We start from the raw sequence: 55,706 nt of genomic DNA on the forward strand, positions 1-55,706 counted from the left end.
CGGCGCTGGCCGGCGGGGCGATGCTGGCGGTGGCCGGGGGCGTGCTGCAACGCATGACCGGCAATGCGATGGCGAGCCCGGAAGTGCTGGGGGTGAGCGCTGGCGCCGCCTGCGGGCTGACCGTCGCGCTGTTCCTGCTCGACGATTTCGGCCGGATCGAGCAGACCGCCGCCGCCGGGCTCGGAGCCCTGCTGGCGCTGCTTATCCTGCTCGCGCTCGGCCGGTCGTCGCGGGGGGCGCCCGAGCGCGTCATCCTGGTCGGCATCGCTGTCGGCGCATTGCTCGACGCGCTGGTCAGCGTGCTGATGGCGAGCGGAGATCCGCGCGCCGTGCTGCTGTTCAACTGGATGACCGGCTCGACCTATGGCATCGGTGCCGCGGCGGCCGCCGGCAGCCTGTTCGCCGCCGCGCTGATGCTGGCGCTGCTGCCCCTCCTGGCCCGCTGGCTCGACATATTGCCGCTCGGGTATGCGCCCACACGCGCCCTCGGCGTGCCGCCGGCACTGAGCCGCACGCTGCTGCTCGTCTTCGCCGCCGCGGCCACCGCGATGGCGACGCTGCTCGTCGGCCCGCTCTCCTTCGTCGGGTTGATGGCTCCGCACCTGGCGCGCCTGGTCGGGCTGCGCCGACCGCTGCCCGAACTCGCCGGTGCGGCCTTGCTTGGCGCCCTCATCATGGTCGCGGCGGATTTCGTCGGCCGCACCATTGCCTTCCCATGGCAGATGCCTGCCGGCCTCGTCGCCTCGATGATCGGCGCCCCGGCCTTCCTCTGGCTGCTCTCGCGAAGACGGAACCCATCATGATTCCGGCGACCATTGCCGACACGGTGACCTTCGATATCGCCTCGAAATCCGGTGGCGCCCCGTGGCGCATCTTCCTCTACCGTCCACCGGGCGAGCCGCCGGAGGGCGGTTGGCCGGTGCTCTATTATCTCGATGCCAACGCGGTCGCCGGCACCGCGGCGGACATCATGCGGGTGCAGGCGGCCTATCCGCTCGGCACCGGCATCGACTGGGGGGTGATGGTCGGCATCGGCTATCCCACGGACGGCGCCTATGACAGCGTGCGCCGCTCCTGGGACATGGGTCCGCCGCCCGGCCAGGCCTATCCGCCGCATGCGCCCGACGGGCCGGAGGTGCGCACCGGCGGTGCCGACGATTTCCTCGCCTTCATCGAGCAGGAACTGAAGCCGGAGATCGCCCGCCGTGTCGCGGTCGACAGCGCCCGGCAGGCGATCCTCGGCCATTCCTTCGGCGGGCTGTTCGTGCTGCATACGCTGTTCCGTCGCCCGTCGGCTTTCTCCCGCTGGATTGCGGCCAGTCCGGCGATCTGGTGGGAGGGCGCGGGCATCGTCGATGCCGCTGAAGCCTTCATTGCCGAAGGGCGGCAGCGGTCCGGCCGGGTTCTCGTGCTGGCGGGCGAATATGAGCAGAAGCTGGCTCCGTTCCAGCTTGGCGCGCCGGATGAGGAGAAGCGGCTCGCGGGCTTCGCGGAAAGCCGCATCGTCGACAATTCCCGGCTCATGGCCGAGCGCCTCGCCGCCGCGCCGGGGCTCATGTCGCACTTCGTCCTCATTCCGGGGGAGACGCATATGTCGGTCCTGCCGGCCTGCCTCAACCTCGCGATCCGCTTCGCCTTCGGCAAGGAGGGGTGATGTCGGCCGGGCAGACACCGATCTTCGAACTCGACGGCGTCCACTTCGCTGTCGACGGCCGCACCCTGCTGCACCCGGTCAGCCTTGCGGTGCCGGCCGGGCGTCTCGTCGGCCTGATCGGCCATAACGGCTCGGGCAAGACGACGCTGCTCAAGCTTCTCGCCCGACAGCAGAAGGCAAGCGGCGGCGAGATCCGCTTCGAGGGACACCCGCTCCCGGCATGGGGCCATCGCGCCTTTGCCCGCCGCGTCGCCTATCTGCCGCAGACGCCGCCGGCCACCGGCGGCCTGACGGTGCGGGAGCTCGTCGCGCTGGGCCGGTATCCATGGCACGGCGCGCTGGGGCGGTTCTCGGCGCTCGACCGGGAGAAGGTGCAAGAGGCCATCGAGCTCACGGACGTGGCCGCGCTGGTCGATCGCCATGTCGACACCTTGTCGGGCGGCGAGCGTCAGCGCGTCTGGCTGGCCATGCTGGTGGCGCAGGACGCGGCGTGCCTGCTGCTCGACGAGCCGATCTCGGCGCTCGATATCGCACATCAGCTGGAGATGCTCACGCTCATCGGTTCGCTCGGCCGTGCCAAGGGCCTTGGGGCGGTCATCGTTCTGCACGACGTGAACATGGCTGCCCGCTTCTGCGACGACCTGCTGGCACTGCGCGGCGGCCGCCTGATCGCCCGCGGCGCGCCCTCCGCGATCATGACCCAGGACCAGCTTCAGGCGATCTACGGGGTGCGGATGGAAGTCATCCGGCGCGCCAGCGGCGATCCGGTCGCCCTGCCGATGTAGGGAACGGCCGTGCCGTCAACCATAGGCTCTCGACAGCCGGGGCGCGGGCGCCCTCGGTTCGCCGCTCATTGACGGCCTGTCCGGCGAGCGCGCCGCTTTTGTCGTTCAGGGTAGGGTGCCGGTGGCGTCGTCCGCCAAAACCGCCGATATGATGTTCGCCGGATGGAGCACCGCCTGCCGAACCGCTGGCGGCATGCCTTCCGACAAGACCGCGGCGTCCGGAAGATCACAATGGCGCCGCCCGGACGTCGCATCGCCATCCTGCACGCGTCCGGGGCGCCGCAACGCCCCGGCACCTCTGCCGGCGCCATGAGAGCACCCGCCATGAGTCTTCTCGACGAACGCAGGCACCAGATGTTTCCCGTGCTCAACAGCGCGCAGATGGAGACGATGAAGCGCTTCGCCAGCGGTTCGGAACGGCGGTTCGAGCCCGGCGAGCAGGTGTTCGACGTCGGGGACGTGGGAAGCCCTACCTGGCTCATAGTGCAGGGCTCGCTTGAACTCGTCCGCCGTGACGGCCTCGGTCGGGAAAAGCCGATCACCGTGCAGCAAGCCGGCCAGTTCACCGGCGAGGTCAGCCAGCTGGCCGGACGTCCTACGCTGGCGGCCGCCACGGCCGGCCCCGAGGGCTGCACGGCGCTGCCGCTCGACGCCGCCCATTTGCGGGCGCTCGCCATCGGCTCGGCCGAGGTGGGGGAACTGCTGATGCGTGCCCTGATCCTGCGACGGGTCGGTCTCATCGAAGGAGGGGCCGCGGGCTCGGTTCTGGTGGGCCGGCCGGGTGAAGCGAACCGGGTGATCATTGAGGGTCTGCTGAACCGAAACGGCTATCCCTACACGACGCTGGATTCGACCAATGACGAGGAGGGCCGCGCGCTGGTCCAGCGGCTTGGCATCCTGCCCGACGAATTGCCGCTGGTGATCTGCCCAACCGGCGCGGTGCTCAAGCATCCGACCACCGCGGAAGTCGCCACCTGCCTCGGCATGCTCCCGACGCTCGATCCGAAGATGATCTACGATGTCGCCATCGTCGGCGCGGGGCCGGCCGGCCTCGCCACCGCCGTGTATGCCGCTTCCGAGGGCCTGTCGGTGCTGGTTCTCGACCAGCGCGCCATCGGCGGCCAGGCGGGCGCGTCGGCCCGCATCGAGAATTATCTCGGATTCCCGACCGGGATATCCGGCCAGGCACTGGCCGGCCGCGCCTATAATCAGGCCCAGAAATTCGGGGCGGAGATGGCCATCCCGCTGGAAGTCGTCCGCTTCGACTGCGAAAGGCTGCAGGCGCAGCCGCTTCGCCTGCATCTGTCCGACGGTGGCACGGTCCGCGCCCGCACGGTGGTAATCGCCACCGGCGCACGTTATCGGCGGCCGGACATCGGGAATCTGTCGACCTTCGAAGGCACGGGCATCGCCTATTGGGCCTCCCCGGTCGAGGCGCGCCTGTGCGCCGGCGAGGAAGTGGCGCTGGTCGGCGGCGGCAATTCGGCAGGGCAGGCGGTTTCCTTCCTCGCGCCGAAGGTGAAGCGGCTTCATCTTGTCATTCGCGGCAATGGGCTGGAAGCCTCGATGTCGCGCTATCTCATCGACCGGATCGCCTCGCTCCCGAATGTCGAGATCCACGTCCGCACCGAGGTCGAGGCGCTCGAGGGCGACAACATCCAGGGCTTAAGCGCCGTGATCTGCCGCCATCGCGACAGCGGGCAATTGACGACGCTGCCGGTCCGGCACCTTTTCCTTTTCATCGGCGCGGATCCGAATTCGCAATGGCTCGATGGCTGCGTGGCATTCGATCCGCAGGGCTTCATCCTGACCGGCCAGCAGCCCGCCGACAATGCGGGGCAGCCGCCGGTCCTGCCGCTTGAGACCAACAGGCCCGGCGTGTTTGCCATCGGCGACGTGCGGGCCGGGTCCACCAAGCGCGTCGCGGCCGCGGTGGGCGAAGGCGCCGCCGTCGTCGCCCAGATCCATGCCTACCTCGCTCGCTTGACCGAAGCGGGCGAGACCGCTGAATCCGCCTGAGCCGGGTTCGGCGCGTCAGGCCACCTCCACCACCTGCATCATCCCGAGTTCCTCATGGTTCATCATGTGGCAGTGGAGGACGAAGCGGCCGGCGAAATCGAGAAAGCGGGAGCGGAAAACCACGCTGCCCTTTCTGGGCACTACGACGGAGTCCCTCCAGACCGGCGTCGCCAGCGGCGCGCCGTTGACGCTCACGACCTGGAACGGATTGGTGTGGATATGGAAGATGTGGTCGGAGTCATCCTCGTTGGCCACCGTCCATTCCTCCACGGCACCGAGCTTGATGCTCTGGTCCACGCGGTCCGGGTCGAACCGCTTTCCGCAGATGAAATAGGTGAACTCCTGATAGTTGCCGGCCGGCGGAAATTCCGGCGCGACCGAGGAGAGCCACAGATGGCGGCGGTTGGTGATCTCCTCGTCGCGAATGGTTGCCAGCGCAGGCGCCCCGAGCGCGGCGGGGAGCGCCATCGCCATGGGCTCGCCCTCGACGACAAGGCGTGCAAGCGGCCCCGTGGGCGAGGGATAGCCCTGGTCATACGGCACGGCGGCAAGCGCGTAGGTGCCCGGCGCACCCGCCTTCACCAGTATATCGGCACGCTGCCCCGGCGCCATCAGCAGCGTGGTGCAGCGCTCCGCCTGCGCCAGGCGGATGCCGTCATAGGCGATCACCTCGAATGCGTGACCGGCCAATGCGAGATTGAGATTGTTCTCGTGCCCGGTATGCACGATCCGCCAGCGCTGGACCTCGCCGGGTCGGATCGGGATCGCCGGTTCGCGCTGGCCGTTCACCGACAGGAAGCGCGGCACTCCCTCCGGCCATACCGTGTCATAGACTTCCAGCGTGCCGCGATAGTCGAACAGCACCTCGTTGAGAATGAGCACCCGCTCCGACGCCGCCGCGATTTCCGGCACGTCGTCGAAATCGCCTTCGATGATCACCACGCCGGCCATGCCGCTCGTCATCTGGATGTCGGCGCTGCCATGGTGATGGGGGTGATACCAATAGGTGCCGCGCGTGTGATCGTCGGGGATAGCGATTTCGATCTTGTGGTTCTCGCCCGGCTGCATCGACCGGAAAACATTGTCGGACAACCCGCCGGGATCGACATGCCCGCCATGAAAGTGGAAATTGGTGGTGTTGAAATGGTGCGGCAGCATGCGGTCGACCGGCATGGAATCCGGGTTCGGCGGCAGGGCGTTGACGAGGTCGATGCGCAGCGTGTCGCCCGGTCTCAACCGCAGGGTCGGCGCGGGCAGGTCTCCCTCGTAGGTTCTCAGCGAAAGCCGATATCCGCCGATATTCTTGTACGCATAGGCAACGCGCAGCGTCGTTGCGAGCTCTCCATGTGCCGCGCGCCGTACCTCCGGTTCGACAAGGGGCGCTCCGGGCTTGAACGGCGCGCGCGGCACCCCGCCGCTGCCGACACCTTCCGCATTCATCCCGGCGCTCATTCCTTCGGACGCCCTGCCGACCGACATGGCGTAGCCGAGCAGGCCGGCGGTGGCGCCGAGGGTGGCGGCATCGGCATTCCCCCCGGCAATCGGTTGGCCCGTTGTCCGGGCTCGGCTTCATGAAGGCACGAACGCACGCGCTTTGCGAGGGTGCGGGAGGCGATCCGGCGCCAATCTGTAAGCTTTCCCGGCCCGGGGAAGGGTGATCCAGGCTCGTGAGCTCGGGCCACGCCGGGGGAGGTATCAATCGTCTTTTGCGGAATTCAATCCGCCGCCAATGCGGTCTGCAAGGCGGCACGGGCCGCGCGGATGTGGCGGCGCATGAGGATTTCGGCGAGCTCGCCATCGCGTTGGCCGATCGCCTCGGTGATGCGCAGATGCTCCTTCCAGGCTTCCCGGCCGCGGCCCTGGACGGTGCGGTGCAGCCGGCGGCACAGGCGCAGGCGCGGATAGAACTGCTCGCACAGCAGTTCCGCGAGGATCGGATTGCCGCTGCCGCGGGCGATGCGTCGATGGAAGTCGGTCTCGGGATCGTCCTGGAGATAGGCGCCGAGCGGATTGCTCTCGATCTCGCCACGATGGCCGGCGACCAGGGCATCGAGCGCCTCGATCTCGGCCTGCTCCATATGCGTCGCGGCAAGGCGCGCCGCCATGCCCTCCATCGCCTCGCGCACATCGAGCAGGGCCAGGAACTCGGCGGCACTCGGCTGCGCCACGCGGGCGCCCTGGTTCACCGCATAGGTGACTAGTCCGCGCTCCTGCAGACGGCGGATCGCCTCGCGCACCGGCGCACGGCTGGCACCGAAGCTGCGGGCGATGGCCGGTTCGCTGAGCTTGGCGCCGGGGGCGAGCGTGCCGGCGAGGATGGCGCGCGTCAGGTCGTCATAGAGCCGGGCCGCAAGGCCGCTTCCGCCCAGCGCCTCGATCGCAGTTTCCGACGCGTCGTCGTTCAGCATGTCGACACCTCTTCCTGCCCGTCTTCCTAGGTGCGCCACGGCGATTCTTATACCCCAATTACCGGCGTCTCGGGTCGGTCTCCGACATCATGTGCGAGCTTCAGATTAAAGTGTCGACATATATACCGATTGATTGCAGATTTTAGTTGCCATAACGACCTATCTGAATAGAAATGTCGACATAAGTGCCGAGCGCCTATCGTGTTCGCGGCACAAAAACTTCACAGGGAGACGTCTGGAAAGCCTATGTCCAGCCACAGCAACAATGAGCGTCCGGCGCCTGATGGCGTGCTTGTCGATATTGCCGACTATGTGCTCGGCCATCGTGTCGACAGTTCGCTCGCTTATGAGACCGCTCGCAATTGCCTGATCGACACGCTCGGCTGTGGTCTCGAGGCGTTGGAATATCCGGCCTGCACCAAGCTGCTCGGCCCGATCGTGCCCGGCACCGTGGTGCCGAACGGCGCGCGCGTTCCCGGCACGCCCTACCAGCTCGATCCGGTTCAGGCGGCATTCAACATCGGCACGATGATCCGCTGGCTGGATTTCAACGATTGCTGGCTGGCCGCCGAATGGGGTCACCCGTCGGACAATCTCGGCGGCATCCTCGCCGTCGCGGACTGGCTGGCCCGCAATGCCGTCGCCGCCGGCCGCACGCCGCCGACCATGCGGGACGTGCTGACCGCCATGATCAAGGCACACGAGATCCAGGGCTGCATTGCGCTGGAGAACGCCTTCAACAAGGTGGGCATCGACCACGTCATCCTGGTCAAGGCGGCGTCCACCGCCGTGGTCGCGGGGCTGCTCGGCCTGACGCGGGACGAAATCATCAACGCGCTCTCCCTCGCCTTTGTCGACGGACAGGCACTGCGCACCTATCGCCACGCGCCGAATGCCGGCTCGCGCAAGAGCTGGGCGGCAGGCGACGCCACCAGCCGCGCGGTTCGCCTGGCGCTGATCGCGAAGACCGGCGAGATGGGCTACCCCTCGGTGCTGAGCGCGCCGGTCTGGGGCTTCTACGACGCCTCCTTCCGCGGCCAGTCGTTCAAGTTCCAGCGGCCCTACGGCTCCTATGTGATGGAGAACGTGCTCTTCAAGATTTCCTATCCGGCGGAATTCCACGCCCAGACGGCGGTCGAGGCGGCGATGAGCTTCCATGCCCGGCTTGCCGCCATGGGGCGCAGCGCCGCCGACATCGCCTCGATCCGCATCCGCACGCACGAGGCCTGCATCCGCATCATCGACAAAAGCGGACCGCTGCATAACCCGGCCGATCGCGACCACACCATCCAGTACATGGTCGCCGTGCCGCTGCTGTTCGGCCGGCTCACCGCCTCCGACTACGAAGACGCTGTCGCCGCCGACCCGCGCATCGACGCATTGCGCGCCAAGATCACCTGCGTCGAGGATCCGGCCTTCACCCGTGATTATCACGACCCGGAAAAGCGCTCGATCGCCAACGCCATGACAATCGAGCTCAACGACGGAACGGTGCTGCCGGAAGTGCTGGTCGAGTACCCGATCGGCCACAAGCGCCGCCGGGCCGACGGCATTCCGCTGCTGGAAGCCAAGTTCCGCACCAATCTCGCCCGTCGTTTCGTCGAGAAGCGCCAGCGCGCCATTCTCGACGTCTCGCTCGACCAGGAGCGGCTCGAGGCGATGGCGGTGCACGACTATGTCGACCTCTATGCCAACTGAAGGCGGTGTCGCATGCCCTATCTGGTGAACACCGATCTTCCCGACCAGCCCGCGGGTCGCCGCTTTCGCGCATTGGTGGAAGCCGGCGGAATCGTCGAGCTGCCCGGTGCGCATAACGGCATGGCGGCGATCCAGGCGAAGGTCGCCGGCTTCGAGGGCCTCTATCTCTCCGGCGCCGCCATGACCGCCTCCATGGGCCTGCCGGACCTCGGCATCATCACCGTCGACGAAGTGGCCTTCTTCATCCGCCAGATCGTCCGCGCCAGCGGGCTGCCGCTGCTGGTCGACGGCGATACCGGCTATGGCGAAGCGCTCAACGTGATGCACATGGTGCGCACCTTCGAGGAGGCCGGCGCCGGGGCGGTGCATATCGAGGACCAGCTGCTGCCGAAGAAATGCGGCCATCTCAACGACAAGAAGCTGGCCGACCCCCACGACATGGCCGCCAAGGTCGCCGCCGCCGCCCGCGCCCGGCGCGACCTTTACATCATCGCCCGCACCGACGCCGCCGCCAGCGAGGGCATAGACGGGGCGCTTGCGCGCGCGCGGATGTATCTCGACGCCGGTGCCGACGCCATTTTCCCCGAAGCGCTGACCAATGCCGAGATGTTCCGCAGCTTCGCCGAACGCATGCCCGCCGGCGTGCCGCTGCTGGCCAACATGACGGAGTTCGGCCGAACGCCGTTCTTCACCGCCTCCGAGTTCGAGCAGATGGGCTATCGCATGGTGATCTGGCCGGTCTCGGCGCTGCGCGTCGCCAACAAGGCGCAGGAAGCCCTCTACCAGGCGATCCGGCGCGACGGCGGGACGCATCGGGTGATCGAGGCGATGCAGACCCGCGCCGAGCTCTACGAACTCATCGGGCTGCATCGGTACGAGGCGCTCGATGCTTCGATCGTGCAGACGGTCATCCCGACCGGGCAGCCCCAGCCCGGAGGTGCGGCCTGAGCGGCTCTCGCCCGCGCGAACGTGCCTGCCGCTGCGGCGGACAATGAAAGCCGGCTGCCTGGATCGTCCGGGCAAGACACGGCAAAACCGAATGAGGAAACGTCATGCTCAAGGCTAATTCCATGCTCAAGGCCACCCCTCGCCTGAGAAACAATCTTAGGCTTACGGCCCTTGCGATGGCGGGCGGTGTCGCGCTCGCGCTCACCAGCGGCCTCGCCATGGCCGATCCGGCCAAGGTGATGATCCCGGCCAATCCCGGCGGCGGCTGGGACGGCGCCGGCCGCCAGACCATGGCGGCGATGAACCAGGCCAAGATCTTCACCGACGGCGTCAATTTCACCAACAAGGGCGGCGCCGCCGGCACCATCGGCCTCGCCGAATTCGTGCGCACCTCGAAGGGCGACGACAATGCGCTGCTGGTCACCGGCGTGATCATGGTCGGCGGCGTCATCACCAACAAGACGCCGGTCTCGCTCAACGACACCACGCCGCTGGTACGGTTCACCAACGAATACAACGCCATAGCGGTGCCGGCAGATTCGCCGATCAGGACGCCGCAGGACTTCATCGCCGCCTTGAAGGCCGATCCGGGCGCGCTCTCGGTCGGTGGCGGCTCGGCGGGCGGCGTCGACCACGTGCTGCTGGCGATGCTGGCCAAGCATGCCGGCGCGCCGGTCGGCAAGATCAACTTCGTCGCCTTCTCGGGCGGCGAGATCCTCGCCGCGCTCGGCGGCGGCAAGATCAAGGCGGCGATCTCCGGCGCCTCGGAATTCCGCCCGTTCGCGCAGTCCGGTCGCATCCGCATCATCGCGGTCTCCGGCCCCGCGCGTCTCGAGGGGCTGGACGTTCCCACGCTGAAGGAAGCCGGGATTCCGGTGGAGATAGGCAATTGGCGCGGATTCGTCGGCGCGCCGGGCATGAGCGAGGCCGGCAAGAAGGCCTGGCTCGATCGCTTCGCCCAGCTGCATTCCAGCGATGTCTGGAAGGCGACCCTGAAGACGCAGGGCTGGGAGGACGCCTATCTCTCCGGCCCGGATTTCGTCGCCTTCCTCAAGAGCGAGGAGGCCAACTGGACCCAGGCGCTCAAGGACGTCGGCATCGTCCAGTAAGCGCCCGCCGCCGGGCGCCGCCCCGCGATCGGGCCGGTCTCCGGGCGGCTTGCCCGCGCGCCGCCGGCGCGCGGGATCCTTCGGACGTTAGCGGCAGATGGAGCCTTGCCATGCCCTCCCTCGAGGAGATTCCCCTCGACGCACCTCACGCCGGAGCGCCTCCCGCCCGGCCGTGGTGGATCGGTGCCGTCGTGCTCGCCATGGGCCTGGTCTGGCTCTACGGCGCCACCAGCATCCGCTCGACGACCGCCTATGTCGGCATGGGGCCGGCGATGATGGTCGGTGCCGTCGGCGCCGGGCTCGTCGTTCTCGGCGTGCTTCTGCTGGTGCAGATCGCCCGCGGCGAGACCTTCCGTCCGCAGGAGGAAGAGAATGCCGATATCGACGCCCCGCCGTCGCGGCGCGCCTTCCTCATGGCGCTTGCCGGCGTCGCCCTGCCGCTGGCCACCATACGCTGGCTCGGCTTCCCGATCACCGCGGCAGTCGGCTTTACGCTGGTGACGCACGCTTTCGGTTCGTGCCGCACCGTGTTCGATCTCCTGATAGGTGCCGCCGTCGGCGTCGGCGCCTGGTACGGGTTTTCGAAGCTCGGCATCGACCTCGGCCCGTTCCTGCCGCTGATCCGGTGACATCATGGACACGCTGACCCAACTCGTCGCCGGCTTCGCCATCGCCCTGCAGCCGATCAACCTGTTCTGGGCGCTGGTCGGCTGCGCGCTGGGCACCGCCGTCGGCGTGCTGCCCGGCATCGGGCCGGCGCTGACCATCGCGCTCCTGATGCCGGTCACCGCGCAGGTGGCGCCGGAATCGGCCTTCATCATGTTCGCCGGCATTCTCTATGGCGCGCTCTATGGCGGCTCGACCACCTCGATCCTGCTCAATACGCCGGGCGAGAGCGGCTCGGTGATGACCGCGCTCGAAGGCAACCGCATGGCCCGCACCGGCCGCGGCGCGGCGGCGCTGGCGACGGCGGCCATCGGCTCGTTCGTCGCCGGCACTTTCGGCACGCTGGCGCTGACCTTCCTGGCGCCGGCCATTGCCGAGCTGGCCTTCATCTTCGGCCCGGAGGACTATTTCGCGTTGATGATCCTGTCCTTCACCTCGGTGGCGGTGGTGATGGGCAGTTCCCGCGTGCGCGGCTTCACCGCACTGTTCTTCGGGCTTGCCCTCGGCACCATCGGCATCGACACCCAGACCGGCCAGAGCCGCATGGTGTTCGGCACGCTGGAACTGCTGGACGGCATCTCCTTCACCGTCGTCCTGGTCGCGCTGTTCGCCGTCGGCGAGACGCTTTATGTCGCCAGCCGCAACGCCCAGGTCCATGCGGTGATGAACCCGCTCTCCGGCGGCGCCTGGATGACCCGCGAGGACTGGAAGCGCTCCTGGAAGCCGTGGCTGCGCGGTACGCTCATCGGCTTTCCCATCGGCTCGCTGCCGGCCGGCGGCACCGAGATCCCGACCTTCCTGTCCTATACGCTCGAGCGCCGGCTGAGCCCGCATCCGGAGGATTTCGGCGAGGGGGCCATCGAAGGCGTCGCCGGCCCCGAGGCCGCGAACAATGCCGCCGCCGCCGGCATCCTGGTGCCGCTCTTGACGCTCGGCCTGCCTTCGACCGCCACGGCCGCGGTACTGCTTGCCGCGTTCCAGAATTACGGACTGCAGCCGGGGCCGCTCTTGTTCGCGACCAATCCCGGCCTGCTCTGGGGCCTGATCGCCTCGCTCTATATCGGCAACGTCATCCTGCTGGTGCTCAACCTGCCACTGGTCGGAATCTGGGTCCGCCTGCTGCTGATCCCTCGACCCTATATCTATGCCGGCATCGTGGTGTTCGCGCTGGTCGGCGTCTGGGGGCTGTCGACCTCCTGGATGGACATCGCGCTGATGTGCGGCCTCGGCCTCGTCGGCTACATGGCGCGGGTCTACGACTTCCCGATCGCGCCGGCGCTGATCGGCCTCATCCTCGGCCCGCAGGCGGAGATCCAGCTGCGCCGGGCGCTGGCGGTGAGCCAGAACGACTGGAGCGTGCTGTATTCGACGCCGATCTCGGCGACGCTGCTGGCCGTCGCCGCCTTCGTGCTGCTGCTGCCGCTCCTTCTCCGGCGCCTGCGCCGGGCGGAGCGGCAGATCGAGGAGGCGGCGGCCAAATAGCACCCGCTGGCGCGCCGGGGACGCGCATGCGCGTGTCGTCGGCAGTGCCGGGCCGTTCCGCTATCTGGGTTCAATCCGCGCCGAGATAGCGCCGGGCGAGATGCGCCTTGAACACGCTGGCATCGAGCGGCCGGCCGGTGGCGCGCGTCAGCAATTCATCGGTCTCGAAATGCGAGCCCTGCGCATGGATGTTGGTGCGGAGCCAGCCGACCAGCGGCGCGAAGTCGCCGCGGGCGATGCCGGGCAGCGTGTCGGGCTCGGCCCGGCAGGCGGCGTCGAAGAGCTGGGCCGCGGTCATCGCGCCGAGCGTGTAGGTGGGGAAATAGCCCCAGCCGCCGCTCGGCCAATGGATGTCCTGCAGGCAGCCGAGCCGGTCGTTGGGCGGGGTGATGCCGAGCAGGTCCTTCATTCCCGCGTTCCACGCTGCCGGAAGTTCGGCAAGCGGCATCGCATCGGCGATCAGCGCCTTCTCCAGCCGGTAGCGCAGGATGACGTGAGCCGGATAGGTCACCTCGTCGGCATCGACCCGGATGAAGCCGCGCTCGATCCTGGTATAGCGCCGATACAGCGCTTCGGCCTCCCAGCCGTGGCCGGAGCCGCCGAACGCGGCGCGCATCAGCGGCGCGGCGAAGGCGATGAACTCCCGGCTGCGACAGGCCTGCATTTCCATCAGCAGGGACTGGCTCTCATGCACGCTCATGCCGCGCGCCTGCCCGACGGGCTGACTCATATAGGCACCAGGGCGTCCCTGTTCGTAGAGCGCATGGCCGGTCTCGTGGATCACCCCCATCAGCGCCCTGCTGAAATCGGCGTCGTCATAGCGCGTGGTGATGCGCACATCATTGTCGGCGCCGCCGCAGAACGGGTGCGTCGAGACGTCGAGCCGGCCGCGCTCGAAGTCGTAGCCGAGCGCCGCCATGATCTTCAGCCCGAGCTGGCGCTGGGCCTCGACCGGGAAAGGGCCTTCCAGCCGGGCGGGTTCCGGCCGGCGTCCCTGCGCGGCGAGCGCGTCCTCGGTGAAGCCGGGCAGGAAGGCGGCGAGATCGTCGAACAGCGCGTCGATCGTCGCAGAGGATCCGCCGGGTTCGTAGTCGTTGAGCAGCGCGTCATAGACGGAGAGGCCGAGCCTCGTGCCCTTGGCCGCGCCGACCTCGCGTTGGAGCCGCAGGACCTCGGCGAGATAGGGGAGCAGTCCGGCGAAATCGGAATCGGCGCGGGCTTGCCGCCACGCCATCTCGCAGGCCGAGACCGCCTTGCTGGAGGCTTCAACCAGATCGGCCGGCAGGGCGGTCTGCACGGTCCATACCCGCCGGATTTCGCGCAGATTGGACCTCTCCCACCCGGTGAGGCCGTCATCCTGCTCGGCCTCGGCCAGCCAGCCGCCGATACGGGGATCGACCGCCATCTCATGCTGCATCACCCGCAGGAGCGCCATGCTCTCGGCCCGGGTGCTGGCGGCGCCCTTCGGCATCATGGCGTCGCTGTCCCATTGCAGGATGCCGATGGCATTCGACATGGCGGCGACGCGGCCGAAATGGCCGGAAAGCGAGGCGTAGGCGGTCATGAGGTCCATTCTCCGGGTGCGAACTCCGCAACGAGGACCCCTCGCGGCCGACTTCCCTCTCGGGTTGCGGGCACGGATTCGATCGCTCGACGGCCGCCTAGCATACTCGCCGCCGCTGCGGCCACCCGCGACATCATTGTTCCGTGAACGAGACCGAGGAGAGGATCGGCCGCGGCTCGTCGCAAACCTGCGCGTGCCGGGCCTGGGATCCATCCATGGTGCGGGATCCGGCGCATGGCCGACTGTATCGGCGTTTGTCGAATTGGCCCCGCCTTGGATGAATTGACCTGTCACTCGCCCCGCGGATAGCGCTTGGCCTCTTCCAGCACGTTCAGATCCATGTGGTTGCGCATGTAGCGCTCGGAGGCCTTCTGGAGCGGCTGGAAATCCCAGGGGAAATAGGCGCCGTTGCGCAACGCTTCGTAGACGACGTGGCGGCGTGCCTGGCTTGCCCGAACCTCGGCGTCGAAGCGCGCCAGATCCCACCGCTGGCGCATGGTGGCCGTCATGGCCGCGAGGATGCCTGCGCAGGCGGGGTCGCCCGCCCGGTTGTTCAGCTCGTGCGGATCCTCTTCCAGATTGGTCAGGATGGGGGGATCGAGCTCGCAGAGAACGAGCTTCCACGGTCCATCGCGCAGCGCAACCAGCGGAGCGTAGGAGCCCTCGGCCGCGTATTCCATCGGCACGGGGCTGCGCCGGCTTTCGCCTGTTGCCGGGCCGACCAGGCTCTCGCCATCGGTCCACGGCATGACACTGCGGAGATCAATTCCGACCAGATCGGCGAGAGTGGGCAGAACGTCGAGCGTCGAGGCGGGATGGTCGATCCGGCCGGCCGGAAGCGTCGGGGCGGCGATCATCAGCGGCACGCGTGCGGAGCCCTCGAAGAAGTTCATCTTGAACCACAGGCCGCGCTCGCCAAGCATGTCGCCATGATCTGAGACGAAGACGACGATGGTGTTCTCCGCCATGCCGCAGCGTTCCAGCACGTCGAGCAGCTCGCCCACTTTTTCGTCGATATAGGAGATATTGGCGAAATAGGCGCGACGGGAACGGCGTATGTCCTCGTCCGTCACATGGCTCGACGCGTGGTTGCTGGCCAGCAGCAGCCGCTGCGAGTGCGGATCCTGCGCCTCGAAGGGGATCGCCGGCACCACGGGAGCCAGCGCCGGACAATCGGCATAGAGATCCCAGAAGCGCCGGCGCGCGACATAGGGATCGTGTGGGTGGGTGAAGCTCACCGTCAGGCACCACGGACGGTCGTTGCTGCCGCGTGCCAGATCATAGAGCTTGCGCACGGCGTGATAGGCGACCTCGTCGTCATATTCGAGCTGGTTGGTGATCTCCGCGACGCCGGCGCCGGTGACGGAGCCAAGGTTGTGATACCACCAGTCGATACGTTCGCCGGGCCTGGTGTAATCGGGCGTCCAGCCGAAATCGGCGGGGTAGATGTCGGTGGTCAGCCGTTCCTCGAAGCCGTGCAGCTGATCCGGTCCGACGAAGTGCATCTTGCCCGACAGCGCCGTGTGATAGCCGGCGCGGCGCAGATGGTGCGCGAAGGTGGGAACGTCGGAGGTGAATTCGGCGGCATTGTCGTAAACGCGCGTGCGGCTCGGCAGCTGGCCCGACGTGAAGGAGGCCCGCGCGGGCGCGCAGAGCGGGCTCGCCGTATAGGTGTTGACGAAGCGGGCGGAGCGGGCGGCGAGAGTCTTCAGATGCGGTGCGTGCAGAAATTCGGCCGGTCCGTCGGGAAACAGCGTCCCGTTCAACTGGTCGACCATCAGGACGAGAATGTTCGGGCGCGTCATTGCATGTCTTCCGGTACGAGGCACGCGGGGAGCGCCGGCCGGCTTGCTTCCGGCGCTCCCCGATCGGTCACAGGCCGAGCGCCGCCTTGACGGCCGGGAGGCCCGGCTTTCCCTCGAAGGTGCTGACGCCGGCGAGCCAGGCATCGAGCGCCTGCGGATGGCTTTTGATCCAGGCTTGCGCGGCGGCCTTGGGCTCCTGCCCCTCGTCGAGGATCTTGCCCATCAGTGTGTTTTCCATGGGCAGATCGAATGTGAGGTTCTTGAAGAGCGTCGCCGCGTTCGGGCATTCGGCCGACCAGCCGCTGCGCGCGAGCGTACGCACATCCGCCCCGCCATAATTGGCGCCGAAATAGGCGTCGCCGCCCGACAGATACGTGATGGCGAAGGTCTCGTTCATGGGATGCGGCGCCCAGGCGAGGAACACGATCCATTCCTTGCCGCGCTCGGAACGCTTGACCTGCGCCAGCATCGCCTGTTCGCCCGATTCCACCACTTTCCAGCCGGTCAGGCTGAAATCATTGGCGTCGATCATCTTCTGGATGTTGGCATTGGCCGGCGCGCCGGGCTCGATGCCGTAGATCTGCTTGCCGAACTTATCGGCATTGGCGGCGAGGTCCTTGAAATCCTTCACGCCGGCCTCGGCCACGAAGCTGGGTACGGCGAGGGTGAACTTGGCGCCGGCGAGGTTGGTGCCGAGCACGTCGACGGCCTTGGCCTCGTTCAGCGCGTCGATGAACTTCTGCTGGGCCGGCATCCAGTTGCCGAGGAAGACGTCGATGCCCTTGTTCTTCATCGCCTCGTAGCCGATGGGCACCGAGAGGGTCTTCACGTCCTGCGTGTAGCCGAGCCCTTCGAGCAGGACCCCGGCGATGGCGTTGGTCGAGGTGATGTCGGTCCAACCCGGATCCGACATCCTGACGGTCTTGCACGTGGGAGCGTCGGCGGCGGCCGCAGGGCCGGCGGCGAGGAGGAGGGTAAGGGCCGAAGCGGCCAACAGCATGCGATTCATGGTCTACCTCTGGAAGGATGGGAGGCCGGGATCGCAAGGAGGGCGACCTTGAATTGGCTTTCGTGCCCGCCTTGTTCTGCTCGATATCAGGCAGTTAAATGCCAAGGGTTGTGAACCCTCATTTTTTCGATCATCGCCCTAAGAGAATCTTATGTCTGCGCGATCACTCGACCTCGGCTGGATTCGCGTGTTCGAGGCTGTGGGGCGCTTGGGAAGCCTGACGGCGGCGGCCCATGAGCTCGGCCTGTCCCAGCCGGCGGTGAGTTACACCATCCGGCATCTGGAAGAACAGGTCGGGACGGCTCTCCTCGCCCGTGGGCATCGAGGCAGCACGCTTTCGCCGGCAGGCGAATCGCTGCATAGGGCTGCGACGGCCGCGGTGGCCGAACTCGACGCCGCGACGCGCTCGATCCGACGCATGAGTCGCCAGCCGGTGGTGCGCCTGTTCACCGATTACGGGTTCGCCTCATTCTGGATGATGCCGCGTGTGGCGCAGTTCCGATTGGTCCAACCCGGCACCGACGTCCACATTATCGCCTCTGCCGCGGCGGATCCCGGCATGGACGACGCGGAGGACGTCGCGGTGCTGTTCGGCGCGCGGAACGACTTCCCGCCCGAGGCGATCCAGTTGTTCCAGGAATGCGTGCATCCGGTTTGTAGTCCCGGTTTTGCGGCCCGCCATGGACTCGGCGAGCGGCCGGAGAGAATCGGCCAGCTGCCGCTGCTTCATCTCGAGAGCACGCCGGCGCCGCGCTGGTTCGGATGGAGCGACATGTTCCGCGCGATGGGCATCGAGCGGGAGCCGAGTTCCAGCGACCTCAGCCTCAATACCTACGGCCTCGTCGTGCAGGCCGCGATAGCCGATCAGGGGATTGCGCTCGGCTGGGCCGGATTGATCGACGGCGCGCTCGCCGATGGAACGCTGGTCGCCGTGGGACCATCATTGGTGCGCAAGGATAGCGGATACTGGCTGAAGCCCGGTCGAAACCTGTCGCCTCCCGCAAGGGAGCTTATCGGCTGGATCCTGGACGAAGTGCGTGTGCTGGCCTAGCTGTCCGAAATCGGTGTGCGCCGCATGTGCACGAAACCACGATTGAAACGAGGTCCGGGGCGACCTGCTCGGGCGCTGTATTCGAAATCGCGACGAGAAACGATGGCACCAAGTACCGGCCAGCGATAGTCACGTGACAGGCGAGCGACAACAACCGTAGAGAAAGTGATGCAGCCATGGAGAAGAGAAACAGCGGTTCGACGGAAGAAAAAGGAGGAGGTTCTCCTTCTGGGCTGATAGATGCGAAAATCGAGGAACTGACCGACTGGCGGGGCGAGATGCTCGCCCGTATCCGAAGTCTCATCAAGCAGGCCGACCCCGAAGTGATCGAGGAGTGGAAGTGGAGAGGGGTTCCGGTGTGGTCGCATGCCGGGATCATCTGCACCGGCGAGACGTACAGGAATGTCGTGAAGATGACCTTTGCCAAGGGCGCCTCGTTGGACGACCCATCGGGCCTCTTCAACTCCAGCCTCGAAGGCAACACCAGGCGTGCCATCGATTTCCACGAGGGTGACAAGATTGATGAAAAGGCGTTGAAGGCGCTCATTCTCGCCGCCGTCGCACGGAACACATCGGCGCGAGCTGCCGCAGGCTCCGTCCGCTCTCAGAGGAAGCCAGGGAGCGCCTGAGGAAAGCTTTCCCATTGATGAGATGGTAGCCGGCTTATGAAATGGAATGTCCTGAGAGGTGCGTCAAGCTGCCGTCTGCCCGATCGGGCCGGGGGAGGGATCGATCATTTGCTCGTACTCATCCCACTTCGCACGATGAAGACCCGCAGGCTTTAACCTCGACTGCGTCGCTGAAGCGCATCCCGCCATTCCGGCCGATTTCAATCCTTGGGCGCTGGCCTCGCCGACCGCCTGGCCGGTCCTTGGCAATTCAGGAGCGCGGCGTCATATCGCTGAAGATGCGGAACGTGTTTCGGCCGGCGATCTTGGCGTCGTAGAGAGCGCGGTCGGCGGAGGACAGCACCTGAACGGGATTCACGCCGTTCGCCGGCGCATGGGCGATGCCGATGCTGAGGCCGACGATGGTCTCGACGCCGCCAATTCGAATCGGCTCGCATATTGCTTCGATCAGGCGTTGCGCGATTGTGGCGGCCCCGGATGGGTTTCCATGCAGCGGGTGGATCACGGCGAACTCGTCGCCACCCAGCCGTGCAACGATGTCGTCAGGTCCGATGGCCGAACGAAATCTGGCAGCCGCCTCGAGCAACACGCTGTCGCCGGCGTGGTGCCCGAATGTGTCGTTCACCTGCTTGAAGCAGTCGAGGTCCATGCACATCAGCGCGAAGGGTTGGCCGGTGTGCCGGCTGCGGGCGATGGCCTCATCGAGGCGCTGGGCGAACAGGGCTCGGTTGGGAAGGCCGGTCAGCGCATCGTGCAATGCGAGGTGCTCCAGGCGCGCCTCGGCCTGCTTGCGCCGGTCGAGCCCGCGTACCGAGGCGACGTACCCATCGGGCATGCCTGTCACCTTGTTTCGCGTGAGCCTGATGGACGCCTCCATCCAAATCCACGAACCGTCTTTGTGACGCTGGCGCTGCTCGCTCAGGCCAAGCTCCAGGCTTCCCTCCCGGACCTGTTGCATCAGCGCGCGAAACTCTGCCGCGTCGTCGGGATGCGTGATTTCGCTGGCACGGCGGCCGATCAGTTCTTCCGGCTCATACCCGAGCAGCGTCTTGACCGAGGGGGAGATATAGAGCCGGACGCCATCGAGGTTGCCGCGGACGATCGTGTCCGTGGAGGTTTCCGCGAGTAGCCGGAACTCTGCCTCTCGCTCGGCCGCTTCCTGTGCGTCACGAAGGAGGCGAAGGCTCTCGCCGGCGATTTCCGCCAGATCCTCGAATTGGCGAACCTCTTCGGCGGTAAAGCTGCGGGCGCGCGTATCGAACACCGCGAGACGCCCGGCCGCGTCCGGGCCGAAGGGAGCGCTCGCGAGAAAACGTACGTCCGGTGCGGAAGCGACATAGGGCAGGTCGGCAAAAAGCTCATTCTGCCGGGCGTCTTCCACTACCAGCATCGGCAGGCCGGCGTCCGGGCGACCTTCGAGCGTCACCGCGAATTCCCAAATGCGCCTGTCGGCATCCTCAGGCATGGCAGTCCAATAGGCGGGGCCTTTCTCCCAACAAACAGAGGCGACGGGAACCCGAAACAAGGCGCGGGCGGTGCGGCAGAGCGCCTCGAAGCGAAGCCCTGTCGATGAACCCTCGGCCTCCGGGCTGGAGGGCTCCTCCGCTTGAATCGCCTCGCTCTTCGCAATAGCCGTCATTGATTTCGAATCCGCGCATATTCGACGGTATGAGTATCCTTCGCGGAGAAGCCTGCGGCTATGGCAATGTAGCACCGCGCAGGTATGGCTCGGCAATGTTGCGCGGTAGGTCGATGAGGAGAAGGCTGGAGCTTCAGTGTCGCTTGCCTGCGTGCGCTTCGCGCGGGTGATCACAGGCGCACATGGCTGACGATCGCGCTGCCTGCGCAGCGGCATTCCGGCATGCCGGCGGAAACGAGGCTGGAAAGGCGGCTGGGAGAAGGCTTCGCTTGCAGCGAAAGGCGGCGCATGTCTCGCTCTGCGCCGCCGGCAAAGTTAAGCCGGCAATCCTCCACGCCTGCCGCTCGGGATGGGAACGGGGTTGCGTCGTGATGGCCAAGCAGGATCGGGGCGGCTTGCCGTCAAGCGGCCTGTGTCATTCCGAGATCGCCATTGCTGCGGATCTCGACCTCGATCTCCAGGACCGACATCGGGGTTCCGCGCTCCAGGCGAACCTTCACGCTGTCGCGTTCGCAGGGCACGCGCTTGGCGACGGCCGCCAGGATATCCTCCCGCAGGCTGGATAGCAGGTCGTCACCGCCGAGAACCTGACGCTCATGCGACAGCAGGATCTGCAGCCGTTCACGCGCCTGCGGCGCGCTTCCATTGGAAAAAAACCGCTTCCATAGCGTCATGCCGCCCTCCGCAGGAATTTCCCGAACAGGCCGAGCCGCTGCTTCGGCGTTTCCATGGTGACGTCCTCGCCCTTGAGGCGCCGCGCCGCGTCATTATAGGCCCGTGCCGGGGCGCTATCCGGGTCGTGGATGGAGACCGGCACGCCGAAATTCGAGGCTCTCAGCACGTCGGGACTCTCGGGAACGATGCCAAGCAGCGGCAGCGACAGAATTTCCATCACGTCCTCGGTCTTCAGCATGTCGCCGCGGGCTGCGCGGATCGGGTCGTAGCGCGTGAGCAGCAGGCGTTTGTCGACCGTCTCGCCGCGGGCGGCCCTCAGGGTCTTGGAGTCGAGGATGCCGACGATGCGATCGCTGTCGCGCACCGAGGAAACTTCCGGGTTGGTGACGACGATGGCGATTTCGGCGTGGCGCATGGCGAGCGTCGCCCCGCGCTCGATGCCGGCCGGGCTGTCGCAGATGACCCAGTCGAAATGCCGCGAGAGATCGTCGATCACCTTGTCGACGCCCTCTTCGGTCAGCGCATCCTTGTCGCGGGTCTGCGAGGCGGGCAGCAGGAACAGCGAATCCAGCCGCTTGTCCTTGATCAGCGCCTGCGGCAGCCGGGCATCGCCCTGGATGACGTTGACGAAGTCATAGACCACGCGCCGCTCCGCACCCATGATCAGGTCCAGGTTGCGCAAGCCGACGTCGAAGTCGACGACGACCACTTTATCGCCGGTCCGCGCAAGCGCGGCACCGATGGCAGCCGTCGTCGTGGTCTTGCCGACGCCGCCTTTTCCCGACGTGACGGTGATGATTTTTGCCATGCCTCGGTTCGCTCCTAAAGTGCGGCTAGCCGCAACGCGTCATCTGCGGTCCATACACGCACGGCCCGGCCCCGGAGGGCGCCGTCAATGTCTTCCGCCGTCCTGTAGATGCCGTCGACGGCCAGCAGTTCCGCTTCCATCTTCGTGCAGAAAATCTGGGCCTTGGAGCCGAAGGTGACCCCCGCGATCGCCCGACCTGCCAGCGTGCCGTAAACGTGGATCGATCCGCCGGCGATGATCTCGGCGCCCGCTCCAACCGACCCGACGATGGTTACGTCGCCTTCCAGGCATACGATCGACTGCCCCGACCTCACCCGCTGCTCGACGAGCGTGTTCACCGGCTCGACAGGCTTGGGCAACTCCACCGGGACGACGACTTCGTCCGGGACGACAAGGGTGGCATCACGCCCGCCACGCAGCACCGGCGGCATGGAGGCATCGACCATGCTGGGGCGAATGCCTTCAAGTCCGATGAGGCGTACGCCGCGCGCCGCGAGTTCGCCGATCCAGCGTTCGACCTCCGCCTTGCTGGTTGCGGTTCCCGCCATGTCGAGGACCACCGTCCGACCGGTGAAGAAGCCCGGCGAGCGCTGCAGCCAGATGTCGAAATCGGCGAGCCACGGCTCCAGCGGCACATCGGCGACAAGCGTCATCGCCATAAACGAGCGACCACGAAAGCGGATCGATGGCCCAGACCGGCTGACAGCATTCACCGTTCGAATCTCCTCTAGTCAGGAGAGATTCAGTTAATCTTGGTTAACGACCGGTTAATCGGTGCTGATGAAATCAGTGAGGAGCCGATCGGCAATGAGTGCTCCCGATCCGCTGCCGGCAGCGAGTGGGTCCGTTTGGGGTAGTCCATCGCAAAAGATCAACAGGGCCGCGATTGGTCTGCGGCTCGTGTGAAGGCCCGTAGGGCCATAGGCAGCGCCGCCATGAACGGACTAGGCGGGAGGAGCCATGAGGGATTGGTAGCCGGTCCACAAAATCTGGACGCCGATACATAGCAGGATGAAGGCCGACAGCCGCACGACGACGTTGGTGCCGTTCTTTCCCAGCAGCGCGATGACCCGCTCGCCAAACCGGTAGCAAACATAGATCGTAACCGCCGTGGCAATTATCCCTGCGATAACAGCGCCCAGAAACGGTGCGTTTGCAATGCCATAGTCCCCGCCGGGCCGTTGACTGCCCAGCGCGATGGCAACCGAGATTGTGCCCGGTCCCACCGTGAGCGGCATGGTCAGGGGATAGAAGGAATCGATGTCGGGGTGGTTGTCGACAGTGGGCCGTTGTGATTCAGAAACGACGCCTGTCTGGAGCAACTTCCACGCGAAGGCCACGACGACCAGTCCACCGGCGACGCGGACAATCGGGAGTGTGATGCCGAAGAACACCAGAATATGGGATCCGACGAACATCGACCCGGCAATCAACAATACGCTGTTGATGGCGACGCCGCGTGCCAGAGCCTTGCGCTCGACCTCTGTGCAGGAGGCCGTCAGGCCGATGAAGATCGGCGCCCCGCCGATTGGATTGATGATCGGGAAGAGAGCCGCATAGACCAGAAGGAAGACGCTGGTGAAATTGTGCATTGTGCGAGGCGGCTAGGAGCAGCGGGCAGGGGCGGCGCGATTTCGGATTGTCGGCAAGCAGACATCCGTCGAAAGGCGGATCGGCCCGAACTCGAACGACATTTTCCACCCCGATCCCTGTGCGTGAACGCGTGACCACCATAGCGCGCCAGGGCTGCACGTCACCCGTCGTTTTTCCTTATGGGCTCTCTATCAACACGCTCAACTGTCTTCGCCGACCTGACGTCGGGGCTCTCGCCATCCGCCCCTGCCATATTAGCCTTAGGTATGATAATTCTTGAGTACAACGGTAACGGCCCGGCATCAGGCTGACGACGATCAGCCGATTGGCGAGAGGCTGACCTTGGGGGGATGGTGATGAAATCTATCCGCGCGCCGATTGCCTTCATGGCCTCATTGATCGCGTTGGCACCTTTACTCGGAGGTGCCGCAGCTGCGCAGAACTCGTCACTTACCGAGAAGCTCAACGCTTATATCGGCTGCATCAACCGCCTTTCCGAGCGGAGTTATTCGTCTCGCGAGCGCTATTTCAGCTGGGTCGGAAAGAACGGTCCTACCGGCAAGGAGCGGATCATTTACGGCACCTACACCATCTACGACACAACGGACTGTAAGCGGGACGTCGAGGCCGCCAATGCGCTCGAGCCGCGTGACGCCGAACTGGAAGCCGCGGCAACGGCGTTCGTGGAGGCTGTTGTCGTGCTCGAACCGTTGCTGAAGGAGGCGGACGACTATTACGAGCAGGAGAACTACAAGGACGACAAGATGACAAAGGGCAAAGCCCTGCATCCCCGTCTGGTCGCCGCCTGGAACGCGTTCGCGGCCGCCGACGCGAAGCTCCGTGCCGGTGTCGATACGCTCCAGGACAAGCGGGCGGCGGAGAAGCTCGCCGAGATCGAGAAGACCGAAGGGCGCAAGGAAAGCTATCATGTCGAGGCACTGATGATGCGCGCCAAGCGTGTCTTGCGCACGCAGAATGCCTCGCCTCCCGATCTGGCCAGCATCACTCAGGCGTTGAACGAATACGAAGCCATAACCAAGGCGACCGCCGACTACGCCGATACGAACAAGGACAGCAAGATCGGAGGGAGTTTCGTCAACGACGCCAAGGCGTTCCTTGTCACGGCAAAACAGCTGATGCGGCGTATTCGAGACAAGGTGCCCTACAGCAGCGGCGACAAGATGATGCTCAATTCTGGCGGCGGGTGGATGGTCGAAGGGTCTCCGGCTCGTCTTGTCCGCGATTACAACGAGCTCATCAACAGCTACAATCGCGGCGTGCGATTCTGACGATCGTTCATGGGGATGTGAAGAATCGTCCGCCGACACCGGTGGCATCCTCCAGCAGCCCCCGCCGATGCCTGTCGAGGAATGCCTCCAGGTATCGGTACAGGTCGGCGAGGTCCGGCAGGACCAGCCGGGATCTGGCCGATTTAGATGATGTCGTAGAGGGAGCGACCGCCAAGGTCGATGTTCAGGCCTTGCAGGTCGGCTGTTCCTGCCTCGCGTCCCATGGCTTTGATGCTTTCGTCGCGGATGAGCGACATGAGGTGCGCGCGCACGTCGACGAAGCTGGCCGAGGTCATCATTCCGGGCTCGCGCGGACGAGGCAGGGGAACCTGTATCTCCGCCTTCACCGAGCCGGGCCGCGACGTCATGCAGTAGATGCGATCGGACAGGAAAATAGCTTCGTCGATATCGTGGGTAACGAAAAGCACGGATATCTTGAGGCTCTGCCAGATGTTGGTCAGTATCTGCTGCATGATGATCCTGGTCTGGGCATCGAGAGCTCCGAAGGGTTCATCCAGCAGCAGCACCTTCGGCCCGGTCGCCAGTGCCCGGATGATGCCGACGCGCTGCTTCATGCCGCCGGAGAGGCTGTCGGGATAGGCGCTCTCAAAGGCCAGCAGACCTGATAGCCCCAGCAGGGTACGGGCGGCACGCTGGCGCGTGAACTTGTCCATCCCCTTCATTCTCAGCCCGAACTCGATGTTCTGGCGAACCGTCATCCACGGGAAGAGCGAGTATTGCTGGAAAACCATGCCTCGATCGGCGCTGGGCTCCTTCACCACCTCCTCGTCCACGGCGACCACGCCGCGTGTTGGCGTCAGGAAGCCGGCCACCGCATTCAACAGGGAGGATTTGCCGCAGCCGGATGGGCCAATCAGCGAGACGAATTCGCCCGGCTCGACATGGATGCTGGCATTGGTGACGGCTTCCATCGGCCCTGCCGGCGTCGGATAGCTCAGCGCGAAATTGCGGACGTCGATGCGTCCCTTGCGTGGATTCTCCGTGGTTATCTCACTCGCCATAATGTCGACCGCCTCGGCAACACCCTGAAAATGCATGGTCCGGCTGCTCCGGCTCAGGCGGTGGCCCATGCCGATCCGCTCCCGATTTCTTCGGCCACAAGGCTCGCCTGGCCATAGGCCGCCTCCACGGGCCGGGCCGCGGCGAGGCACAGGTCTTCGCGGTCGGGAGTGCTCACCAGCTGAACGCAGACGGGAAGCCCATCCACCTTGCCACATGGCGTCGCCAGGCTTGGCAGGCCGGTCACGGTCCACAGGCTTTGAAGCTTCTGCTCTCCCGTTCGATCCGAAAGCGGTGGAGCCGAACCGTCGGTTGCGGGTGTCAGCACCACGTAAGGCTCCTGCATGAGCGCGAGCAGATGCGCACGGAAATAGGCGGCGTCGCCCACAGGCCCAGCATCAGTTCGCCGGATAGCGCGAGCTGCACCATCGCCTCCGCCAACCTGGACGGCCCCGGAAACAGCCGCGCATTCGTCAGGCACCCATCAGCCGCTGGCCAATATAGACATGGGGCTGCCAGATCGCGTAGGCGTCCAGATCGCCGCGTTCCAGCGCCGCCGCCATGTCCTGCGGCCGCAGGTTGATGACGGTCGCATCGTTTATCTTCAGGCTGCCGGCCTCTAGTGCTTTGACCAGCATGTATTCCGCGCTGGTGCCGATGGCGGTGGCGATCTTCTTGCCCTTCAGGTCCCTGAGGGTTTGGATTCCCGATTGGGAGCGCGCCAGGATCTGGACGTCATTGTCCGACTTCTCCATGGTCGCGACGATTTCCACCGGCTCGCCGACCAGTGCGGCGCGCATGATCGGCACCTCGGAGACGGTGGCGAGGTTGGCGCTGCCGCCGATCAGGGCGTCCAGCGCCAGCTTTCCCGATGTGACATTGCGCACATCCACATCGAGCCCCTCGGCCTCGAACATCCCCTTCGCCTTGGCAATGATCGTGACAGTGGAGATGGGGGAAAGATTCTGGAAGAACACAACCCTATCGGCGGCCGCCGCCTGGGCGGAATGAGCTGTCCTCAGAGCGAGCAATGCGTATCCGAGAAGCTTCATGGCCAAGATGTCCCCTGGAATAAAAAAGCATGCCTTCGCGTCGCCGCGCGGCGATGCGTGAACGGTCTCTCGACGTCCCGGTCGGACGTGACCATTCGGAAGCAAATGCGCATGCGTAGCCGGGATCAGGCGCAAGACGGCCCAAGGCGAACTGCATCTGCACAGTCATATTCCTATGTAGAACAATATTTTCTCAACCAGAAACAAGTCAACGAAAAACGACAATTCAAAGAGTAAGTAAGCTTTACTCTGAGTAATATTCACTGACGATCGGAAAGAGGAAAAGAGCCGCTACTGCGGCCTTCATCGCATTTTTGTCGGCACCGAGAATGTCTTCGAAAGCGCAGCACTTCAGCAGGGCATGCAAGGCGTGGGCGACGAGCGCCGCTGGCGCCGGCGCCGGGATGCGCCCCCGCCTTTGGCACTCCTGCACGAGGCAACCAATCCGCGCGATCAGAGCCCGCTCCGTCTCTTTCAAGCGAGGATGGTCCGAAAGCTGAAGTGTATCGATCAGGTCGTAATAGCTGCCGGAGGAGAAGTGCATGTCGACAACCCAGCCGATCATGGCTTGGAGCGCGTCCTCCGGTGGCAGCTGGGCCGCGAGAAGGTCGATGCGCGATTGCGCATCGCCAAGCGCCGTCATGAGTACGGCGACTCCCAGCTCCTCCTTGGAATCAAAGTGCTGGTAGAAGGTTGGCTTCGAAATGCCGACATCAAAGATCACTTCGTCCAGGGTCATCCGGACGAAACCCTTCGCGGCTATCAGATCGTGGGCAGTCTGAAGGATCGCCGTTTCGCGCAACAGCCTTTGGCGCTCCTTCATGGAAGATGTGCGGGTTTTCGGGGCGCCCGCCATCAATCCCCTCGCAGCAGATCTTGCGTGGAGGCCACTTTGGCATAGGCGAATGCCAGGGCCGCCATGAAGGCGGCGTGCACCTGTGCCGCCGGCACATGAACACCGTTGAATTCCAGGTCCCGCGTCGCGCAGGCATCATGGGCGACGGTGACGGCAAAGCCGAAATCCGCGGCCGCGCGGCTCGCGGCGTCGACGCACATATGGCTCATATTGCCGGCTATGATCACTTCGGCGATGCCATGGCTGTCGAGCAGATCTTTCAGGCCGGTACCCTTGAAGGAATTCACCTCGTGCTTCAGCACCACGTCCTCGGTTGAGCGGTTCTGTGCCGACGGATGGATCTGGGCGCCCACCGAATTCGGCGTGAAGAAGGGCGCGTCCGCCGACGCGAATTCATGTCGGATATGAACCACGAGGTCGCCGGCTTCGCGCGCCGCCGCGATCAGGCGGGCGGCGTTGCCGGCCGCAGCCTCCACCCCCGATAGGGGCCATTTCCCGTCAGGGAAATAATCATTCTGGATGTCCACGATGATCAGGGCACGCTTGGTCATGTTCAGAGGTCCAAGGCTGGAATGAAGCGTCAACAGCGCTGGACTCGAGTATCGCCGCTCACGCATTCTTCGAACTGGCGTGTGGCGACATAATCGGGGCCGGAACCGACAAATGAACACGAGCGGCGCGAGCGCCGAGATCGGCCTGATCGTCTATCCGGGCGTCCAGCTCGCGGCCGTCCACGGCCTCACCGACCTCTTCAACGTGGCCGGCCGCTTCGCGCAAGGCGATGGGCAGGAACTCACGCTTCGGGTGAGCCACTGGCAGCCGGTGGAAACGGATCTCCCACCTTCCTGCACCTACGACACCATGCCGGGAAAGCCCCACCATCCGGTGATCCTGGTGCTCCCGCCCAGCCTCGGCGAGCCGCCCACCAGCGAGACGGCGCGCACCATCGCGCCGTGGTTGCGGGCGCGGCACATGGATGGCGCGGCGGTGGGATCAGTCTGTGCCGGAGCCTTCCTGCTGGCGGAAACGGGATTGCTGGATGGGCGCAGCGCCACGACCCACTGGAGTTATGCGGAAATCCTGGCGGAGCGGTTTCCCAATGTCCGTGTGGACACCCGCAAATTGCTCGTGGACCATGGCGACGTGATCACGGCTGGCGGCGTCATGGCGTGGATCGACCTCGGCCTGACCTTGACGGAGCGCCTGCTGGGCCGTGCGGTAATGATGGAGACTGCGCGCTTCCTCCTCGTCGACCCTCCTGGCCGCCAACAGAGCAGCTACAGCCGTTTCTCACCCAAGCTCGATCACCAGGACGAGGCGGTGCTGAAGGTCCAGCATTTCCTCCAGTCCGAAGGCCCGCGCAACCTCACCCTTGCGGCGATGATCGAGCTCGCTGGCCTCGAGGAGCGGACATATCTGCGACGTTTCAAGAAGGCGACGGGCATGACGCCGACCGAATATTGCCAGCAGCTACGCGTGTCGCAGGCGCGCGAACTGCTGGAGACCACGCTGCGGACAGTGGAGCAGATTGCATGGCAGGTGGGTTATGACGACGTGCGGACGTTCCGCCGGGCATTCATCCGCGCTACGGGCATGCCTCCTAAAGACTATCGAACCCGGTTTGGTGCTGCGGCAAGTAAGAATCCACGCACCTTTCATCCCGACCGGCTGCAGGGGGTCGTTCAGAGCGGACCTAGAAAGTCCGATTTGCCGATCGGCACGCCCTTGTGGCGCAGGATGTCGTAGCCGGTTGTGACGTGGAAGAAGAAATTGGGCAGCGCGAAGGTGAAGAGGTAGCTGCGTCCGTCCAGGATCACCTCGCCTTGCCGTCGCTTCAGCACGATCTGCCGGGTCTCGCTGCTTTCGAACTGGGTCGGGTCGAGCTCCCTGAGATAGGCGACTGTCTTGGCGATGCGCTCGTGGAGCTCGGCAAAGCTCGCTTCGTTGTCATCGAAGCTCGGGCCTTCGGTCGCGGCAAGGCGGACTGCACAGAACTTCGCCGTATCGCTGGCTCGCTGAACCTGTCCGGCCAGCGGCAGCATGTCCGGGGCCAGCCGTGCCTCGACGAACGTCGCGGGATCGATGCCTTCCGCCCGAGCGAAATTTTCGCCCTTTTCGAGGATCGCCGAATAATTGTCGAACGCCCGCAGGAAAACGGGGATCGAGGCGTCGAACATCGACAGTGACATGGAAAATCTCCGCTTGGGGGGATCTTGAGAAGGGGCTGCCGCGAGCCATGCGGTCCTGAGGATTGAGACTGGACCCAATATGATGCGTCTTTCAACTCCTGCCGCTTGGAGCGCCCGTATGAGCGGGTCCGCTTCAGGATGATCCGGCAGATGCGCGCCAAATAGCGGAAGCTGGAATGCATCCGGCTTCCTGACATTCGGGGCCGTCTTTTCCCCTGCCAAAAGACCTGCCGTAAGCGGGAACGGCAGGTCTTCTTATTTGTGACTGAAGATTTCCCCTAACCCGGTCTTCGCATTGAACGTCGGCGTCTTGCCGGCTCGTCCGTACAGAAATTCATCAAGATAAGCCGTTTCGTGTCCGGTTACCGGCAAGCCCAGATCACGCCGACGGCGCAAATAACGCTCGGCCGCGCGACGGAGCGCGAACAGATCCCCGCTCCGCGGGACTCGCTTCAGGGCGCGGCGGGTCGGATCGAGGGGTGACAGCCTTCGCAGGCTCCGCAACATGTCCGCCTTTCGGCGTCGCGAAAGCCCGAGGAAAGCCACGCCCAGGCCGGCCGCCGCGCCGATCGCGAAGGTAAGGAGCGCGGTGCTCACCTGTCCGGCCGGCAGGTGTCCGGTACCGCTGCGACTGTCGCGAAAGCTCGCATAGCCGAAGGGGATTGCCGGAATGTCGGCGACGCGCATCTGCCGGGCGACAGTGTCGAACCAGGGGATGGCGATGGCCGGGAGTACGCCCGGTTCGCCGGTCTTGGGGCGCAGGTGCCATTCCCAGGTGACGGTCGTCACCGGCCCGTCGGGCGTCAGCTGCATCTCGCGCCGTTCCGGCGTCGCGAAGCTGATCAGCCACGGTTCGCGCATGGCCGGGCGCGGTGGCAGCAAATGCGGAAGCGTGCCTTCGGCCTTCAGAATGACCCGTCGAACCAGGGACTCGCCGTCGCGCAATGCGCCCGGCGCGGCCGACAGCGTGTCCTCGATGGTGAGGCTGCGGGCAGGGAGCGGCGTATCCTCGGCCGGGAACGGCGCCACCGGCAGCGTGACCGGCGGAGCCGTCACGTCGAGCGGTTCGCGAAGGTTGTTCGCACCTACCACGGTGAGACGATGCGTGACCGGCCCGATAGTGAGCGTCCCTGCATGCCGGGGGAAGACGGCAAGGCGGCGTTCGAACACCCGGACGGTGCGGCCGCCAATCTGTTCGTTCCGCCACTGGTCGCGCGCAAGCTGGATCCAATCATAGGTGTCCGAGTTGGGAAAGGTCAGCGTTTCCAGCGTGATCTGGCGGGTATATTCGCCGCGCAGCGTCACCGGGATCATCTCGCCGACGACCGGCCGCATCTCGGGCACGACGACGCGCAGGCTTTCGGCGCGGGCACTGCCGGCGAGCAGGGTGAGGAGGATGGGAAGGACCAGGCGGATCACCATCTGTCGCCCTCCTCTGGTCGAATGAGGCCGAGGCCGGTTCTGCGTTCATATTCCTTGCGGAGGCGTAGACGCAGGAACTCGCCCGGATCGTCGGAAAGCGTCTCCAGCCAGGCGTCCGAGGCGGCGAAACCGCGCGCCTCGATCGGCTTCTTCCAGGTCGGGTCCGGCGTGCTGGCCATCGTCCGGGCGCCCGCATCTTCCGACGGCGCGAGTCCGCCATGGCCGGGCAGCCGTCCCGGCGCGACGCCTTCGCCCCGCGTCAGGGGGATCATGGCATCGACCAGGTCGCGCAGTCGGCGCGCTTCGGCATCGGCCGGATTGGCGAACAGCACGGCGTCGAGATAGGCGACCGACAGAGCGTGCCGTCCGGTCGCCGCCAGCGTCAGCGCCCGGTTGAAGGTCTGGCTGCGTCCGGCCTTGGCGAAGGCCGCATCGGCGGCGATGTAGGCATGGTCGCGGTACAGAGCGAGGCCCCGCGCTGCGTCGTCGTCGAGCAGCATCGCGGCTCCCGGCATGCCGGTCCAGAGCGCCAGGCGTCCCCATGCGGCGGGGCCGGCGAGGAGCACGCTGGCGAGACCAACTGCGACCAGGAGCGCGGCACGATTCACGTGCGCCTCCGGAACAGGCCGAGCATGGGGATGACGGCCAGTGCGGCGACGAAGGGACCGAGATCACGGAACTCCAGCGTGGCCAGCGCCGGGTCCTTCTGCAACGCCCCCCACCGCGAAAGGCGGCGCAGCACGGCTTCCGGTGAACGGGCGGAGGCGGAGGTGACGCCAAGTGTTTCGAGGACTGCGATATGGCTTTCTCCGCCCGTCGTACCCGCCAAGGTCAGGACGGAAAGGCGGATGCCGTCGCCATCGAGGCGCTCGGCTTCCGTGCGCGTGTCGTCGTCGACGCCGCCGCCATCGGAGATCAGCACGAGATCGGCGTCTTGAGTCCCGTGGAGCATCTGCCGTCCCAGGGCCAGTGCCGCGGCGGGGCGGCTGCCTCCGCTCGGCATGGTGTCGGGACCGAGCACGGCGATCTGGCTCTCCAGTGTCGCAGGATCGGCGGTGGGAGCCGCGACGTCATAGGCTTCACCCGAATAGAGGAGGAGGCCCACGGGCCGTCCGTCGGCGGCCGTCAGGATAGTGGCGGCGGCGGCCTGTGCGTCGGCAAGGGCGGGACTTTCGGCGACCGAGGGCGACATGTCGATGGCGATCAGGATCGCGCCTCGCCCGGCGAGCAGGGGGGCGTCGGCGCGCGGCATCGCAGGGCCACAGAGGCCGAGGCCGATCAGTCCCGCTGCGGCCAACGGGGTGAGGTCCCGGCGGCCGGCCGCGCCGTGCAGATGGCCCAGCGCCCGCATGGCGGCGAGCATGGCGGGCGGTATCACTCGTTCCCATCCGCCGGCGGCAGGGCCGCGCCACCATTGCCACAGCGCGATGACGGCGAGGAGCGGCACGGCCGCCAGCCACCAGGGACGCAGCAGGACGAAAGCACTCATACCCGTCTCCGTAGGGCGAGCAGTACGGCCAGCGCCAGGGCCGCGCCGCCCGGCCACATCCAGAGCGGGTGCCAGTAATGCAGCGGCGGGCGTTTCATCGGATTGGGCTCGAGCTGGTCGAGGCTCGCGGCCATGGCCTTGAGATCGTCCATGCTGCGCACCCGGAAGCTGACGCCGCCGCCGGCCTCGGCCATGGCATGCAGGGCCGCAGCATCGACCGCGTCGCGCGACTGCGGCTGGCTCTCCAGATCCTCCGGCCCGAGCGCGATCGTATGTACCCGGACCCCGTGGCTGGCGGCGAGCCGCGCCGCGTCGCTTGCCTGCACCTTTCCCGACGTGTCGACGCCGTCCGAGAGCAAGACGACGACCTTGCTCCTGGCGTCGCTCTGCAAGAGCCGTCGCGTGGCCAGGCCCAATCCGTCGGAAATCGCCGTGGAGCGACCCGAAATGCCGATCTGGGCGACGTCTATGGCGTGAGCGACCGCGTCCACGTCGAAGGTGGGTGGCTGCGCGACATAGGCCCGGTCGCCGAAGATCACCAGGCCGATCCGATCCCCCTTGCGGGCGGCGACGAAGCGGGCGGCGACGCTCTTGACGGCATCGAGCCTCGACAGAGGTTTGCCGTCGAGGACGAAATCCTCCCTGAGCATGCTGCCGGACAGGTCCAGCGCCAGCACGATCTCGCGTCCCGACGCGGTGACGACATCCTTCATCGCCGGGATCTGCGGGCCGGCAAGCGCCAGCACCAGCGCTGTCCAGACGGCGATCGTCAGGACGGTGCCCAGCCGATCGTCCTGCCCTTGGGCAGGAATGGCCGCGGAGAAGGCGCCGGGCGCGATGCTCAGCGAGGCGTTCGCCGGAGCGCCGACCGCTGGAAAGTACCGGACCAGCAAGGGCAGCGGTAGCAGCACAAGTGCAAGGGGAAAGGCGAAGCTCATCGGTGTACGCGCCTCGCTTTCAGGGCGATGCGCTCGACCGCGTCGGCGCCGAGTGCCGGAGCAGCACCATAGGCCGTGGCGCGCAGCTCGTGCGGCAGGTGCCCGAGAATGCGCGCGATGGCGAGCGATCGCTCCTCTGGTGCCAATCCTCGCGTGGCGCGGATGAGGGCGCGTCGCGATGGCCGGCGCTCGAGGAGAGGAGCCGCAAGCCACAACAATAGCGCAGCCAGCAGCAGCCCGGCGCCGAACAGCATCATGAAATCGGTAGCGTGAAGCTGCATCAGGGCAGGCGGCAGCCGTCCTTCCGGCAGCGCGGCGATCAGCTCAGCCTGCGTCATCAGCGATCACCTCGATGCTCACGTTCAGTGCGCGCATGCGCCGGGACAGCGGCGCGGGATCGAAAGGACGAAGCTGCGCGAACCGGCTGAACGCGCCGGCATGAATGGGCAAGGCCAGCGGAGGTGGGGTCGTGTCGATCGGATCGAGCGGGAGGACAAGGCGAACTCGTTGCCGTCGCGCAAGCCGGGCCAGGGAGGGTTCATCCGCGGACGCGATCCCCTCCGCGCCGGTGGCGATGAGCACTTCGGCGCCCGGCGGGGCCAGCTGTCTGGCGCGGGTGAGCACCTCGGCGAGGGAAGGGACGTCACCCCCCGCCGCCAGGGCCTGCTTGTGCCAGCTGGCCAGCATGTGGCTGATCCGGCTCATCTGCGGCACGCCGCCGCCGAGCGGGATGACGGCGACACCGGCAGCGTTGACGCTGATGGCTGCCAGCGACGCGCCACGTGCGACCGCCTGCCATCCCCGCCGGGCGAGCAGCCGCGCCGCACGGACGGAACGCAGTGCCGCCCCCGTGCCCCAGAGCATGGGCGGGCGGAAGTCGGCGATCAGCAGCAGCGTGTCGTCACGGTCCTCATGAAAGCTGCGGATATGCGGCGTTCCGGTGCGGGCGGTGGCGGCATGGTCGATCCGGCGGACATCGTCGCCCTCCGCGAAGGCGCGGATCTCCCGCAGGTCCATGCCCGCGCCGGCCGGCTTGGCGGGAAGGGCGCCGGGCCGGCGCGAGGCGGGACGAGGACGACCCGCCCCGAGGGTTCCTTCCCTCAGCGACAAAAGCTCCGCAGCCTGAAGATATATGCCCGGAGCGTCGAATGCCGCGCTCACCATGGCTCGACCTTGCGCAATATGTCCGCGACGAGGCTGCGCCCGGTGCGCTCCTCACCGATGGCGGTCCAGCTGGGGATCAACCGGTGCGCGAGCGCATCGGTCGCAAGTGCGATCACGTCCTCGGGCAGGACATAGTCGCGTCCCCTCAGCCAGGCGCGCGCCTGCGCGGCCACTGCCAGGGCAAGGGTGCCGCGCGGGGAGATGGGATGTTCGACCCATTCGGCGACGGCGCCGCCGGGGCGCGAAGCCATGACCAGCCGGACAATGAAGTCCTTGAGCGCGGGGGCGAGATGCACCCGCGCCACCTCGGCCTTGGCCTCGTGCAGCTTGTCGACGGACAGCGGGATCGCCACAAGGGCCGGCGGCGCGATCCGCTCGGCCGTCACCAGATCGAGAATCGCCCGTTCCTGCTCCGCCAGAGGAAAGCCGAGCGAGAGATGCAGCAGGAAGCGATCCATCTGCGCCTCGGGCAAGGGAAACGTGCCCTCGTGTTCGATCGGGTTCTGGGTGGCGACCACCATGAAGGGATCGGGCAGGGGGCGGGTCACGCCCGAAGTGGTCACCTGGCTCTCGGCCATGGCCTCCAGCAGCGCGGACTGGACCTTGGGCGGCGCCCTGTTGATCTCGTCCACCAGCACGAGCGCGTGGAAGAGCGGGCCGGGTATGAAGTCGAAGCCGCCGGTTTCCGGGCGGAACACCTGCGTTCCCGTGAGGTCCGACGGCAGCAGGTCCGGCGTGCACTGGATTCGCGCATGGCTGCCGGGGAGATAGGTGGCGAGGCGCTTGACGGCGCGGGTCTTGGCGATGCCCGGCGGCCCCTCGATCAGGACATGCCCGCCGGCGAGCAGGGCGATCAGCAGCCGCTCGACCATCTCCTCGTGTCCGATCAGGCCGGCGGCGACTTCGGCACCGACCCGTGTGATCGGATGGCTCATGTCGTTCATGCGGGAAGCCTCCCTACGCCCGCCGAGGATGCGCTCGGGCGCATGAGGTCGCCAGAGAGGCTTTCCCGGCTGACCCGGGAAGATCGCCCGGGTCAGCGCGGCAGCCGGGCGGTCGCGCGCATGCCGCCGTCGACCGGGGTCAGCGAGAAGCTGCCGCCCAGGGCGTCGACCCGCTCGCGGATGCCGAGCAGGCCATAGCCATCGCCGATCGGGCCGTCGTGGCGGGGTGAACCGTCATCCGTGGCGGTCAGCGTGATGTCGTCGCCGACCTCGATCCGCAGCGAGACGATCTTCGGCGCGCCATGCCGTATCGCGTTGGTCACGCATTCCTGGGCGATGCGGTAGAGGCTGAGCGCCAGCTCGTCCGGCACCGTGTCGATGTCGCCGGCAAGCTCCAGCCCGAAGCGCACCGCCGGCACACGGCTGCGCCAATCCGCCACCAACCGCTCCAGCGCCGGGCGCAGCCCGAGATCGTCAAGGTCCGGCGGGCGCAGCCGGGAGAGCTCGGCGCGCAGGCTGTCCATCATCTGGCCGGATATCTCGGCGATGCGCGCGCCGTCTTCGGCCGTGGATTCGCCGGACTGGGTGATGGCCGCGGCCAGGGCGCGGGTCGCCGTCAGGCACTGGCCGAACTCGTCGTGCAGCTCGCGCGCCAGTGCCCGTCGCTCGCTCTCCTGCACGGTGAACAGGCGCCGGGTGAGCTCGGTCCGCATCGCCTGCGCCTCCTGTAGCGTCGCGGCGGTGTCGTTGAGTGCGGAGCTCAGGAGGTCGAATTCCGCCACGTGCAGACGCGGCAGGCGGGTGGCGAAGTCGCCGCGCTGCAAGCGCTCGATGCCGCGCAGTATGGTGCGGAACGGCGCCAGCAGACGGACCACAAGAAGGCCGGTCAGGATGGCGCCGCCGATCGCCATTCCCACCGCGATGCGCATCAGGTCGCCGGTGCGGGCCCAGGCACGGGTAATGATGACGCCCGGATCGGCGATCGCGGTGACATAACCGTCGGAGACGTACCGCGTCCTCACGGGCACGGCGATCGGTTCGGGCACCAGACCGACGTGCCGCGCCAGCCACACGAACCATTCCGGAGGCTCGGCCGCCGCCAGATAGGGACCGCAGCGCCGTTGTATCGGCTGGTCCCGAGGTCCGAGCTCGACGCAGATTCCCGGCGCGATCAGGCTCCAGGCCGGAAATTGCTGCCAATCGCGAAACACAGGCATCGGTGCCACGCCGCCGAAGGCCAGGCCCTCGAAACTCGGCCGAGCGGCGATGGCATCGGAGACGAGCGTGGCGGTGGCCTGCGCATCCCGGCGGGCGGCGTTCGCCGTATCCCAGAGCACCCAGCCGGCGGCCGTCAGCACTGTCAGGAGCCCGGCCACCAACACCCGCAGTACCAGCTGGGGCAGCAGCCCGCGCATCATATTGCCTGGACGAGGCCGGCGCGCTGCGCCTTGAGCATGAGGTCGGCATCGCCGGAGGCGCCGAGCTTGGCGCGGATCTGCGACAGGTTGTTCTGCACCGTCTTGGAGGAGAGGCCGAGGCTGTGGGCGATGGCGCGCCCGTTCATGCCGCGCACCAGCAGGAGAAGGATGTCGCGCTCGCGTGGCGTCAGCCCGGCGAAATCGTCGTTCTCGATGGATGTGCGGGCGAATTCCTGGGCCATGTCCGCCGAGAGTACGCGCCGCCCGGACATCACGGTCGTGATGGCTCGGACGAGTTCGTCCGGCGGGCTGCTCTTGGAAACGAAGCCCCGCGCCCCTGCAGCCAGGGCTTTCTGGGCGAAGATCGCTCCCTGGTGCATCGACACGACGATGATGTGGGCCTGGGGATCACGCATGAGCATGGCCTCGACCGCAGCGAAGCCGCCACCGCCGGGCATGGAGAGGTCCATCAGCACGATGTCGGGTCTGTGCTCGGCGAAGGCCATTAGCGCCGCATCGCCGTTGTCGGCCTCGGCCACGACTGAAAAGCCGGGCTGGCGCCCCAGCAGCCGCCGGTAGCCCTCGCGCACGATCGGATGATCGTCGACCAGAAGGATGCGGATCAGATCCATGGCGCGAGGATATCCCGGGCCGCCTTCGGCACAAATGGCGATTTGGCTCAGCCCATGCAGCGCCAGTGCCGTCCCATACGCTATCCCGCTCGCATATCTTCGCGACGCGGCGTCAGTGCCTCAGCGGTGGCATCAGCTCTCCGCTTTCGCTTTGGCGCCCAAATGCGCCACGCCGGCCACTTCTCGACACGGAAGCGGCTCGGACGTGCTCCACGCCACATTCGTTCGGGGAAAGGCGAGCGCCGTGTCGGCCACCGTCTGAGGCCGGACCGGTTCCCTTGCAATCGCCGAGGCGACCGTGACGGCATTGTAGGCGCACATGGCCTTCGAGATGAAACTCATGCCCCCGAGCAGCAGGCCAAGCGCCAGACAAGCCACGAAAGGAGAACCGAGATCCGTGGCAGCTACGCCGTGGGCCTTGGCGCGGGGCGGCTGCAAGTGACGGTCGACGACAGGGCTTGTATGAATCACGAAAATATCTCGCTATTGGTTCGGCGTGCTGCGCTTGACTATAGGGCACCCTCCGTCCTGCAATTAGCGGCTAAAATCCGCATGGACTTATATCTCCAGCGCATAAATCTCGCGCGAAATCCCCAGCCTGGTGACGGCGGGATGCTGATCCACGGTTGCCAAGCCCCGTGGGCTTCCCGCTGAACCAGAGCGGCTACGACGACCTGATGCAGGCGCTGGATGCGGGCGCTGGATGTGGGGCGCTGGATGTGGGGCGCTGGATGCGGGGCGCTGGTCTTGGCGCGACATTCGCACACGCCAATCTAGCGGATGTAGCCCTCCGGCTTGTTCTTGGCGAACTTCGGCTCCTGTTCACCACGTATGTAGCCGCGCGGGTTGTCGGTCGCGCCGGGTTTATGCCCGACCTCCGAACCGTGCTTGGCGATTTTATTGTCTTTGACGATCCGGGTATCCGAGGCTTTAGCCACTTCGCGTCTCCCTAAGCGGGTTGCTCCGCAACGGTAAACAGAACGGCGAAGCGGTTGTTCCTTTTTATTTTCAATGCGCTTGCTTACCGATTGGGATTGGCGAGCGGGTATGGTTGGCAAGCAGCCAAGGCCCCGCGAGAACATGGCATCCGATAGGCTAGATGGCCTGCTTCAGCGGCCGCCGCTGGCGAACCATCCGGCAACGCAGTAGTGCGGCGGCCTTGTTCACTCAGCCGCGGCGGCGCGATCCGTTGGAGCCGGCGCGCAGCCACTCGGCTAGCACGAACAGGGTGATGCCAATCATCACCACGAACAGAGAAGCGGCCGCAAGCGTCGGCTCTACCTGCAGGAGGACGCTGTCCCACATCTGTTTGGGGAGGGTGCTTTTCAGTCCGCCACCGATGAATAGCGCGACGGTAAGCTCTTCGAACGACACGAGGAACGCGAAGATGGCGCCGGCGACGATACCTCCGCGCATCAGCGGCAGCGTCACCCACCAGATCCGGCGCAGCCAGCCGGCGCCGAGCGTTTCGGCGGCCTGCTCGAGCCGCCAGTCAAAACCGCTGAGGCTCGCGCTCACGATGACGAACGCGACCGGCAGCGCCATGATCGTATGTCCGATCACGATGCCCGTATCGCTGCCAATGAGCGCGAGCGAGGAAAAGACATAGAAAATGGCGACGGCAATGACGATCGGCGGCAGGATCATCGGGACGAGAAACATCAGGTAGATCATCGGGGCGAAGCGGCTGCCGCTGCGGGCAAGGCCGTAGGCGGCGAGGGTGGCGAGCGTCACGGAGCAGGCGGCCACCGCCATGCCTATGGCCAGGGACCGCAACGTCGCCGAGATCCACACGGGCGATGCGAGATAGGCCTCGAACCAGCGGAGGCTGAAGCCTTGCGGAGGCAGGGTCAGGAAGGTCGACGAGGTGAACGCCATCGGGATGACAAGCAGGATCGGCAGCAGCAGGAGGACGATCATCATCCATCCATAGGCCGGCAGGAGCCAGCCGAAGCGATGGCCGCCAAGTCGGCGAGCCATGGCGTCCGACAGGCCCCCGAAGAAGGCAGCGAGCCCGCCCATCACGGCGAGTCCGAGCCGGCGCGTCCAGCGATCGGCGTGGCCGCCGGGCCGCATTGTGCCGGACATTGTCGACAGGCCGAAGGCACGGTCGTAGAGGACGCACACCGCAATGGTCGCAGCGACCAGCATGACGGAGAGCGCCGCCGCGAGCTGCAGATTCTGGAACTGCCGGATCTGCTGGATGATTGACTGGCCGATCATCGTCTCCCGTGGTCCGCCGAGCAGTGCCGGGGTGATGAAGAAGCCGAGCGAGCCGACGAAAACCAGCAGTCCGGCCGCGGCGATGCCCGGCATCGCCAGCTGGAGGAAGACCAGCCAGGTCGCCTGCACCCGGCTCGCGCCCAGCGTCTCGGCGGCACGGATCAGTCGCCGGTCGATGCTCGACATCACCGGCAGCATCGCGACAACTGCAAGGGGCAGCATGGTGTGCGTCATGCCGAACAAGACGGCGCCGCGCCCGAAAAGCATGTCGAGCTGTCCAAGGCCGAGCCACTCGGCGACGTTCGAAAGAGGCCCGGTCCGCCCGAGCAGCACCAGCCAGACGAAGTTCTTGACCAACGAGCTCGTCCAGTAGGCCATCAGGATCAGCATGGCGACGAGGCGTTGCCGGCGCGGCTGCAGGCCGACCAGCCAGCAGGCGAGAGGGCAGCCGAGAAGCAGGCACAGCACCGTCGTCTGCAAAGCGACCGCGAAGGTCGTACCCATGACGCGCAGGTAAACGCCGGAGGTGAATGCGCGTTGGTAGGAGGCGAGACTGAACCCGCCCGCGCGGTCGAGAACGCTCTGGAACAGGAGCTGGCCCGCGGGCAGCAGCAGGAACAACGCCAGGAACATAAGACCCGGCAGGGCGAGCCAGACAAGCGGGAGACGCAGTCGCCGCCGTTCCGGCCGGCCGATGTCCGCATCGACCGCCTGCGTCATGTTCTCAGGTCTCCGGCTGCCGCAGCTCGCGCACGAAGCCCGTTCATGCCGCGTGACCGTGCGGCGGGCGCGTGAGGCCGAGATGCTCGCGCAGCGTCGTGCCGGCATATTCGCTGCGCAGACGTCCTCGGCGCTGCAACTCCGGCACCACCTTCTCGACGAAATCCCGCAGGCCGCCGGGTATGGTGTGGAACACCAGCATGAAGCCGTCGCAGGCGCCGGCGTCCACCCACTCCTCCATGTGGTCGGCCACCTCCTGGGCGGTGCCGCGTATGGTGTGGTTGCCGCGCTCGTAGCGCGTATAGATCTCCCGCAGGGTGTAGCCCTTGCGGATCATGTCGGCGATGTTCTCGAAATAGGTCTGATGGAAATTCGAGCTCTTCGGGATGCGGTCGAGCGGCACCGGCTCGTCGAGCGGCAAGTCGCTCAGATCGGTCTCGATGTCGGTGTTGAGGCGCATGATGCCGACATCCGGGTGGATCATCGACTGCAGCCGCTGGTACTCCGCCTCCGCCTGAGCCGTGGTGTCGCCGGCAACGACGGAGAGACCGGTCAGCAGCTTCAACTCGTCCGGGCCGCGACCGAATTTGCCCATCCGGCCCTTGAGGTCGTCGTGGAAGTCCTTGGCCTGCTCAAGCGTCGGGTCCGAACCGAACACCACTTCCGCGGTCTCGGCCGCGAACTCCTTGCCGGTGCTGGAGGCGCCGGCCTGGATGATCACCGGCCGCCCCTGCGGTGGACGGGCGATGTTGAGCCCGCCATTCACCCGGAAATACTTGCCGTCATGCGCCACGGGGTGGAACTTGTCCGCGTCGAAATACAGCATCTCGCCGATGTCGTTGACGAAGGCGTCGTCCTCCCAGGTGTCCCAGAGCGCCTTTACGACATCGAGATATTCCTGGGCGCGCACGTAGCGCTCGTCATGCGGGGGGAGCTTGTCGAGCCCGAAATTGCGGGCGGCGTAGTCATTCGCCGAGGTGACGACGTTCCAGGCGGCGCGACCGCCGCTGATGTGATCGAGCGAGGCGAACATCCGCGCGACATTGTAGGGCTCGGTGAAGCTGGTGGATGCCGTGCCGCCGAGGCCGATATGCGTGGTCGAAGCCGAGACCGCCGACAGCAGCGTCAGCGGCTCCAGCACATTGGTGTACATCGGATAGCGGCGCCAGGCGTGAAGGTTGCCGGTGCGCGTCGCCGGGGTGTCGGCGACGAAGAACAGATCGAACATGCCGCGCTCGGCAAGCTGCGCCATCTCGATGTAGAATCCCACGTCGGTCGCCCGGTCCTTATCGGATCCGGTGTTCATCCAGGCAGCCGGGTGTGCACCCGTTCCCTGGACAAGAACGGCGAGGGCGATCTGCTTCTTGGACATTATCCGATCCCGAACCTTCTCGAAGGCCCGTTCCGGAGCCTTGTGGTCATCGAAAGCCTCGGCGCGTGCGTTGCCGCGCGAGCCGAGTCACTGTCTGTGCGGCGCCGACCGCCGAGGCGCCGGCGGCCGGCGGCGGGGCGGGAGCCTAGCTCAGCAGCCACTCCTCGAACTTCTCGGTGATCTCGGCATTCGCCTTCGCCCAATAGGCGGAATCGAGCTCGGTCAGGCCCTTGATGTTCTGCGGCGCGGTCGGCAGCTTGGCGGCCAGGTCCGGGCTCAGCATTTCGAGGGTCTTCTTGTTCGAAGGCCCGACCTTGGTCATCTCGACATAGGTTTTCTGCGGCTCGGCCTTCATGCAGAACTTCACGAATTTGCGCGCGAGGTCCGCCCTCGGCGTGCCGGCGGCGATCGACCAGCCGTCCGAAGACCACACACCATTCCACAGCATCTTGACCGGCGCGCCTGATTCGATCGCCGCATTGGCGCGGGCATTCCAGGTGTCGGAGATGTCGATCTCACCGCTCTGCAGGAGCTGGGTGTTCTGCGCGCCGCTCGTCCACCAGACGATGTGATCCTTGATGGTGTCGAGCTTGCGGAAGGCGCGCGCGTAGTCGATCGGATAGAGCTTGTCGGCCGGCACGCCGTCGCCGAGCAGCACCATTTCGAGCGTGCCCTGCACGTTGCGGTACAGGCCGCGCTTGCCCGGAAACTTCTCAAGGTCGAAGAAGTCGCCCCAGCTTGCCGGCGTTGCTCCACCGAAGCGGTCGGTGCGGTAGGCCATCACCACGGCGAAGATGTGGAAGATCATCAGGTTGTCGGTCACCATCCCCGGCAGAAGCTCGGACGCCTCCTCGGGCGTGATCTGAAGCGACTCGAGGTAATTCTTGTCCTGCGTCAGGCGGAAGACGTAGTCGGGCGTGACCATGCATCCGTCCCACAAGTGATTGCCCGACTCGATCATCAGCTTCCACTGCGTCACCGGATCGGCGTCGTGTGCGACGTTGACGACGCGAATGCCCGTCTCCTTCTCGAACGGATCATAGAACGCCTTGCGGCAGGCGACCCCGAGATTGCCGCCATTGTCGGAGAAGGTGATCTGGTCGGCACCGAACGCGCGGTCGAAGGTCCAGATCCCCGGCACTGCGAGACCCGCCGCGGCCGCGGTTTTGAGCACGCTGCGCCGGGTAAGTGAATGCCTGAAGATTCCCATAGCCAACCTTTCCTTCTCTCGCCGTTCCCACTGTTCCGACTGATCTACCCGGCGATGAACACAGCCTTTTCCGGCGGCCATCGGAAACCGGTCTCGGAGCCGACCGCCGGCACGCGGCGATCGCCGCCCACGCGCGCGATGATGGTCTCGCCCGAGGCGGTGCGGATGACGATCCGCGTCTCATGGCCGGCATAGACGACCTCCGCGACGCGACCGAACCCGAAACCGGCGTCTGTCGCGGTCAATTCCACATGCTCCGGCCGCAGCACCAGCGCGCCAACTGTGCCGGTCGCGGGCGAAGGTTTGCATGATGCAAGCGTCAGCTGCCCGATCGCGGTCTGCAGCCGGCCCTGCGCATCGACCGAACCCCGCAGGATGCTGGATATGCCGATGAAGTCGGCCGCGAACAGGCTGGCGGGCCGGTCATAGATCTCCGCCGGAGTGCCAAGCTGCACGATCCGCGCATGATCCATCAGACAGATCCGGTCGGAGAGCGCCAGCGCCTCCTCCTGATCATGGGTAACGAACATGATTGTTGCGCCGGTCTCGCGGTGCAGGCGCTTGATCTCCATCTGCATCGTCTCGCGCAGACGACGGTCGAGCGCACTCAGCGGCTCGTCCATGAGGATGAGCGCCGGCTCGTAGACAAGGCAGCGGGCGAGGGCGACACGCTGCTGCTGTCCTCCCGAAAGCTCCTGCGGAAAGCGCGCGCCGAGTGGACCGAGTTCGACCATTTCCAGGACGGCCGAGACTTTGCGCTCGATATCGGACGCCGGCCGGCGACGCATCACCAGCGGAAAGGCAATGTTTTCGCGAACGGTCAGATGTGGAAACAGTGCGTAGCTCTGGAAGACCACGCCGATGCCGCGGTGGCTCGCGGGCGTCGCGGTCACATCGTGGCCGTCGATCAGGAGCCGCCCTTCGCTGGGCTCGACGAGCCCGCTCACAATCTGCAGCAGCGTGGTCTTCCCCGATCCGGACGGGCCGAGCACCGTCAGGAACTCGCCGCTGCGCATGGAAAGCTCGATGCCACGCAGGGCGAAGACGGCGCCGTAGCGCTTGCTCAGCGCGCGGATCTCGAGCTTCGGCGGCGCGCTTGCCTCCTCCAGCGACAGAATGGCCGCGTCCTCGACACGGTACGGCTCATAAGATGCTGGCATGACCTTGCCGAGCAACCGGCTCATTCGCCGAAGAGCCCAAGCCAGAACGCATGCACAGGGCGGAGACAAGAAGTCGGCCGCCCGACATTGGGGAGTGCGAGCCGACGATGCGAACTCAACGGGAAAGCAGACAAGCGCTCCAAAGGCAGGCTCTCCGGACGCCTATGAGGGCTGTCGGTGGCGGGGGCTTCGCACGTGCTTTAAGCATGTGTAGTTTTTGTGCATCGATCAAATAACAAAATCCGGGCCTTCGCAGAGCGTGGAGCTATGCAGCGTTGGAGGGGCCTCCAAGCGGCGGTGTGGCGGCAGGCCAGACACGCTGGCTGTTCAGGCGCTACGTGCGTGGTTCAGCAGCGCGCGCGAGTTCATCGGGGCAATGCGCGAGTGGCAGACGCTGGGCACGAGGAGCCTTCTTCCGGACCTCAGCGAGCGAAACCGTCGAAACGGCCCCCAAGCTCATCTCCCGTTGTTTCCCGCCGCGCTTGTAGCTTGCGCCGCCATCGTGCCCGACGTCGAATGAAGCTGCCTGATACTTTTGGGGAAGCAGATTTTGGCGGAGAGGGTGTCCGTCATAAATTTTATCTAATGAACTGAAATAAAATGGGAAAAGTCCTAACAAATATCGTTGGCCCTAGTTTCGGCCCTAGAGGTGCTCGAGCGTGTTGCTCGGGGGAGGGGGCCGATGCGGTGGCCTAAGCCACCACGCGCACGACATATCACGCTGCCTCCCAGACCCGGTTCAGGATCTGCGCAGCCAACGCGGCCTTGTCCTGCGGCAGGAAGCGCCCGTAATGCTTCGCCACAATCTCGGGCGTGTCCTGGATAGCGTAGCTCGCCTGCTCGTAGGGCGGTGAGGTATCCTTCATGTGGGCATGTAGGGCCGAAAGGCGGTCTTGTCGGTTCCGCAGTCAGGGCACTGCCACTTGGCGGGAATCGCCAGAAAGGGAGTTCCAGGCTCGATGCCATCGGGACCGTGGCCCTTGCTCTCGTCGAAGATGAAATAGCAGCCGCGGCAGATGAAGCGGTGCGGCATAGCCGCCATCGTGGCGGCGGAGGCTGCAATGGCCGTCCCCTGTGCCTTCGACGACGGCACCGCGAAGGGATCGCCGACCACGACTTTCCCGGCCTTCTGCGTCACGAGATAGACGCCGAGATCCTTGTGGCCGAACGAGGCCCTGAGAGAGCCCGGTATATCGAGATCGCGCTGGCCGGTCGCGGGGTTCACATTGGTCGCCCCGCAGCGGCCATTGCGCCGGTCGACCCGGAACACGGCGTCGCCCAGCCGGATGTCGCTGCCGATCCACTCGAATTCCTGCCACGGCTTGAGCCCGTCGACGTAAAAATTGGCGCGGAACCGCAAGGGATCGATCGAGCAGCCCCATTTTTCCTCAAGGCTGCGCACCGTCGCCAGATTGATGAGCGAGAGCACGTTGTCCGGCTTGTCCATGAAATGGCCGGTGCGGCTGCGCACCAATGTCGGCGGCTCCGTCAGCGAAGGCATCAGACGGTGGACCAGGGCTTCCAGCTCCTCGCGACCGCTCACTGTGTCGAGCTTGGCGCACAGCACCTGGTCGGAGCCGGCCCACGCCTGCAGCAGCAGCGTTTCCGGATCGAGATGCGTGCGCACCTGCGCCAATGCCTCGTCCAGCATTAGCATGACGAACAGGCCCTTCTTCGCCCATTGCGGATCGTAAGGGTCGACCGGCACGCCCGGCCGGGCGAGCGCAAACACCCGGTCGACCGGGAACGGCTTACCCGGCTCCAGTTCGATGCCGGTGACGGACTGTCCGCTCAAACCCTTGATCGGATAACGGTAAATGCCTCGAACCCGTTGCACCGGCACCTCCAGAAGCTTCTCGGGGCCCGAGACTGCCGGACGGGGTGGGGCGGCGCGTAGGGCCGGTCGCTGACGATTGCGCGGAGCCGGTTCGCTGCGACGGACGCGCACCAGCGGCTCATGGACCAGCAACTCGTTGAGGAAGGCCGGACGGGCGTCGAGCGTGTCGTCGACCACGTCGGAGAGCCGCGCAATGCCCTGCTCGATCTGCCGCGGCGACAGCGCGGCATAGCCGAGCACGATGCCGCGCCTGGAAAGCGTGGTGCCCAGCCCATCAAACGCCCCGCCCGATGCCAGCGAATAGACGCCGACCCGCGCCTTGCGCGCCATCACCTCCAGCGTTGCCGCCGCCGGCACGCCGGACGGAAGCTGCCAGCACACATGCAGCCCGCACGCTTCGCCGCTCACCTCGACGTCGCCGAAATGCCGGCGGAGCGCGGCGAGCGTGACATCGCGGCTCTCGCGGTAGCGCGCACGTACCCGCAGCAGATGCGCGACGAAGCCGCCGGAGCGGATGAACTCGGCCAGCACCGTCTGTTCCAGCCAGCTGCTGCCATTGTTCAGCAGCGTCTTCACCGCGATCGTGGCATCGACCAATGCCGGGGGCACCACCATGTAGCCGAGCCGCAGCCCGGCGCCGAGTGACTTCGAAAAAGTGCCGAAATAGATCGTGCAGTCCGGCGCGAGCGCGGCGATCGGCGGCAGCGGCGAGCCCTCATACTGGAAGTCGCTGTCGTAATCGTCCTCGACGATGTAGGCGCCGTTGCGCCTTGCCCAGCCGATGAGGGCGTGACGGCGCTCAAGCGAGAGCGTTGCCCCGGTAGGGTATTGGTGCGAAGGCGTGACATAGGTCAGGGCGACAGGGCCTGCCGGCAGTTGCTCCACCATCATGCCGTCTTCGTCGACCGGCACGGGCTTGATGGTCGCGCCGGTGGCCTCGAAAGCGAAGCTGGCCCCCTGGTAGCTGGGATTCTCCAGCACCGCCGTGCGGTCAGGCCCAAGGAACAGCCGCGCCGCGATGCTGAGGCCCTCCTGAATACCGTTGACGATGACCACCCGTCCGGGGTCGGGCGCGATGCCGCGCCAAGCTGAGAGATGGCTGGCGATCGCCGAGCGCAAGACAAGCAGGCCGGCCGGGTCGGAATACTGGACGAGGCCGGGCGCCGCCCCGCGCGACAAGGAGGACTGGATCAGCCGGCGCCACGTCTTGATCGGGAACAGCGTGTGGTCGGGCCGGCCGGGATAGAAGTCGAAGGAGAGCCGCCCGGCACCATCATTGACGAGCCGCTGCACCCGAAGCGGCATAGCCGGCATCGGCATGGTGGCTAGGTTGTCCGGTAATTCCTGCGCGGGCGGCGCCGGAACCTCGGCGCGCCTCAGCGGCCGGCGGGCGAAGATGCCGGAGGCGGGCCGGGTTTCGGTGACGCCCTCGTCCTCCAGCATCTCATAGGCCCGCACGATGGTGTTGCGCGCGACGTTCAGCTGTTCGCACAGCCGTCGCGAGGACGGCAGGCGCGTGCCGGCGGCGATGCGGCCGGTCTCGATGCCTTCGCGGATCTGTCCGGCGATCTGGTGGGCGAGGTTCTCGGGCCGCGAGCGGTCAAGAAGGATCGATATCTGCGCCGCATAGCTGCGCGCGCCGACATCGTCATTGGCGCGCGTCGTATCCCTCGAAACCATGCCTCACCTGCGCTCCCTCAGTCTATGGGACCAGTCCCCCGCCCATTGGTCCAGTCCTGTCCGGACTGGCACCCGCACATTCGCATCCACTGGACCCATGGGCCGGGCAACCGCCCTACGAGCGCTTGCTCACGCGCCATTCTGCAACTGGCAAGTGGGGAGGATGTCTAATCGCTGAGCATTACTGCCAAAGGGACGGCGCATTGGCATCGCGATTCTGGACGCCCTTAAAAATCACCGGGCGGACCTCGTAAGAAAAACGCGCAAGCCGCACGTTCTCATTCAGGACCGAGAGGGGCACCTGCCTGACGCAGGCAGCCAAAGTCGGCTCGGTTGGTCCCCTTATTCAGGAGCAATACATGACAGTCACACGCCGCATGTTGGGCAAAGCCATGGCCGCGCTCGCCATGACTACTGCTCTTGCCGCCTCCCTGGCCCGCCCCGCGTTCGCCGAAGAAACCATCAAGATCGGCGTCCTGCATTCGCTGTCCGGAACGATGGCGATCTCGGAGACCATCCTGAAGGACATGATCCTGTGGCAGGTGCAGGAACTCAACGCCAAGGGTGGCCTGCTGGGCAAGAAGATTGAGCCGGTGGTCGTCGACCCCGCGTCGAACTGGCCGCTCTTCGCGGAAAAAGCACGCGAGCTGATGTCCCGCGACAAGGTCGTCGCGGTCTTCGGCTGCTGGACCTCGGTGTCCCGCAAATCGGTGCTGCCGGTGTTCGAGGAGTTGAACGGCCTGCTGTTCTACCCGCTCGAATATGAAGGCGAGGAGCAGTCCAAGAACATCTTCTACGGCTCGTCGGTGCCGGACAACAAGGCGATCCCGGCGGTCGAATATCTGATGAGCAAGGAAGGCGGCGGCGTGAAGCGGTTCGTGCTGGAAGGCACCGACTACGTCTATCCGCGCACCTCCAACAAGATCATCCGCGCCTTCCTCAAGTCGAAGGGCGTGGCGGATGAGGACATTCGCGAGAACTACACCCCGTTCGGCTTCTCCGACTGGCAGACCGAGGTCACGGCGATAAAGACGTTCGGCTCGGCCGGCAAGCCGACCGCGGTAATCTCGACCGTCAATGGCGACGCCAATGTGCCATTCTACAAGGAACTGGCCGCCCAGGGCGTGAAGGCGACGGACATTCCCGTCATGGCGTTCTCGGTCGGCGAGGAGGAACTCAAGGGCCTCGACACCTCCCAGCTCGTCGGCCATCTCGCGGCGTGGAGCTATTTCCAGTCGGTGGATGCGCCGCAGAACAAGGACTTCATCGCCAGATGGCGGGCCTACATGAAGAACCCCAAGCAGGTGACGAACGATCCGGTCGAGTCGGCCTATATCCTGTTCAATCTGTGGGCGCAGGCGGTGAAGAAGGCCGGCACGACTGACCCGGAAGCGGTATCGAAGGCGATGGTCGGCGAGAGCATCGTCTCGCCGGGCGGCAACACGGTGACGATGAACGCCAACCATCACGTGACGAAGCCGGTGCTCATCGGCGAGGTCAACGCGAAGGGCCAGTTCGACATCGTCTTCAAGAGCGCCCCGATCACGCCGAAGCCGTGGAGCCCATATCTGCCGGAGAACGCCAACCGGCTGTGAGGGCAGATCTCCGCGATGTAGCGGAGAGCAGTGGCCGCGGACGTCCCAGACCCCCGGGCGTCCGCGGCTACGGTGCGACACCATTGTGAGACGAGGATAGTTCGGGTGCCCAAGATTACTTTTCTCCTGGCGGAAGGAGCGTGCCAGACGATTGACGCGCCGGCCGGCGCCAGCCTGATGCGAGCCGCCGTCACCCATGGCGTTGACGGCATTGAAGGTGAATGCGGCGGCTCGCTCGCCTGCGGAACTTGCCACGTTTATGTCGAGCAGGGCCTTGACGGCTTCCCGCCGCCCGCATCAGCGGAGGACGAGATGCTCGGCGCGCTCATCGGCGAGCGCCGCCCGAACAGCCGCCTCAGCTGCCAATTGACTATAAAGACCGAGAATGACAGCGTCGTCTTGAGCGTTCCGATCGTGCAGGGTTAGACTATCGAGCCTCGAGAGAAGGTCGCTTTCGCGCCGATATCGTTGAAAAAGTCGGCGTTGCTTAGGTTGTGGCGTCCTGATTCAGTCGTCCTTGTGAATGGAGGGCGGTGCGATGATGGGCGGGCGTCAGATGGCGCAAGAAGCGCTGTTCTACGAGTTCAGCCTCGAGCGCCACGTCCCAGCCGATCATCGGGTGAGAGCCATCGATCGGTTCGTCGATCTTTCGGATATCCGCGCGCATCTGCGTCCGTTCTACAGCGAGATGGGTCGGCCTTCGATCTATCCCGAGCTGATCATCCGGATGCTACTCATCGGCTACTGCTTCGGCATCCGCTCCAAACGGCGCCTGTGCGAGGAAGTCCACCTGAACCTTGCTTATCGCTGGTTCTGTCGCCTCGGGCTCGATGGCCGCTTGCCGGACCACTCGACCTTCTCCAAGAACCGTCACGGTCGTTTCCGCGACAGCGATTTGCTCCGGCATCTGTTCGAGACCGTGCCGCAGCGTTGTATCGCGGAGGGCTTGGTTGGAGGAGAGGGCTTCGCTGTCGATGCCAGCCTGATCAAGGCCGATGCCAGCCGCCAGAAGGGCGTTGAGGGCAAAGCGGCTTTCGGCGCGGCCACCGAAGTCACGCCCAAATTCCTCTCGCCGGCAGATCCCGCTGACCGCTGGACCGGCGCACATGGTGGCCAAGCCTTCTTTGCCTATTCCACCAACTATCTGATCGACGTGGAGAACGCGATCATCGTCGACGTAGAGGCGACGACGGCGATCCGCCAGGCCGAAGTCCTGGCAGCGAAACGCATGATCGAACGTTCGATGGACCGCTTCGACCTTTACCCGGCACGGCTGATGGGCGACAGCGCCTATGGCTCGGCGGAGATACTCGCCTGGCTGGTCTACGAGCATGGCATCGAGCCGCAAGTCCCGGTGTTCGACAAGTCGGGACGTCGCGACGGCACCTTCAGCCGAGCCGACTTCACCTATGACCGCGAGGCGGATGCCTATGTCTGTCCCGCCGGCAAGCTCTTGCGGCAGCGCCAGAAGCTCTACCGCACACCCAAGCCCCTGGTCGATGAGGATGGCATGATGCGCTATCGTTCCAGCAAGCTGGATTGCGATGCCTGTACCCTGAAGCCCCGCTGCTGCCCGACCACACCCGCCCGGAAAATACCCCGCTCGATCCACGAGGGCGCCCGAGACATGGCGCGGGCCATCGCCGGCACGGACGCCTATGTCACGTCACGGCGGCAGCGGAAGAAGGTCGAGATGTTGTTCGCGCATCTCAAGCGCATCCTGAAGCTCGACCGCCTGCGCCTGCGAGGCCCGAACGGAGCTCGGGATGAGTTCCACCTCGCCGCAACCGCCCAGAACCTCCGGAAGCTCGCCAAGCTCCTCCCGGGCGGACCACAGACCAGCACGGCATGACCGGAGAAGACGTCCGCTGGCGAAGTCCGGCTTCGTGCCAGCACGCCTCACAGGCCGACTTGTTCAACGGAATCGGTCAAAACCGACTGTAAGGCGCTGGCCCGCCGCGGTGTTCCAGAGGGCAGCGGCATGCCGATCGGCAGCCGGCCGGGCCGATGACCAATCAACGCTGCGTATCGATCGTCTGCTTGCTCTCTCGCAGTTGTTCCAGCGTCTTATCCTTGCAGCTTCCCGCCTGGTCGCCGCCAACCCTCTGTGCGGTACCATCAACCGTAATGGTTCCAGCCGCACGACCCGGCGAGATGTAGAGAGCGACGCCATTCGCGTCGACTCTCGCCAGATAGAAGACGTGCTGGATCTTCTTCATCTCGCAGCGGACGGCGATCGGAAAAACGGCAAACGGGTCGGCGCCGTCTTCCTGAGCGAGCGCCAATTGCGGCGAAAGGAACAGCGCCGCAAGCGCCGAAATAGAAACGCGCCGTAGTACTTGGCTGATCTCAGACACGGCTATCCCCCCGCATTTGTTTGAAGGTAGCTTGGCATGGTTGTCGCACCCGTCAAGCGTGTCGATCTGGTGAGGTTACCCCTTCAATATCGCCCGATTTTCTGCCGCCACGTCGCCGATGTCGAGGAACTGGATGCCCCCAGACTAACCGTACCGCTCCGCAGCGTCACATCAGGTTCGTTGCCATTCTGATCGATGAGGAGGCTTCCGGCAGGCTGCTCGGTCTTGGCTGTTGGCGTTGAACGCGCCCGCCACCTCTGTCGCCTCCAGACGCTTCGACGGCCGCGCGAACGATCAATCCACACGGCCGCCGAGCGGACTAAGCTTCCGCCAGTGACAAGCGCCGAACGGCGGGCAGCATAGCTTGGGCGCAGGCCGCATAAGTGCGCCGACCGATCTCCAGTTCTGCGTCGTCCCGCAGCGAACTGTATGCTGCCCACGGGATGACATCGGTGCATTTCCAGGCCAGTCCGCACGCCCTGGAAATGGGGATCTGGCGCGGCTTGCGCTGCTGTGGCGGCTAATCGTGCGCCCGCCGGCGTTACGCGGCAGTCGCGCCGAGGAGCCAGCGGAGTGGGGGGCACGAGGTCCATGTCCTGGACATCGTGTATCGGCGATGGGCCCTTTGCCTACGATCTCCGAACAACGGCTCGACGGTGAACCCGGTTACGCCACACCGGTCACAGTCATCCCGCCGCCGGTAATCGCATATTGGCTGTCGAGGGACGTGACAACCAAGCCACCGCCGGTTCGCGCCTGCTGTTGGAAAGCCGGGCGCTCTGTATGGCCCGTGGGCAGAGCGGTTGTAGCGATTATGCCGGCGAGCGCTATGCCGATAGCGCCGCCAACGAAGGGAAGCGACACGGAATAAAGCTTCCGCACCGTCTGGCGAGAGCTGCGGAATTCCTTCACGAGGTCAGGGTGGACGTTTTTCATATAGGTTTTCATGGCTGGTGTTACCGCAATCGGAAAGGTATCCGTGAAGAGAGGAAAGACATAATCGTACAATTCGTGGGAGCGCGGCAGCGGACTGTTGTCCGGCATTACCGTTGCGGCGACCCGTTCGTAGATGTCCAAAAGCCGTGAGCCGAACCACCGCATCTCGTCCACGTAGTTAGCCGCGCCGTCAACGGAGAGATAGCTGGCGATTGAGAGCGCCTGACGCGCATCGGCTTCCGACCAAGGAAAAAGTTCGCATAGCCGGCGCGCGGTGACGAAGTAGTCTGTTTCGACGACGATCTTTCGCACCCGGTCGACATTCAAGGGATCAGCCGCAAGAAGCTGAAGCGAATTGCTGTCGATATGCTTGAGCGTCACCTCACCGAGCGGCGTCCCGATGCGATTGTGCGTTGTCAACGCCTCGCGATACGCATTCCAAGCCAAGACGGCATCCTCGTTGCACTTGCGATGGAACGCGTTGAAATTGTTATCCTTACTGTCTTTCCGACAGGCGTCTGTCGCCTGTTGGCCGTGGTAAACGGCCAGGATCTTCAGTTGTCCGATCCAATTGTCACCGAGGCGGAGCTCTTCCCGGCCCAAGGCCTTCATCGGCAGCGACAAGAGCTCATTGAGCGCGTTGTAACGTTCGTCGTCATCAGTGAAGGACGATGCATAGGTCTGCATCCTCGCGACAGCGGCATCGGCGTCTGGCGTCGAAAGGCTTCCATAGACCGTTTCGGACATCCGGAAGATCGTTTCGATGACTGACGGGCGCGCTTTCTGATAGCGCCCTTTCGCACCGACGATGCCATAAGGGTTTGTCCAGAGCGGGTTCAGATGGACCGCCTCGATACGGGGTGCCGCGCTGCCGACCAGGTTGAGTTCGATGGCCGTCGCGGTGTTAGAGAGCTCACGACCGCGTTTCCCGCTGTCCAGCGAAGCCGCGCCGATTTCGTAGCGCCGGAACAGATCGAGCCGACGGCGTGCAGGCGCGTGCAGTGCGCTTTCCCTCAGCGGAACCCAAGTCGTCATGGCGGTCTCCTTTTGGCCTAGGGGGAAAAGTGGCGCCGCACTCCGTCGCTCACAAGAGGCACTCCCTACTGATTTTCTTTCCTGCGAGTAGGGAACAAACCGTGGATTACTGAAACCTAGGAAATTCCGTATACAGAACAAGAAATAGTTACGTATATCTTCTAACAGATCCACGAGTATACTTTTAAATATCGACCTTGAGTTTTGATGAATTCGATTTTGCGGAAGAATTTCATGTCCTCGCCAGCAATAAAGCCGGCGGTCCGAAAGGATCAAGGACATGGAAAATCTCCTCGCGCTTGTCTTCGCCGCGTTTGTTTCTCTGCAGCCCCACGCGGATGCGGGAAAGGCATCGCCTCGGCCGGAGAAGTCGATCACTCTCAACCATGTGGATATTGAGCGGATCAAGAAGGTCGCCACGACCGAGGTGGTCGCGAGCCTCCCCGAACCGGACTTTCAGGCGCAGTTGCACGGTGTGGTCGACACTATCCTGGCCCGGGTGGCCAGCGGTCATTGGGGTGACGTCGAGCAGACCGTCAACGCCAAGTGGCAGTTCTCGATGATTGCGAGCAACCTTCCCGGGGCGTGGGGCGAAGTGGATCGTATGCCGTCTAGCCGCATCAATCTGCGCGTTGCCAAAGAGGTGGACAACTGGCTGGAGCTGCGCGCGGCCGGAACGCCCTCCTCGATCGACGATCATCTCTCTTACCTGAACCCCTACTACTCCTCACAGCGCAGCTTGGCCGCCTGGGGTGGCCGGGTATTCGCAGACGCGGTTCGCGACGGTCTGATCCGGGGTCGTGGCCGGGCAATCCACGCGCACGGCACCCCGCCGGATCTTCAGCAGTATCGCCCTGGCAATTTTCGCGTCATCCTGACGCCTTAGCCGCTGGGAATCATCGCGGGCAGCGAACGGCGGTCGCTGGACAAAACCGAGTGAATTCAGGGCATCGTGTGCACGAAATTCATGATCGGAATGAATTGCGCCCGGCGGCCCAATGGCTCGCTGGGCTTTTCGTTTGGAGATGACAGCCGACGCCTCTTAGGTTTCTCGCCGCGGCCGTCATCTCTGCTCCTTCCGCAACCGCACCCCCGGCCCCTCGCCGTTCTCCGCGACGAAGATCACGCCCGCGGATTCGAGGGCGCGCTGGATGGCCGCCAGGTTATTCGACATCGGCATAGAACGCCCCGCTTCGAAATTGCGAACGGTGCTCAAACCTACACTCGCGGATGAAGCGAGGTCGGTTTGTGACCAGTCGACCAGTCCTCTGGCCGCTCTGCACTGCGCCGGTGTCATCTGCTACCTCATAACGAATTACGTCGACCATAACGAAAAACGTTTGACACGTCTATTCATAACGAATTAACGTGACCATAACGAAAAGCGTTAATTTGAGGTGAGTGCAGATGAACCCGCATTCGACCACTCCCGCCGATCCTCCTCCGAAGGCCCGACCTGCTGAGCGGTCGGAAGCCCGGCACGCTCTGTCCGATCTCGGAGCGACGCGCGAACGGTTCTATCTCGCGCTCGCTGCCTGGGACCGCAACCGCCTCAATGCCTACGCGCCCGATGCTGCCGAGGGTGAGGCGCTGCGAGCCGAAGCGGAGGAGGACGACATTGCCCTC

The 55,706-nt window shown here is 65.4% G+C and carries 54 protein-coding genes (2 of these 54 cut by a window edge); 18 read left to right on the top strand and 36 right to left on the bottom strand.

Translation table 11 applies throughout. The features are described 5' to 3' along the window. From fhuB to AC1RU4_RS13250, 4 genes are all read left to right on the top strand, one after another. On the top strand, positions 1 to 803 hold the end of the coding sequence (fhuB, locus tag AC1RU4_RS13235) for a Fe(3+)-hydroxamate ABC transporter permease FhuB (RefSeq protein WP_492891548.1). The gene continues 1,228 nt to the left of window position 1, outside the view; only the last 803 of its 2,031 coding nucleotides appear in the window; its start codon lies beyond the left edge, outside the window; the stop codon is at positions 801 to 803. After that, complete coding sequence (locus AC1RU4_RS13240; protein WP_492891549.1) at positions 800 to 1,654, top strand: alpha/beta hydrolase; 855 nt, start codon at positions 800 to 802, stop codon at positions 1,652 to 1,654. Before fhuB ends, AC1RU4_RS13240 begins: the two co-directional genes overlap by 4 nt. After that, positions 1,654 to 2,439, top strand: coding sequence for an ABC transporter ATP-binding protein (locus tag AC1RU4_RS13245; protein WP_492891550.1), 786 nt, complete (start codon positions 1,654 to 1,656; stop codon positions 2,437 to 2,439). Before AC1RU4_RS13240 ends, AC1RU4_RS13245 begins: the two co-directional genes overlap by 1 nt. Positions 2,440 to 2,763: 324 nt before the next feature. Then, complete coding sequence (locus AC1RU4_RS13250) at positions 2,764 to 4,458, top strand: FAD-dependent oxidoreductase (RefSeq protein WP_492891551.1); 1,695 nt, start codon at positions 2,764 to 2,766, stop codon at positions 4,456 to 4,458. 15 nt (positions 4,459 to 4,473) lie between these two features. On the opposite strand, the gene AC1RU4_RS13255 is transcribed toward AC1RU4_RS13250, so the two are convergent. Beyond that, positions 4,474 to 5,898 (bottom strand): multicopper oxidase family protein, encoded by a 1,425-nt coding sequence (locus tag AC1RU4_RS13255; protein ID WP_492891552.1) that lies wholly within the window; start codon positions 5,896 to 5,898, stop codon positions 4,474 to 4,476. A gap of 275 nt (positions 5,899 to 6,173) precedes the next feature. Next, positions 6,174 to 6,866: a GntR family transcriptional regulator gene (locus tag AC1RU4_RS13260; RefSeq protein WP_492891553.1), complete on the bottom strand. Its 693-nt coding sequence runs from the start codon at positions 6,864 to 6,866 to the stop codon at positions 6,174 to 6,176. A 246-nt stretch (positions 6,867 to 7,112) separates the two neighbouring features. Here AC1RU4_RS13260 and AC1RU4_RS13265 point away from each other — a divergent pair, with 246 nt between their 5' ends. From AC1RU4_RS13265 to AC1RU4_RS13285, 5 genes are all read left to right on the top strand, one after another. Beyond that, entirely contained in the window at positions 7,113 to 8,564 is a 1,452-nt protein-coding gene (locus AC1RU4_RS13265; RefSeq protein WP_492891554.1) for a bifunctional 2-methylcitrate dehydratase/aconitate hydratase, read from the top strand. A 12-nt stretch (positions 8,565 to 8,576) separates the two neighbouring features. Next, positions 8,577 to 9,512, top strand: coding sequence for a methylisocitrate lyase (gene prpB, locus AC1RU4_RS13270; RefSeq protein WP_492891555.1), 936 nt, complete (start codon positions 8,577 to 8,579; stop codon positions 9,510 to 9,512). A gap of 176 nt (positions 9,513 to 9,688) precedes the next feature. Next, the gene (locus tag AC1RU4_RS13275) at positions 9,689 to 10,621 is read left to right on the top strand and encodes a Bug family tripartite tricarboxylate transporter substrate binding protein (protein WP_492891556.1); all 933 of its coding nucleotides are present in this window, start codon (positions 9,689 to 9,691) and stop codon (positions 10,619 to 10,621) included. 110 nt (positions 10,622 to 10,731) lie between these two features. Continuing rightward, a complete protein-coding gene (locus AC1RU4_RS13280) occupies positions 10,732 to 11,250 on the top strand; it encodes a tripartite tricarboxylate transporter TctB family protein (RefSeq protein ID WP_492891557.1) in 519 nt (172 codons plus the stop codon). 4 nt (positions 11,251 to 11,254) lie between these two features. Then, the gene (locus AC1RU4_RS13285; RefSeq protein WP_492891558.1) at positions 11,255 to 12,769 is read left to right on the top strand and encodes a tripartite tricarboxylate transporter permease; all 1,515 of its coding nucleotides are present in this window, start codon (positions 11,255 to 11,257) and stop codon (positions 12,767 to 12,769) included. A gap of 70 nt (positions 12,770 to 12,839) precedes the next feature. Here AC1RU4_RS13285 and AC1RU4_RS13290 read toward each other — a convergent pair whose 3' ends face one another. The 3 genes from AC1RU4_RS13290 to AC1RU4_RS13300 form a co-directional block, all read right to left on the bottom strand. Further along, entirely contained in the window at positions 12,840 to 14,333 is a 1,494-nt protein-coding gene (locus tag AC1RU4_RS13290; protein ID WP_492891559.1) for a carboxypeptidase M32, read from the bottom strand. A gap of 290 nt (positions 14,334 to 14,623) precedes the next feature. Further along, a complete protein-coding gene (gene betC, locus AC1RU4_RS13295; protein WP_492891560.1) occupies positions 14,624 to 16,138 on the bottom strand; it encodes a choline-sulfatase in 1,515 nt (504 codons plus the stop codon). A gap of 67 nt (positions 16,139 to 16,205) precedes the next feature. Continuing rightward, complete coding sequence (locus AC1RU4_RS13300) at positions 16,206 to 17,147, bottom strand: choline ABC transporter substrate-binding protein (RefSeq protein ID WP_492891561.1); 942 nt, start codon at positions 17,145 to 17,147, stop codon at positions 16,206 to 16,208. Between the two features lie 151 nt (positions 17,148 to 17,298). On the opposite strand from AC1RU4_RS13300, the gene AC1RU4_RS13305 reads away from it, so the two are divergent. Further along, entirely contained in the window at positions 17,299 to 18,198 is a 900-nt protein-coding gene (locus AC1RU4_RS13305) for a LysR family transcriptional regulator (protein ID WP_492891562.1), read from the top strand. Between the two features lie 176 nt (positions 18,199 to 18,374). After that, complete coding sequence (locus AC1RU4_RS13310) at positions 18,375 to 18,827, top strand: DUF1801 domain-containing protein (protein ID WP_492891563.1); 453 nt, start codon at positions 18,375 to 18,377, stop codon at positions 18,825 to 18,827. Positions 18,828 to 19,077: 250 nt separating this feature from the next. Here the strand turns inward: AC1RU4_RS13310 and AC1RU4_RS13315 are convergent, their stop codons facing one another. From AC1RU4_RS13315 to AC1RU4_RS13335, 5 genes are all read right to left on the bottom strand, one after another. Next, positions 19,078 to 20,466 (bottom strand): diguanylate cyclase domain-containing protein, encoded by a 1,389-nt coding sequence (locus AC1RU4_RS13315; protein WP_492891564.1) that lies wholly within the window; start codon positions 20,464 to 20,466, stop codon positions 19,078 to 19,080. 401 nt (positions 20,467 to 20,867) lie between these two features. Next, positions 20,868 to 21,140 carry a cell division topological specificity factor MinE gene (gene minE / locus AC1RU4_RS13320; RefSeq protein ID WP_492891565.1) on the bottom strand — a complete coding sequence of 91 codons (273 nt, stop codon included), beginning with the start codon at positions 21,138 to 21,140 and terminating at the stop codon, positions 20,868 to 20,870. Beyond that, positions 21,137 to 21,949, bottom strand: coding sequence for a septum site-determining protein MinD (gene minD / locus AC1RU4_RS13325; protein WP_492891566.1), 813 nt, complete (start codon positions 21,947 to 21,949; stop codon positions 21,137 to 21,139). Before minD ends, minE begins: the two co-directional genes overlap by 4 nt. Before the next feature lie 14 nt (positions 21,950 to 21,963). Further along, positions 21,964 to 22,662 (bottom strand): septum site-determining protein MinC, encoded by a 699-nt coding sequence (gene minC, locus AC1RU4_RS13330; RefSeq protein WP_492891567.1) that lies wholly within the window; start codon positions 22,660 to 22,662, stop codon positions 21,964 to 21,966. A gap of 231 nt (positions 22,663 to 22,893) precedes the next feature. Continuing rightward, positions 22,894 to 23,541 (bottom strand): MarC family protein, encoded by a 648-nt coding sequence (locus AC1RU4_RS13335; protein WP_492891568.1) that lies wholly within the window; start codon positions 23,539 to 23,541, stop codon positions 22,894 to 22,896. 366 nt (positions 23,542 to 23,907) lie between these two features. Between AC1RU4_RS13335 and AC1RU4_RS13340 the strand changes: the two genes are divergently transcribed. Continuing rightward, a complete protein-coding gene (locus AC1RU4_RS13340) occupies positions 23,908 to 24,831 on the top strand; it encodes a YiiG family protein (RefSeq protein WP_492891614.1) in 924 nt (307 codons plus the stop codon). Between the two features lie 143 nt (positions 24,832 to 24,974). Here the strand turns inward: AC1RU4_RS13340 and AC1RU4_RS13345 are convergent, their stop codons facing one another. The 5 genes from AC1RU4_RS13345 to AC1RU4_RS13365 form a co-directional block, all read right to left on the bottom strand. Continuing rightward, positions 24,975 to 25,853 (bottom strand): ABC transporter ATP-binding protein, encoded by an 879-nt coding sequence (locus tag AC1RU4_RS13345; RefSeq protein ID WP_492891615.1) that lies wholly within the window; start codon positions 25,851 to 25,853, stop codon positions 24,975 to 24,977. Between the two features lie 53 nt (positions 25,854 to 25,906). Then, complete coding sequence (locus AC1RU4_RS13350) at positions 25,907 to 26,239, bottom strand: hypothetical protein (RefSeq protein WP_492891569.1); 333 nt, start codon at positions 26,237 to 26,239, stop codon at positions 25,907 to 25,909. Between the two features lie 85 nt (positions 26,240 to 26,324). Beyond that, complete coding sequence (locus AC1RU4_RS13355) at positions 26,325 to 26,903, bottom strand: NrtA/SsuA/CpmA family ABC transporter substrate-binding protein (protein ID WP_492891570.1); 579 nt, start codon at positions 26,901 to 26,903, stop codon at positions 26,325 to 26,327. Between the two features lie 244 nt (positions 26,904 to 27,147). Next, complete coding sequence (locus AC1RU4_RS13360) at positions 27,148 to 27,759, bottom strand: TetR/AcrR family transcriptional regulator (protein WP_492891571.1); 612 nt, start codon at positions 27,757 to 27,759, stop codon at positions 27,148 to 27,150. Next, the gene (locus AC1RU4_RS13365; RefSeq protein ID WP_492891572.1) at positions 27,759 to 28,310 is read right to left on the bottom strand and encodes a cysteine hydrolase family protein; all 552 of its coding nucleotides are present in this window, start codon (positions 28,308 to 28,310) and stop codon (positions 27,759 to 27,761) included. Before AC1RU4_RS13365 ends, AC1RU4_RS13360 begins: the two co-directional genes overlap by 1 nt. Positions 28,311 to 28,422: 112 nt before the next feature. Between AC1RU4_RS13365 and AC1RU4_RS13370 the strand changes: the two genes are divergently transcribed. Beyond that, positions 28,423 to 29,505, top strand: a complete 1,083-nt coding sequence (locus AC1RU4_RS13370; RefSeq protein WP_492891573.1) for a GlxA family transcriptional regulator — start codon at positions 28,423 to 28,425, stop codon at positions 29,503 to 29,505. On the opposite strand, the gene AC1RU4_RS13375 is transcribed toward AC1RU4_RS13370, so the two are convergent. From AC1RU4_RS13375 to pdxR, 18 genes are all read right to left on the bottom strand, one after another. Then, positions 29,442 to 29,948: a DUF1993 domain-containing protein gene (locus AC1RU4_RS13375; RefSeq protein ID WP_492891574.1), complete on the bottom strand. Its 507-nt coding sequence runs from the start codon at positions 29,946 to 29,948 to the stop codon at positions 29,442 to 29,444. The two genes, AC1RU4_RS13370 and AC1RU4_RS13375, sit on opposite strands and share 64 nt — an antisense overlap. Positions 29,949 to 30,203: 255 nt before the next feature. After that, positions 30,204 to 31,370: a hypothetical protein gene (locus AC1RU4_RS13380; protein ID WP_492891575.1), complete on the bottom strand. Its 1,167-nt coding sequence runs from the start codon at positions 31,368 to 31,370 to the stop codon at positions 30,204 to 30,206. Beyond that, the gene (locus tag AC1RU4_RS13385) at positions 31,364 to 31,978 is read right to left on the bottom strand and encodes a hypothetical protein (RefSeq protein ID WP_492891576.1); all 615 of its coding nucleotides are present in this window, start codon (positions 31,976 to 31,978) and stop codon (positions 31,364 to 31,366) included. Before AC1RU4_RS13385 ends, AC1RU4_RS13380 begins: the two co-directional genes overlap by 7 nt. Next, on the bottom strand, positions 31,975 to 32,859 hold the full coding sequence (locus AC1RU4_RS13390) for a vWA domain-containing protein (protein ID WP_492891577.1): 885 nt from the start codon (positions 32,857 to 32,859) through the stop codon (positions 31,975 to 31,977). Before AC1RU4_RS13390 ends, AC1RU4_RS13385 begins: the two co-directional genes overlap by 4 nt. Next, a complete protein-coding gene (locus tag AC1RU4_RS13395) occupies positions 32,856 to 33,797 on the bottom strand; it encodes a VWA domain-containing protein (protein WP_492891578.1) in 942 nt (313 codons plus the stop codon). The genes AC1RU4_RS13390 and AC1RU4_RS13395 overlap by 4 nt, the downstream gene beginning before the upstream one ends. Further along, the gene (locus AC1RU4_RS13400) at positions 33,794 to 34,135 is read right to left on the bottom strand and encodes a hypothetical protein (protein ID WP_492891579.1); all 342 of its coding nucleotides are present in this window, start codon (positions 34,133 to 34,135) and stop codon (positions 33,794 to 33,796) included. Before AC1RU4_RS13400 ends, AC1RU4_RS13395 begins: the two co-directional genes overlap by 4 nt. Continuing rightward, positions 34,122 to 34,814 (bottom strand): DUF58 domain-containing protein, encoded by a 693-nt coding sequence (locus AC1RU4_RS13405; protein ID WP_492891580.1) that lies wholly within the window; start codon positions 34,812 to 34,814, stop codon positions 34,122 to 34,124. Before AC1RU4_RS13405 ends, AC1RU4_RS13400 begins: the two co-directional genes overlap by 14 nt. Positions 34,815 to 34,954: 140 nt before the next feature. Continuing rightward, positions 34,955 to 35,905 carry an AAA family ATPase gene (locus AC1RU4_RS13410; protein WP_492891581.1) on the bottom strand — a complete coding sequence of 317 codons (951 nt, stop codon included), beginning with the start codon at positions 35,903 to 35,905 and terminating at the stop codon, positions 34,955 to 34,957. Positions 35,906 to 35,997: 92 nt separating this feature from the next. Beyond that, positions 35,998 to 37,320, bottom strand: coding sequence for a histidine kinase (locus AC1RU4_RS13415; RefSeq protein WP_492891582.1), 1,323 nt, complete (start codon positions 37,318 to 37,320; stop codon positions 35,998 to 36,000). Beyond that, positions 37,320 to 37,955, bottom strand: a complete 636-nt coding sequence (locus tag AC1RU4_RS13420) for a response regulator (RefSeq protein ID WP_492891583.1) — start codon at positions 37,953 to 37,955, stop codon at positions 37,320 to 37,322. The genes AC1RU4_RS13415 and AC1RU4_RS13420 overlap by 1 nt, the downstream gene beginning before the upstream one ends. A gap of 132 nt (positions 37,956 to 38,087) precedes the next feature. Continuing rightward, positions 38,088 to 38,426 (bottom strand): hypothetical protein, encoded by a 339-nt coding sequence (locus AC1RU4_RS13425; protein ID WP_492891584.1) that lies wholly within the window; start codon positions 38,424 to 38,426, stop codon positions 38,088 to 38,090. A gap of 302 nt (positions 38,427 to 38,728) precedes the next feature. Next, positions 38,729 to 38,893: a hypothetical protein gene (locus AC1RU4_RS13430; RefSeq protein ID WP_492891585.1), complete on the bottom strand. Its 165-nt coding sequence runs from the start codon at positions 38,891 to 38,893 to the stop codon at positions 38,729 to 38,731. Between the two features lie 229 nt (positions 38,894 to 39,122). Further along, positions 39,123 to 40,898, bottom strand: coding sequence for an ABC transporter permease subunit (locus tag AC1RU4_RS13435; protein ID WP_492891586.1), 1,776 nt, complete (start codon positions 40,896 to 40,898; stop codon positions 39,123 to 39,125). Between the two features lie 43 nt (positions 40,899 to 40,941). Next, positions 40,942 to 42,270, bottom strand: coding sequence for an LLM class flavin-dependent oxidoreductase (locus AC1RU4_RS13440; protein ID WP_492891587.1), 1,329 nt, complete (start codon positions 42,268 to 42,270; stop codon positions 40,942 to 40,944). 145 nt (positions 42,271 to 42,415) lie between these two features. Continuing rightward, positions 42,416 to 43,480 carry an ABC transporter substrate-binding protein gene (locus AC1RU4_RS13445; protein WP_492891588.1) on the bottom strand — a complete coding sequence of 355 codons (1,065 nt, stop codon included), beginning with the start codon at positions 43,478 to 43,480 and terminating at the stop codon, positions 42,416 to 42,418. Positions 43,481 to 43,524: 44 nt separating this feature from the next. Further along, a complete protein-coding gene (locus tag AC1RU4_RS13450) occupies positions 43,525 to 44,664 on the bottom strand; it encodes an ABC transporter ATP-binding protein (RefSeq protein ID WP_492891589.1) in 1,140 nt (379 codons plus the stop codon). A gap of 692 nt (positions 44,665 to 45,356) precedes the next feature. Continuing rightward, positions 45,357 to 45,506: a hypothetical protein gene (locus AC1RU4_RS13455; protein ID WP_492891616.1), complete on the bottom strand. Its 150-nt coding sequence runs from the start codon at positions 45,504 to 45,506 to the stop codon at positions 45,357 to 45,359. After that, positions 45,503 to 48,157, bottom strand: a complete 2,655-nt coding sequence (pdxR, locus tag AC1RU4_RS13460) for a MocR-like pyridoxine biosynthesis transcription factor PdxR (RefSeq protein WP_492891590.1) — start codon at positions 48,155 to 48,157, stop codon at positions 45,503 to 45,505. The genes AC1RU4_RS13455 and pdxR overlap by 4 nt, the downstream gene beginning before the upstream one ends. Before the next feature lie 359 nt (positions 48,158 to 48,516). Between pdxR and urtA the strand changes: the two genes are divergently transcribed. The 3 genes from urtA (at position 48,517) to AC1RU4_RS13475 (ending at position 51,604) form a co-directional block, all read left to right on the top strand. Next, positions 48,517 to 49,752, top strand: coding sequence for an urea ABC transporter substrate-binding protein (gene urtA, locus AC1RU4_RS13465; protein WP_492891591.1), 1,236 nt, complete (start codon positions 48,517 to 48,519; stop codon positions 49,750 to 49,752). A 105-nt stretch (positions 49,753 to 49,857) separates the two neighbouring features. Continuing rightward, entirely contained in the window at positions 49,858 to 50,178 is a 321-nt protein-coding gene (locus tag AC1RU4_RS13470; protein WP_492891592.1) for a 2Fe-2S iron-sulfur cluster-binding protein, read from the top strand. A gap of 112 nt (positions 50,179 to 50,290) precedes the next feature. Continuing rightward, positions 50,291 to 51,604, top strand: a complete 1,314-nt coding sequence (locus AC1RU4_RS13475) for a transposase (RefSeq protein ID WP_492891593.1) — start codon at positions 50,291 to 50,293, stop codon at positions 51,602 to 51,604. Between the two features lie 163 nt (positions 51,605 to 51,767). Here the strand turns inward: AC1RU4_RS13475 and AC1RU4_RS13480 are convergent, their stop codons facing one another. After that, the gene (locus AC1RU4_RS13480) at positions 51,768 to 52,109 is read right to left on the bottom strand and encodes a hypothetical protein (protein WP_492891594.1); all 342 of its coding nucleotides are present in this window, start codon (positions 52,107 to 52,109) and stop codon (positions 51,768 to 51,770) included. Between the two features lie 666 nt (positions 52,110 to 52,775). Beyond that, on the bottom strand, positions 52,776 to 54,080 hold the full coding sequence (locus tag AC1RU4_RS13485; protein WP_492891595.1) for a hypothetical protein: 1,305 nt from the start codon (positions 54,078 to 54,080) through the stop codon (positions 52,776 to 52,778). 280 nt (positions 54,081 to 54,360) lie between these two features. On the opposite strand from AC1RU4_RS13485, the gene AC1RU4_RS13490 reads away from it, so the two are divergent. Beyond that, positions 54,361 to 54,966: a hypothetical protein gene (locus tag AC1RU4_RS13490; RefSeq protein WP_492891596.1), complete on the top strand. Its 606-nt coding sequence runs from the start codon at positions 54,361 to 54,363 to the stop codon at positions 54,964 to 54,966. A gap of 177 nt (positions 54,967 to 55,143) precedes the next feature. Here the strand turns inward: AC1RU4_RS13490 and AC1RU4_RS13495 are convergent, their stop codons facing one another. Continuing rightward, on the bottom strand, positions 55,144 to 55,377 hold the full coding sequence (locus AC1RU4_RS13495) for a helix-turn-helix domain-containing protein (protein ID WP_492891597.1): 234 nt from the start codon (positions 55,375 to 55,377) through the stop codon (positions 55,144 to 55,146). 110 nt (positions 55,378 to 55,487) lie between these two features. Here AC1RU4_RS13495 and AC1RU4_RS13500 point away from each other — a divergent pair, with 110 nt between their 5' ends. Next, positions 55,488 to 55,706: the 5' portion of a hypothetical protein gene (locus AC1RU4_RS13500; protein WP_492891598.1), read on the top strand. The gene runs 168 nt beyond the window's last position; only the first 219 of its 387 coding nucleotides appear in the window; it begins with the start codon at positions 55,488 to 55,490; its stop codon lies off the right edge, out of view.

It is taken from the genome of Ancylobacter sp. GW821-FHT10E12, from assembly GCF_058809335.1.

What these genes read in the sequence shown, in the direction of transcription:
- AC1RU4_RS13435 (WP_492891586.1), bottom strand. Translation starts at nt 40,898, where the DNA reads ATGACGCAGGCGGTCGATGCGGACATCGGCCGGCCGGAACGGCGGCGA.
- AC1RU4_RS13345 (WP_492891615.1), bottom strand. Translation starts at nt 25,853, where the DNA reads ATGGCGAGTGAGATAACCACGGAGAATCCACGCAAGGGACGCATCGAC.
- AC1RU4_RS13395 (WP_492891578.1), bottom strand. Translation starts at nt 33,797, where the DNA reads ATGAGCTTCGCCTTTCCCCTTGCACTTGTGCTGCTACCGCTGCCCTTG.
- pdxR (WP_492891590.1), bottom strand. Translation starts at nt 48,157, where the DNA reads ATGGTTTCGAGGGATACGACGCGCGCCAATGACGATGTCGGCGCGCGC.
- AC1RU4_RS13335 (WP_492891568.1), bottom strand. Translation starts at nt 23,541, where the DNA reads ATGCACAATTTCACCAGCGTCTTCCTTCTGGTCTATGCGGCTCTCTTC.
- AC1RU4_RS13300 (WP_492891561.1), bottom strand. Translation starts at nt 17,147, where the DNA reads ATGAATCGCATGCTGTTGGCCGCTTCGGCCCTTACCCTCCTCCTCGCC.
- AC1RU4_RS13410 (WP_492891581.1), bottom strand. Translation starts at nt 35,905, where the DNA reads ATGAACGACATGAGCCATCCGATCACACGGGTCGGTGCCGAAGTCGCC.
- AC1RU4_RS13450 (WP_492891589.1), bottom strand. Translation starts at nt 44,664, where the DNA reads ATGAGCCGGTTGCTCGGCAAGGTCATGCCAGCATCTTATGAGCCGTAC.
- AC1RU4_RS13405 (WP_492891580.1), bottom strand. Translation starts at nt 34,814, where the DNA reads ATGGACCTGCGGGAGATCCGCGCCTTCGCGGAGGGCGACGATGTCCGC.
- AC1RU4_RS13495 (WP_492891597.1), bottom strand. Translation starts at nt 55,377, where the DNA reads ATGACACCGGCGCAGTGCAGAGCGGCCAGAGGACTGGTCGACTGGTCA.
- AC1RU4_RS13250 (WP_492891551.1), top strand. Translation starts at nt 2,764, where the DNA reads ATGAGTCTTCTCGACGAACGCAGGCACCAGATGTTTCCCGTGCTCAAC.
- AC1RU4_RS13285 (WP_492891558.1), top strand. Translation starts at nt 11,255, where the DNA reads ATGGACACGCTGACCCAACTCGTCGCCGGCTTCGCCATCGCCCTGCAG.
- AC1RU4_RS13240 (WP_492891549.1), top strand. Translation starts at nt 800, where the DNA reads ATGATTCCGGCGACCATTGCCGACACGGTGACCTTCGATATCGCCTCG.
- minE (WP_492891565.1), bottom strand. Translation starts at nt 21,140, where the DNA reads ATGACGCTATGGAAGCGGTTTTTTTCCAATGGAAGCGCGCCGCAGGCG.
- AC1RU4_RS13440 (WP_492891587.1), bottom strand. Translation starts at nt 42,270, where the DNA reads ATGTCCAAGAAGCAGATCGCCCTCGCCGTTCTTGTCCAGGGAACGGGT.
- AC1RU4_RS13265 (WP_492891554.1), top strand. Translation starts at nt 7,113, where the DNA reads ATGTCCAGCCACAGCAACAATGAGCGTCCGGCGCCTGATGGCGTGCTT.
- AC1RU4_RS13415 (WP_492891582.1), bottom strand. Translation starts at nt 37,320, where the DNA reads ATGCGCGGGCTGCTGCCCCAGCTGGTACTGCGGGTGTTGGTGGCCGGG.
- AC1RU4_RS13475 (WP_492891593.1), top strand. Translation starts at nt 50,291, where the DNA reads ATGATGGGCGGGCGTCAGATGGCGCAAGAAGCGCTGTTCTACGAGTTC.
- AC1RU4_RS13310 (WP_492891563.1), top strand. Translation starts at nt 18,375, where the DNA reads ATGGAGAAGAGAAACAGCGGTTCGACGGAAGAAAAAGGAGGAGGTTCT.
- AC1RU4_RS13390 (WP_492891577.1), bottom strand. Translation starts at nt 32,859, where the DNA reads ATGAGTGCTTTCGTCCTGCTGCGTCCCTGGTGGCTGGCGGCCGTGCCG.
- AC1RU4_RS13360 (WP_492891571.1), bottom strand. Translation starts at nt 27,759, where the DNA reads ATGGCGGGCGCCCCGAAAACCCGCACATCTTCCATGAAGGAGCGCCAA.
- AC1RU4_RS13255 (WP_492891552.1), bottom strand. Translation starts at nt 5,898, where the DNA reads ATGAATGCGGAAGGTGTCGGCAGCGGCGGGGTGCCGCGCGCGCCGTTC.
- AC1RU4_RS13485 (WP_492891595.1), bottom strand. Translation starts at nt 54,080, where the DNA reads ATGACGACTTGGGTTCCGCTGAGGGAAAGCGCACTGCACGCGCCTGCA.
- betC (WP_492891560.1), bottom strand. Translation starts at nt 16,138, where the DNA reads ATGACGCGCCCGAACATTCTCGTCCTGATGGTCGACCAGTTGAACGGG.
- AC1RU4_RS13290 (WP_492891559.1), bottom strand. Translation starts at nt 14,333, where the DNA reads ATGACCGCCTACGCCTCGCTTTCCGGCCATTTCGGCCGCGTCGCCGCC.
- prpB (WP_492891555.1), top strand. Translation starts at nt 8,577, where the DNA reads ATGCCCTATCTGGTGAACACCGATCTTCCCGACCAGCCCGCGGGTCGC.
- AC1RU4_RS13275 (WP_492891556.1), top strand. Translation starts at nt 9,689, where the DNA reads ATGGCGGGCGGTGTCGCGCTCGCGCTCACCAGCGGCCTCGCCATGGCC.
- urtA (WP_492891591.1), top strand. Translation starts at nt 48,517, where the DNA reads ATGACAGTCACACGCCGCATGTTGGGCAAAGCCATGGCCGCGCTCGCC.
- AC1RU4_RS13355 (WP_492891570.1), bottom strand. Translation starts at nt 26,903, where the DNA reads ATGAAGCTTCTCGGATACGCATTGCTCGCTCTGAGGACAGCTCATTCC.
- AC1RU4_RS13445 (WP_492891588.1), bottom strand. Translation starts at nt 43,480, where the DNA reads ATGGGAATCTTCAGGCATTCACTTACCCGGCGCAGCGTGCTCAAAACC.
- AC1RU4_RS13420 (WP_492891583.1), bottom strand. Translation starts at nt 37,955, where the DNA reads ATGGATCTGATCCGCATCCTTCTGGTCGACGATCATCCGATCGTGCGC.
- AC1RU4_RS13305 (WP_492891562.1), top strand. Translation starts at nt 17,299, where the DNA reads ATGTCTGCGCGATCACTCGACCTCGGCTGGATTCGCGTGTTCGAGGCT.
- AC1RU4_RS13260 (WP_492891553.1), bottom strand. Translation starts at nt 6,866, where the DNA reads ATGCTGAACGACGACGCGTCGGAAACTGCGATCGAGGCGCTGGGCGGA.
- AC1RU4_RS13380 (WP_492891575.1), bottom strand. Translation starts at nt 31,370, where the DNA reads ATGGTGATCCGCCTGGTCCTTCCCATCCTCCTCACCCTGCTCGCCGGC.
- AC1RU4_RS13400 (WP_492891579.1), bottom strand. Translation starts at nt 34,135, where the DNA reads ATGACGCAGGCTGAGCTGATCGCCGCGCTGCCGGAAGGACGGCTGCCG.
- AC1RU4_RS13490 (WP_492891596.1), top strand. Translation starts at nt 54,361, where the DNA reads ATGGAAAATCTCCTCGCGCTTGTCTTCGCCGCGTTTGTTTCTCTGCAG.
- AC1RU4_RS13375 (WP_492891574.1), bottom strand. Translation starts at nt 29,948, where the DNA reads ATGTCACTGTCGATGTTCGACGCCTCGATCCCCGTTTTCCTGCGGGCG.
- AC1RU4_RS13455 (WP_492891616.1), bottom strand. Translation starts at nt 45,506, where the DNA reads ATGAAGGATACCTCACCGCCCTACGAGCAGGCGAGCTACGCTATCCAG.
- minD (WP_492891566.1), bottom strand. Translation starts at nt 21,949, where the DNA reads ATGGCAAAAATCATCACCGTCACGTCGGGAAAAGGCGGCGTCGGCAAG.
- AC1RU4_RS13315 (WP_492891564.1), bottom strand. Translation starts at nt 20,466, where the DNA reads ATGACGGCTATTGCGAAGAGCGAGGCGATTCAAGCGGAGGAGCCCTCC.
- AC1RU4_RS13245 (WP_492891550.1), top strand. Translation starts at nt 1,654, where the DNA reads ATGTCGGCCGGGCAGACACCGATCTTCGAACTCGACGGCGTCCACTTC.
- AC1RU4_RS13280 (WP_492891557.1), top strand. Translation starts at nt 10,732, where the DNA reads ATGCCCTCCCTCGAGGAGATTCCCCTCGACGCACCTCACGCCGGAGCG.
- AC1RU4_RS13370 (WP_492891573.1), top strand. Translation starts at nt 28,423, where the DNA reads ATGAACACGAGCGGCGCGAGCGCCGAGATCGGCCTGATCGTCTATCCG.
- AC1RU4_RS13365 (WP_492891572.1), bottom strand. Translation starts at nt 28,310, where the DNA reads ATGACCAAGCGTGCCCTGATCATCGTGGACATCCAGAATGATTATTTC.